Below are 57,671 nucleotides of genomic sequence, written 5' to 3' on the forward strand. Positions count from 1 at the left end.
CAAAAAACACAAACAACGCAATGCTGAATATCTGCCAAAAGTCTTTCAATCCACAATAAACCAAACAATAAATCAAGTCCATCCGTTTGTCACGAAACCTCAAACATTCAATCTTTGTATGATACATTTACCATACTAAATTTTTCGGATATCCGACTTGCTTCCACTCAAACTTCACCTCTCAATTCATTCTCATGCGATTGTACCATTATACCCTAATATTTAAAGTTCAATCTTTGCACGCTACACTCACTCTCTCTAAATTTTTCAGGCATTCGTCTTATCTCCATTCGAACTACGCCTCGGCGTTTCTCATTTATCAATATTATTATAACACAAAATAGCACACAAAATTTTTTAAATTTATAATCTGTTCGTCAACTTTTATTTTAATTATGATTTTTAATCTTTGTTGAGGGTTGTTTTTATCCATTTTTAACTTTTATGAATCCCTCATTCTTTCATCAAATATGATAAATTGCGAACAAACGCGGTTTCTAAAAACACAAATTTTATAAATTTCAAAACTGTTTTATAACAAAACAGTTTGAATCAAATTGTAGATGAAGCATTTCTTCCCGGATGTAGGGGAGTAACCACAAATACATTTGTAAACAATAACATAAGTAATTGAGATAAAGATATCAAGCAATTTATACTAAAATCTAATAGAACTTTCATAAATCGTTATTTTGAAAGAAATGCTCTTTTTGACATTGTGATATTTGAAGCAACTGAAATAAAGTGTTGGACTTATTGAATCATGAACAGTATCTTACATTATGAAATATGGCAAGTGAAATAGACAATAGTATTAGTTACATTGTTATTTCGCTTTCATACTCCGATTTGATTTTATAAAAAAAGAGATACAGTTCCAAAAGCTTCGAATACTCAAGCTCTCTTCTCTGCATCCCTTTTCTTTTTCAAGCAAGCTTTATCAATAGATCTCGCCTCTATTTTGTTCTTAACACAGCTTTCCGTTCTTTATCTTTTACCAACATCGGAATAATCAGCTGTTTGCTTCAGTCTGTCGATTTTATCGGCACTTTTCTTGCTTTTGGAAACTTGTTTTTTTAGTTTACATTTTTTCTGCGTCTATAACCGACTACAGTCAGCAAACTTCCTAACGCAAATAGTGCCAATGCATACACAGCAGGATTTGCTCCGTCTCCTGTTTTTGGCAAGTGACGACCTGATTGTGCAATCTTCTTCAATAGTGTCGTCTTTTTCTCCTTACTTGAATGATTCAACTTGGTTGCTTTGTCAGTCTGTGTTGAATTCTCCAGTTGTGTCGGATTATCCGGCGGTGTTGTTGCGCTCGGTGGTGTCGGTCCATTCGATGGTGTCGGTCCATTCGATGGTGTTGTTCCGCCCGGTGGTGTCGGTCCATTTGGCTTATTCGGTTTATCAGGTTTATCGGGTTTATCAGGTTTATCAGGTTTTTCCGGCTTTACTTCCTTTTCATTGGTAATTACGAATCCGTCTACCATAGTGCCACCATAACTTACTCTATACCATGTTCCGGCTAACTCTATCTTTTCTCCGTTTACGCCAACTTCTTTGATGGTATACTCATAATTTTTACCACCTAAAGTCGCTGATACAGGTAATTTTTCAAAAGTAGCTGCCCAATTATTTGCTGATGTAAGCTTTAATGTCTTTCCTGTAGTCTTTCCATCTTGATACAATTCTACCGTTATTTCATCAACTGATGGAACAATCTCTGTTCCACTATCGTTTTGCCATACCTTAGTAACTCTAATATCTCTTGTCGGTGGTACCATCGGTGTCCACGAATTTTTTTCTTTGTTTGTTACTATAAGACCGTCTTTCATTGTTCCGCCATAAATAACTTCATACCATTTGTTATTTAATTGAATAGCATTTCCGCTTTCTCCGGTTTCCTTAACTGTGTAGTTATGGTTCTCTCCACCTAAAGTTGCTGATACAGGTAGTTTCTTGAATTCAGCTGTCCAGTTGTTAGCCTTTGTAAGTTCTTTTTTGTTCCCTGTTGCTGCTCCATCCTTGTATAGTTCTACTTCTATTTTTTCTACGGGAGCATTTAGGTCATTATTGTCCTTATCTTTCCAAAACTTAGTAACCTTTAAATCTCTTGTAGGTGGTTCCATCGGTGTCCATGGTGTTTTCTTCTTGTTAGTTACAGTTAATCCATTTTGCTGATCTGCACCATAAGTAACCTTGTACCAGTCGTTACCAAGTTTAATATTATATCCGGTTTCACCTACTTCTTGAACAGAGTATTTATGGTCATTTCCATATTTATCTGTTTTATCAAGATTTTTCCATTCATGAGTAGTATTTCCGTTGGTTAACTCAACCGGATTCCCTTCTGATTGTCCATCCTTTAAAAGCTGTAAGCTAATTGTAGGTTTATCTCCTGTCAATGGTGTTCCATCCGGATTTTCCCACTTTTTCGTAACTGTTACTGTTATTTTTTCTTTTTCTTTCTCTTTATTTACAATATTTTTTAATGCAATCTTATTAGTTCCAAAATCCTCAGGTTTAACAAAGATAGGATCTTTTAATTTTTGGTAACCTTTAGGAGCTTCAGTCTCAACAAGCTTATAATCATCTAAAAGCAAACCTCCAAGCTCACCTGTTCCGTCAGTAGTACTGGTAATTGTTCCGACTGTTTGTCCGCTGCGCACTCGAATAACATCGAATGTTGCGCCGGGAAGCGGATTACCGCTGTCCTCTCCTTTTTTCTTGATTTGAATTTTATATACATATCCCTCTGCTTGCCCTCCAGCAGCGAAATATTTATAACTATTTGTTCTTTCAACTTCTTCTATTTTCTGTCCTTTAAGGTTGGCTTTATTCTTAAATATTTCTCCATCTACTGGAATATATCCAATCTTTACCTTATAATTTACCCTGAGACCTTCACTTGGTTTCAAATCTCCAAAATTTAATTTAAAACTTCTTCCATCTTGTCCCCATATAACTGAAACTTCATTGGTAACAAGTCTCTCATTTTTTAGTTGATAATCTGATATATTTGAGTTCCATTGCCAACTACCTTTATAAACTTTCAAACTATTTTCTATATATTTTGTTTTTTCAGTTTGTAATTCATCCTCAAGCCAACCGTTTTTTATATCTTGACCTTTTCGATTTATAAATACACCATATGAAATTCCGTTGTTATTAGTTGACGATTTCCAAGAAGCTTTTTCCATAAACTGTCCATTAGCTTGACCCGGTCCTTCCCATTCTACTGAACCACCATTTATAATTTCATTGCCAACTTTAAAATCTAAAGTTATTGTTTTCTTTTCTTTTTCTTTTTCATGGTCTATTCTCGAATAAAAAAACAGAGTCCCTGTTACTCCTGAATGACTTTGTGGATAGTCAGTATAAGTTAAAGTAATTGTTTTTTTATTATGGTCTGCTTTTGCAATTGCAACCACTTTACCATTTGAGTCTTTAACATCAAATTTGATTGGAACATCTACAAATAGAAGTTCTTTAGGAAGTGTTATCGTCGTAGTGTCTCCTTCATGAATTTCATTATCTAAAAGCTTAAAAGCCATAATTACTTTCATAGCTTGCCATTGTTTTATATTATAAATAGCTCCACCACTTTCATCTTCAAGTCTAATATTTGTAATTACATTGCTCGGTACTTCTCCTGCATATACTACATTGTCGAACTGTAATATCATTGAACAAAACATCACAAATGCAAGAAGAATACTTAAACTTTTTTTCATTTACTTTCTCCCCTTTCCTATATTTATGTTAGACTTTGCTATTTTATCAGAAATAGGTTTAGACCTTAATTTATAGGTAAAATCCATCAATAAAGTCCTACCCGATCTGCCCACAAAAATCTCTCCCCCCACAGTTCAATAAAATAACAAAATCAACCAAATCATAATCTCTTAAACTCCAAAAGTTCCATCTTCGTGACTGTAATCACCCTCTAAGAGTTTGAGACATTTGACCGGTTACAATCTGAACTTCTCTTTCGGCTTGTTCTTATCTACCGCTTCATCATACCACAAAACCGAATATCTAATCATATTTTTTAACAATTTGTTCGCCTATTATTATTTTGATTACGACTTTTATACTAATCTCTGTTAAAATCCCTATCTCCAACTCTCTTTTATCTATGATTTTTTCAGATAATCATCTTGGTAAATTATCATATCCTTATCTCCATTCAAAAAATTTCGGTGGATTTCCGGCTTTTTATTTTTAGTTTATTTTGTCATAAATAAACAACCCCATCAATACAACATGCTAACCTTGTCTTCTGTTTGTGTTATGATAAAATAACTCCGACTGTTCTTTTGTAAGCAAGTTATCTTGCACAAGACGGTTCACAAAATTTTCTTCGTATCTTTCAAAATCCTCTATACAACCTACATTCTCAGCAAGGAGCAATAAAGCTTTCGCTATAATTTCAGAGTTTCGATTTCTTCCAAGCTCTGCTTCTATCTCTTCACACAACTTGTCTAAAATCTCATAATTTTCCTTGTCCGCCTTTTCAAAATCTCCGTTCCAATCGATTGTATCAAGTCTTTCTTTGAAATAAAGCAAATCTGTATCACTCATAGTATTCTCTCCCATCCTCTCTGTATGACCTTACTATATCAGCACTCTTTGAAACTACAACCATCGTTTTCTTGTTCCACCTAAGCGATGACATCCTCAATTTCCCTAACTTTGAGACGAACGAAGGCAAGGAGTCTTGTTATATGGAGTGTATGACAATCTGATTCTCTTTCGTATCAATCCTCTTACCATGACTATCCGTTACATCTGTTTGTCATCGCGAACCGGCGGAATACTGAAAAAGGTGTCCCCTATCTTGATTCTTGCGTAGAAGATTCCATCTTGATAATGGTATCCTTCAAATGGAGGATACTTGTCCAAAGTCTTCCGTACTTCATCAGGAAGACATCTAAAATCGTAATCTCTTAATGCACCTGCACCAATCAACCTCTCTGTTCGGTATGCTTTGATTTCTTTTTCATATTTTTTGCAGAATGTTTCCTGTTCCGTTTCATAAAGCGCCAAATCGTCTTCCTCCATTTTGTAATATCGGTCATATCCCGCAATCCAAGAAATATGAACACACAGCAGATGTTTCTCTATTTCAGGACAATACCCTATCGCAAAAAATTGCTCTCTGTTGATTTTCTGATTTTCTATGGTAATATTCCGTATCAAACAGTTCAAGTGAATACATCCTTTCTCTACCAATCATTTTAATTATCTTTTCATCAAAAGATTGCTTTTAGTTGACTTTCTATCGCTCTGCTTTGTATCAAATCATTCGTATCTATAATACTTGTCTACACCGATACCAATCGTATCCCAGTGTTTATTTTGATTATCTTGACGCCACAACCCTATACCGATATTCAAAAAACAATAACAATAATCCGCTTCACTGTCATCAACCTCATCGTCCTGTTCCATTATCATCTTAAGCAATTCATCTGCACTTGTTTCAAAAGCCGATACCCCATAAAGATACGGTCTGAGATTCCCGTCAATTCCACCAAGAAATTCAATGAATTCAAGCAATCCGCTTTCATCAAAGTCCAATCCCAATTCACTGTCAAAATAATAATGCCTGCCGGATTCTCCGTCACAGTTCGAAAAAACTCTGTCCGGTATTCCAATCAGCTTTTGCACCTCATTTATGTTCATCCCTAACATAATTTCCTTGTTGTCAATTGTTATCTTCTCAAGAGGAAATACTTCTACTCTCATTTCATTCTCTCCTAATTACATTCTATCAGCTTGTTTCTTATCCCTTTTATGGCAAGAGCACCCTTGCAACATCATAATTCGTTTTGTTCCCCTCACTTTTAGAAATTCCTTAATTCATCAAATAAGTTCAACAATTGCTCTTTATCGACTTTCAAGTCCTCCGGTAGTAAGTCTAATATTTCATCAAGCGCAGTATAAATATCCTCTCGCTCGACTGTATAGATAAAACAGTTTCGCTTATCCATCTTATTGAATCCCTCGGTATACTCCCTTACCAAAGTTTCAGCACTTGTCATAGCATCTTTATCAGAACCTTCTGCAATCTTTACGATTCCCGCTCTTGTCTTTCTATACAAAGTAGCTGCTTTCTTGGCATTGGCAGGTGTAATATTTTCCTGTCCGTCCCATGAACGAAACGGATTGTCCAAGTTCTGAGCAAGCCATTCGGGTTTTCTCGGCTTGCTAATCCAAAGATGAAGTCCGTCTTCTTTTCGCTTTTTATAAAGTTTCTTCGTTACTTTTGCAGCATCCTCCGGCAAGCTCTCCATCCAAAACATATACAAATTCGGAAGTCTATCGGGAGTTGGAATATCCTCTGCGGTAAAACCGAACAAGTCCATTGTTGTAAAAACTTCCAACTGCTGAAACTCCGACAACTTATCAAAATGAACAAGATTTCCCGGTTTTCCCCACAATCTTAATTCTGTAAGTTTTGGATATGCGTTCAAAACTTCCTCAATATCGAGTTCTTCGATTTTGATAACATGTAATTTTCCTAAAGCTTCCAAACCTTTCAACTTAGGAATCACTTTATCACATTGTAACAACAATGTCTGTTCATTTCCATTCGCCTGTATGTTGCAATTTTTCCTTACTTCTCCCAATAAAATAAGTTGCTCCAAACCGTCATTTAAGATAAGTTCTTCTACTCCTGTCATATCAATGGAAAGCGTACAAACTGATGTTCTTGAGAAATCCAGTTTTGTTTGGTTATGGTTCTCGAGAAACAGTTCAGAAATAAAAGGAGTGGATTGCAAATACTCATATAAATTTTTGTGCCATTTGTTTAATGTTAGATGAGTCAAACAAGGAAAAACCTTTAATTCCATTGCATCTTCAAAAGGTTTCCACTCATCATTCAAACGGCGCTTGGAAATGCCACACTCCTCTCCTACAAAGATGACTTTTTCTTCGCTCTTATCCGCTTTCTTAAATGCATCTGTCTGTTCTTTCGGTATTTCCTGCCATTTCAATTGTCTATAGACCTCATAACCGTTTCCCCATGTTGCGTATGAATTTGTACTCTCATCAGTTAAGGGAGTAACATTTCCAACGAAAGTATAATTTGTCGGTACATTCACATCAACATTTGATAGATGTATCCCTCGGTTCCAGTACATAAAGTCCTTATAAAGCGGTTTTATGGAAGATAATTCCTCCTCTTTCATAGGCTCTTCCCCCGACCAATCCAGTGAAAGAATGACCGCCTGCGGTTCCTTGTCATCTTCTTCTATCTTTGTGATTTGACAAGCTGTATATTTCTTTAAGTATTTATTATAGACGCAGTACACATCTCCTGCCTTTGCTATCATATTATTTCCTCCTTCTATTTTGTGTAGAAACTCCAATCGTTCTGCCAACTCTCAATTCCATGGTTTACCGATGCGATACTGAAATTCAATAAAACAATGTCATTATTCCATAAAAAATGAAACATTTCAGATGCTTAACAAATGATGAATAGACTCTGTGAACGTGTAAATAAACTGATGAATGATCATCAAAAGGATAGCTTGTAGAAATTAGATTGATTCAATCATTTCGTCGGGTTTTCGTATCAAATAACATCATACTGAATGTTGAGCACACAATCCGATATTACCGCAGATTGTTATTTCCTATAAAGTTCCGGTTTTTCAACCAACAATCCATACTTCAAATGAGGAAGTTGAATCATATTGTTGTATAACGCTTTCACTTCTTTACACGGTTTCAGTGTTAAATGCTCTATATTTTCAAGACTTAAAATAGGTGTATAGTCCTTGCTTTTTAGTATACCGGCTAAAAAATTAAAATATCTTAATTGTTTCATCTCATTGAGAAAATCAAAAGAATTTACATGAATATTTTTAGGCGCAAAACAATCTCCTTCGATTGACAAACTCTCTAAGTTGGTAAGATTGGCAAACAAACTGTAATCGTCCACTTTCTGAAAATTTTCTACCGACAAGGCAACCAAGTTTTTTAATTTTGAAATGGGTTCTATACTCTCTACACTTGCACCGGAACCTATGTGAAGATATTCCAGATTGGTAAGGTTGGTAATCTTAGAAAGATTCCGATATACGCCCCATTTGATGTATAACTTACGAAGATTTTGTTGTGCACAAACAGCATCAAGTAACTCTTGAGGCATCCTTGTACAGAAAGTCAGTTCTGTAAACGCTGTCGGATTATTCTGCAAAAAATCACACCATTCCTGTAAGACACGCTTCTTTTCCTTTGCTGTCTTATACTCCGGTGTAAAACTATCGCCTAATTGCGTACAGTTTATTGTCAATGCTTTTTCTCCGGTGTACTCCGATACTTCAACAATACATTTGTTCTCCGGTTCATCACGATGAAAGTAATCAAAACCGTATTTGATTTGCTTTTCATTTAGAATCGCCATAGATATCACTTCTCCTTCCATCTCCTACTCCAACTATTTATCTACTTCAGTTCAACCGAACTGATTATCCTATTTTGATTATCATGAAGTTGCTTGTACTGATACTTATGAAAGCTATTCGCAACCTACTCTCTATCAACAACACTCTTGAGCGATATGTATCATAGTAGTTTCATACCGCATGAATCGTTTGTGTCAAACTTCTGTCGTACTCACTTCTTCAAAATACTCGTCCAAATGATGATATATTTTCATATCTTCATCTGAACCGTCTCGCAAGACTGCATACTGATGTTCCTTCTTCTCATTGACAAAAACAAAATTATATTCACCGTAATAAGCCTGATATCCTTTGTCAGCTAATATCAAAATTTCCCCTTTTTTGAAGTTGAATATCTCTTTTTTAACACGATAAGTTTTTCCGACTTTCATTTTCATCCTATTCCTTCTCCTTCAAAAATACACTGTCGTTACTGCCATCAATCTGTAAACATGTTTTTTTGGATCAATCCATATCTTCTCTTGCAACAAACTTAACTGCAACAGACTTTACATCATACTCATGCTCTTATGTTCCGAAATCAGAGCATTTCTATTCTCACTTTCTGAAATGACAACATTCTTATTTCGAATTTCTTTTCCCATCATTCAGATGATTTGTGGTGACAGAGTACCTCGTCTATCATTTTCTCAATTTCATCATGATACTGCCGTTTGAACAATAATGTTTCTTTTACCGGTGTTAAATTTTTTTCATCCTGTATCAACTGTTCCAAAACAAGTCCGATATCTTCCATCGCATTGCCGCTCTTTCGTATTTTATAGCAAAGGCAATCAACCGCCCAATAAAACTTTGTTTTTTCTACATGATAGATTTCAATCGGTTTATAACATCTGATGACATGGGAAAATCGAGTTCTCACATCTTCCGTACAATACAAATGATTGTGAATCAAATACAACTCCTGTTTTCCGTATAATTTTTCTGCTGTTTTGCTTATCTTTTTTGCAATCAAATGTCTGACAACAATCAAAATCAGCAACGCAATCATCCCCAACAATACCAATAGGATGATATGATTTGTTGCGAACCATAATGTAGGTCCGATAACTACCGACATTGTGATAACCGCTCCAAACACAGGAATCACATCTTTTAACAAAAATATCATAACATCAATCGTAATTCTTTTCAGCCAATGATATCCGGTAATCTTATCGTTGTTTCGATTCACTTTACTCCCCACCTCATATATTATTATTTCACTTTTTTGAATTGATATTGTTTTACTGTTTTTGTCAGCGAAAGTACAATCATATTTATTTTTTCTTTTTCGGTTTTGGTGCAGGTAACTCATCATACATGGTCTTAAATAGTCCGATTAAATATTCTTTGTTATCTACATTATCTACCAAAAGCATTTCCTTTGCTCCGTCATATGGTAACTGATATTCTGCATTCGGCATATAATTTATCGCTGTTTGCACCGGTTTCACAAGCAACCTATCATCATATATTCCACCAACAATTTTTCCATTGTAGTAAATAATATATTCTCCCATCATTGCCCGATATGTTATTTCTTCCAACTCAGATAGTTGTTCTAAAATAAAATCTAAATATTCTTTCCTTGAAGCCATTTTTAATACCTCTCTCATTCCCTAAAACTTCAACAGTCCATTCTCATCAAATTGAAAATTTGAACCCCATGCAACTTCCCAATAAATCCGACAAAATCGCATCCGCATCTTCTTCGGATAAATCATACTGTTCCACTACCGATTTGATATTCTCATAAATCACAGCTAAATTCTCAGGACTTTGATTTCGATAATCTTCTACGGTCATTATCTTGTATTCATATAATATTTCGTCTATCTCCTGTCTGGCAATGGCATGAAAGGTATCTTTGACAAATTCTCCGTTTTCATCCCGATAATAACCTGTCCCAATCGGAGAATGAAGAAATGGAATAATATCCACATCATTGTTTGCAACTGCATTTAAGGTATAGAGTCCTGAATGATCCGGTTCACTCATATACTCATCGTCTTCATCTCCGGCAGTAAATCTCCAACCGCTGTCTCCGTTATAATCGGGATTCTCACGATACATATAGCCGACCTTTTCTCCGTCTACCATAATTCTGTCTGTTGCAATACAACCTTCTCCCTCATTCCAATGAAAAAGTTCTTTCATATCTTCTGTTTTTATGTTCCAATTTTTCTCCATGGTTCTCCTCCGACATATTGCTATCAATTTTTTCTTGGTAATTGTTATCCTTGATTGATGGTTCATTGATTATTGATTCATTGATCGAATATGACTCCAAACTGATTTAAAGTTCAACAAAGGACTGTTTTAAGTCAGACAATTCCTGTAACTTTCGTTCCAACACCACCGGATTCATTCCGTTTTGAACTGCAATTTCATAATACTTGTCAAATTCAGGATGATGATTTTGTTTTACAACTGCTAACAGTTCTGCAAAATATCTCCAAACATTGTTATAGCTTCTTGTAGAAGTATAATCTTCTCTTTTCGGCATCCACCTGAGTGTTACAAAGAATTTGTACAGTATCTTACTCCACGTTTCTACATCATCATCATAGCAAAAAAACTTGGTCTCAAACAAACTTCCGAAACGCCTGTCCCAAAATTTAACATCATCAGGCAAATACCACGTGTTGCGGGTATCACGACAGATTAATTCTATTGCTATTTTTTCAAGTATTGCAGCCGGATCTCCACCGGCACAGTCGTAACTTCCGGCAACCATACTTTGTGAGCCTTCTTCTTTTAATTCTTCATAGGCTGTCCTGCTGTCAAGCAAAACCAGTGCAAGTTGAGCACGATGCCCAAAGGCTTTCCCTGCACTCAATATTCGATATTTCTCAATCTCGTTCATAGTTCCTCCCAAAATCGTGTTTCCTTATAAGGATTTCTTTTATTGAGCCAATCCGTTATATAGATATCCATTTCTCTCTAAAATTCATTTTTTATTTCCTGTTCCGTTCATAATTCATCTTTACTGAAAAACATTATTTTCTTGATTGATAGAATTCCTGATACTTTGGATCATCAGACTGAAAATATCGGTTGCCTACACCTTTTTGTTTGAGCAGATTTTTCCATAATTCAAATGCTGCATCTAAGTTGCCAACTTCAAATTCATACTTCGCCTTCATATGTTCAACCTCAGAATCAAACAAGTGCAACTCGTCATTGTTTTCTATCATTCTGTCCAACCAAGATTTTGCCTTCACCATATCGCTATTTCCTATCGCATGTTTAAAAAAGCTTTTTGCATAGTTGTATCCCTGATTCCATTTTGCTCCCGACTCCGGAAAAGCGTTCCAACCTTGTTCAGCAAGAGCAAAACCTTCTTCAAGCTTATTTTCTCCTATTTTAGTGATGGCATCCTTACCATAAGCAATAACCTCTTCATATCTTTCATTATCCAGCAACATCTTGCATTCCTCCTCAAAATGTATTGTTATTTTACCTTTCTTTCATATGATTACATACTTTTCTATCTTAAGTAAATGCGAAACGGAAATCAAACTGCGAAATAAAATAGACTCTTCCAGCAAACTGATTTTAATAGCATGATGTTACTACACAAAAAACCGGTCTTTTGATGTGAATTTAACTCATTTTACCACAGTTTATCGTTAATTGAAAAATCTTGCAAATCTTAATATTGTTATCCTATTTTGCACAACGCAACTTCTTTTAACCCTCTGTCATAAAGAGAGGTAATACAACTATCTCTGCTGATGTTTTGTACCATATGTTTGCTCATTCCTCGCGGCAACCCGATATCAAAATATTCCCTTGCAGTAAGTGAAAAAAGTTTTTGTTTTCCCTTCCAATCATCCGTCTTAAACAGAGGTGTCATGATGACATAGTCGGAATCGGTGAACTTTCCGTTCACACCGCCTTTTTTGCCGTCTTGTTTCAAACTGTCCGATTCCAAAAGTTTTTCAATCACTGTTCCATCTTTAGAAATCTTTGCAAGTGCATAGTAATCCATACCCCATTTATTAACTGATGTTGTACTTTCTCCCGAAGTGAAAACATAGATGTCTTTGTCGATTATTTTCAGACTGTCAATTTTCGGTATTTCATCGGTTCGGTCATCATGATGGGTCAATCCTTTTTTATCAATGCTTGAAAAAGAGTTCCATTCGGCGTGTTTTTTTTGAACATCAAATTCCAAAAGAGCAAAACATCTTGCATCTCCGTAATACACATTATACTCAAAGCAAACCGGAATCATCGAACTGTCCGATATCACCTGAAAATATCTCTGTTGTGCTTTTTCGGGAACGATACTGTTCACATCCGAAGTCTCATTCTTGATCGGTATGATTTCCGGTGATGAAAAATCACCGGTATAGTATTGAATCTCCTGTCCTTTTTTTATGATTCCAAAGTCTTCTCCAAAACGGAACAGTACAGGATAGTTTCTTCTATCATCAGAACAGTCACAAACCTCTACTTCTTTCAGCCCGGAAGAAGATAATACAAGGACACAATATTTGTCGCTATCATCTGTTTCATTTGTCAAAATCAATACCCTTCCGTCAGAAAGCACGGCTGAACTATGCACAAAGCTGTACTTTTGGGGTATTTCCCATTTTTGTAAAAGACTCAACTTTAATTTCTCCATTACTTCTCCTCCAAACCGCTTAACTCTTCTGCAAATTTTTCTACATCCATTGTAAAGTTACCACCATCCTTGATGAGATGAATTTCAGGCAAGGCTTTTTGTAAAATACGATTCCCCTCCTGTAATGTTTCGGGATATTCATAAAACTGCATACCTTTAGGAAAATTATTGTTCTGTTGCCATTCTTCAAACTCTTTCAGAAAACACTTATGAGCCGGCATTTCTACTTTCTCGAACAGACTTTCATCCAAACATCTTACCAAGCGATACAAACCGTGTATCTCTACAACAAAACATTTGTCAATTTTTTTGACGGGATAGCCTTGTTTTTGGTATGCTTCACAAAGTTTTTGTAAGCATTCCGTAATTCCGTCCACCTCTTTTTTCGCAAGAGAAACAAAAAACCGAACATAATACTCTGCGATTCCGGTAAGTTTTTTCTTCATCAAGAAAGATTCGGCTTTTCCCATCGCCTCTTGCAATTTACTATCATCTTTGTAATAGATTGCATGGAGCAGATTGATGACATTTTCTGTATAAAAAGTACCTTTGAGTAACGGTGATGTATGCGGAACAAAGGATGAAATGACATCAAAATCATTACAGGCACAACAAGTAAATATTCCTTTTAGGATATTTCCGGTATAAGCCATTCCGCTATGTACAATACTCCCCTTCAACAAATCAGTTCTGCCACTTTGCCAAACGGCATTGTTCAAACTCTCAAAACTTCCTTCACAGAAAGCGGAATAGTAACCGAAATATTGAATTTTATCAAGAAGAAGGTCTACATATACTTTGGTTTTCAACACCGTGTCAGTAGACTCATTATATTTTTTCAAGTGTTCTTCAAAAATTTCTTGATTCAGCTTTTCAAAGTCTTGCATACTTTCCGGATGGGCATATTCTCCCCATTCCTGATAATACTCTTCTCTCATCTTTTGGTATAATTTAAGATACTCTTTCATCAAACAAACTCCTTTCTCTGAACGATTTTCTATCGTCTCATGATAGATTCCGTCAATTGCGATGATAGATGAATATTACGCCCAATAATATCAATGCGATTCCTACAATCGGCATAAACCATCTTTCACTTCTTACATACTCAAACTCTTGCAGTTCTTTCACAAGACACTCTTTCGGATTTTTTGTACAATAAAAAACAGTTGCCGGAACCTCTCCGTTCTTCTTATTCTTTCTCAGATATTTGGTCGAACAATGACTGGCATTAAACGGTCTTGTTACAGAAATCTGTTCTCCCCTAACGTCTGTAAACTTGATGTTTACAATATAATTATCAAAATGATGACGAGCATGATATTCAATATTCACAACATGAATCGTTCCTTGTGTTTGACATACATTGTCTTGATCTTCCAAAAATGCTTTCAATTTTTCAGATTTGGCAGATGAGTAAAATCCTTTCCAAATACAAATACAACCGCAAATAATTAACCAAATATTGACGATCATTTTTCCATCACTTCCTCACTTGCAATATGAATTACTCTCTGAAACGATACCCGTCGTTTGTGATGATAAAAAAGAGAATACAATATTATGATAAGAAAAGAAAAAATTTCTTACTCTATCTTTTATTCTATCTCTTATCTGTGATTCGTATGATTTGTTCACTTGATATATTATATCATTTTTTAATTTATTTTTATATCTTTCTTCCATTTCAGTCTGCTCTTACGTTAATCATCATATTTCCACAATCTTGTTTCCTGTCTGTTTTATTGTGTCGATGAAACAATGGAATCAATCCAATTTTTGCAAGTGATACTTTTGATTGTTTCATTCATCTGTTGATTGACACTTCCACAAAGTGTCCCATAATTTTTTGACTGTATGAAACACTTCGATTATCTCAAAAAATCATTCTATCGACTTTTCGTATCTGATTTTCTCCAACTGTTGACATCATCTTTTCATATTATCGTTTCCGGTCTGTTGCGTTGAATCTTCCCAACAAAAAAAACAGCAAACCTCCTAATGATGTGTAACCATGGAATACACATGATATATCTGATTTACTGCTTATTTGAATCAAAAAACAACTCACATATTATTCAATTAAAGAGAATGTCTCCATCATATCTAACAATAGATTCGCCTTATCGATTTCATCATTCAATAGGTCGTCATACTCCGTTTCAAGCTCCTCCTGTCTTTGAGCAATCCATTCCAAATGTTCTTTTGATAAAACATAGTCTTGATTTACAAAATAATATTCTCCCAAAAAACAATGTGCTTGTGTCACCGAAATCATATCGTTTCCGATATTGATGGCTTTCATCATACTGTCAACTGCTTTATCTATCTCACCTTTTGAAATTTGTAAGGAAGCTTTTGTAATATAAAGTTCGGCATTCATTTGATATCTCCTATTCTTAAATTCTATCGATACACAATCCGTCATTTACCAAAAAATATTGTTGCTTTTCTATTTCATTGTCTTCCTCCTACTTCTTTGTTAGCCGTTGATTCCGCAACATTCCACTTCGTAATTGCTATCTATCTCCATACAAGCCAAATGTCCAAGCAAATAATCAGGTTCTGCATCCAAATCAAGAGAAAATTCACTGTTTCTGCCTCTTATAAAAATCAATACATTGTTGACAAACAGAGCATCTTCAAAATCTTCCTGCGAAATCTGCTCGTCCGCATCAAAATCTCCACTTTCAATCATCTCGTTGATTACATCGACAAAATGATCATTTTCCTCCATAAATGCATCGACCACCACATCTCTGTTATCATTGAGCCAGTTTATCTTTTCAAACACTACATCTGTCACTCTGTTTTCATTCACGTCAATGTCTAAAAAAATATCCGTCTCCCTTCCCCAAACTGTCATCTTCCCCACATAGTCGCCACTCTCATACAATACAAACTCATTTTCGCCAATCATAATCTTAGTTTCTGTCATTTTTTCCTCCTATCACTCTGTAAAATTTATCATCAAACAAGACATATTGTTTTGTTGTAAACGACTTTGACAACTCACTTTTATCAACAATCGCAATGATATTTACAGAGAATCGTTATGAATCAGAACACTCATATAGGCACCTTTTTTGAAAAATGATGTACTCACACCCCATGCGATTGCTGAGCAAGCTAATTCATTTGCATGCTTCGTACTAATACTTCTGGCATCAAGCACAATGCCTTTTGGATATAACTCGGCTGATAAATACTGATGTAAGCTGTCTGCCGAACCGCTCTCAACCGCCTTTATTGAACGCAAAGGATGGGTATCCCACCATTCATTCGGCTTCGAAAACGAACCATTAGCTCTCATCTCACCCGAAGATAGCTTCTGTGCACAAACTTCTCTAATCATCTCTAAAGTTTCCTCGTCAATGACACCGTCAGTAATGGAATACGCATAGTATGCACATGCAACGCCATCATCATCCAACTCTTTAATCAAATAAAGGTTGGAAACACCTCTCTCCTTGAATTTTTTCCACTTGGATGATACCTTCTTAAAACTCGCATCCGTATAAACAGATGAATTTCCATCCTCCAACGCATGTCTCAGTTCTTCTAAATTAACGTCTTTCTTTTCCCATTCATCGATAAAATTGATTCTTAGGTTACTCATTTAAATTTCCTCCTTATATTCTTCTTGCCAACTATCCAATGTATCATTATCAAACACAATCATCGTGTCAACAAACGGTTCTACTGTAACTTCAGTATAAAAAACTCCCTTTTTACTGTGATATACTGAAATTCCTGAACGTGACTTTACAGAAAACTTCACCTCATATTGTCCCGGCGGAAGTAATATCGACGGTGTTAATACCTCATCGGAAAATAGCGCTTTATGCCACGTTTTTCCATCATCACTGACTGCAACATCATAGAAATCGCCATATCCGTGATCTATCCTAAGATACACTTTAGATAATTTACTGTTGTTTTTCATACTCTTAATCATCTGAAAAGCTTTCTTGCGTTTAGACTGCTGATAGACCAATCTCCCTACGCTGATATAAAACAAAATTGTCATGACAACAAATATGATCCAAGGTCTATCGTATACAAAACTTATCATTTCCTTCACACCATTTCCCCTTTCATGAATAAATTGCAAATGTATCCCTCTAAATATTTGATAATAGTATATCATTTTTTAACATTTTTTGTACTGTCATTTTTCATTCCCGCACTCCTTAAAATTGATAATCAAAAAAGATGTGTCGTTGAGTTGCAACTGAAAAGCTTCAATATCTTGTGTAATTTCATCATAAATATCGCTCAATGTATGAGCAGGTGCTATTAAGCCCAAATAATAGTCGTCCAATTCAACGGTTCCTATTTTTTCAAGGCAATCCGACAAAAGCCCCAAGTCCTTATGATTGAACCAGCAGTCTGTATCAATCCAATACAATGTATCATGCTTACTGCAAGCAATTTGGCTATAAAAGAAATCATCCATATTCGGTTTCTCTTTTTGTAATAATCGGGTACAAGCCAAATGATATTCTATTTTTCTCGGACTTTGTTCCACTGAGGATACAAAAACGACTCCATATTCGTGTTCGAATTTTACCGCAAGAACATCCCCTGTGTGAAAATGTGGTGTCCGTTTTGTTCTTGCCTTCGGAACTTTGATCGGTTTGAGGTTTTCACTCTGTAACTGCACCGCTAATTGATCCAACACTTTTTGTCGCTTGCTCAGCGCTTTGCTGTCAATTTCAAGCCAAAACGGATTTGCGCCACTACCTATGATTTCCAAAGCCTTCGTTTTTATCTCATCAGGTAAATGTCCTATTTTCCATAGAGAATAGGCAAGTGCCGTCCAATAAATCTCCGTATAAAAATCATCTATACAGTAATTTTTTTCGTCCTCCAACATCGTTGCTATTATTTTGTCGACGCTTATTCCATTCTTGTAGTTTTCGACAACATAGTTATAAATGTCGTAACCATCATCACTATCTATTATTTTGACTCCGTCTATTGCCATAAAACCCTCCGATACCGTTCCGTTTCTGATTTATGTATCACTTACTTACCCATTACTTCAATGACTTCAAAGTACTCTTTCGAGGATGATTTCATGATTGGATGAAACCTAACGTGTTTCAGATACTTAAAAAAAGTATAGACAAACTTTGTGAAAGTGTCAATCAACGGATGAACAAAACAATCAAAAGTACAACAGATATCGATTGGATTTATTGAGTTGTTAAATTGATTGTAATATCGGATTATGTTTCGTATCAGAAAAGAAAAAAGAGTAGATTGCTCTACTCTTTTTTCTTTCTCTACTTTATATTAAAATATTAAAGTTATTTTTTATTTTAATAACTCTTATTCTTGCTCAATGATTCCGTAATGTCCGTCCTTACGGATATACAACAAGCAGAACATATCATCTTCCGCTCTTCTGAATACGAAGAAGTCATGTCCCAACAAATTCATTTGAAGCATAGCCTCCTCTTCAGACATCGGTTTATAAACGAATCTTTTTCTTTTTACGATTTCCATAGTCTCTGTATCAGAAGACGGAGTTTCTATATTTTCATATCGAATGGTGTCATGTCCCTTTCGAATCAATTTTTCTTTGTATTTTCTTAGCTGGCGGGCTAATTTTTCTACCGCCAAATCCGCTGCATTGTATAAGTCTTCATCTTGCACTTCGGAACGGATGATTCCTGAACCGAGCGGAATCGTAACTTCTATTTTTTGTGTAGTTCTTGTTGCCGAAACTGCTACCCTCGCCTCTACATCGGTATCAAAAAACTTATCCAACTTACTTAATTTTTCTGTGAGAACCTCTTCCATCGCTTTTGTTATACTTATGTTTTTACCAATCATCTTTAGGTTCATAAAACTTCCTCCCTTGTGAAGATAACCGAAGATTATCTTATTTTAGAAACAACTCATCGCCGTTTCTTATTTCTATTATACATCTTTTTCAGATAAAGTACACCTTATTTCGTTGATTTGTTATAATATTCTAACTTTTTTATAAAAATAACAAAAATCGTAAAAGTACTGTTTAAGAAATCATCAATATTGGGTTTCTCTTTTTGTAATAAACGAGTGCAAACTAAATAATATTCTATATTTTCCGACCTTTCATCCACTAATCAAACAAACAGCAATCCATATTCATTGTCAAAGTTTACTGCAAGAACATTACCCATACTAAAATAAGGAGTCTGCTTTGTTTTTTACCTCATCCGGCAAATGTCCTATCTTCCACAAAGAGTATGCAAGAGCAGTCCAATAAATCTCTGCAACAAAATCATCGGTACAATAATTTTTTCATCTACCAACCTATCTGATATAATTTTATCAACACTTACTCCGTCCTTATAGTGTTCTACAACATCGTTGTAAATATCATATCTATCATCACTATCTATAATTTTTTACACCATCTATTGCCATGAGAAACCTCCTATCCGTTCATCCCATCATACTCCATCTCGTTGGTTTCCAAGTTAAACACTATTCCTAATAAATGCCCCCCAAAATAATCCGGAGAGGTAGACAAATCAATAGAAAAATCATTTTCAGAAAAATATACTGAATCCACAAAAATGCTTTTTATTAAGGTTTCTTTTTCAATGATACTTTGTAAGATGGTTCCATCAGGTAATTTATATCTTCCTTTTCTATCAATCGTCTTACTGATATTATAATTTATTCCATATAAAATACCATTTTCTGATGCCAAAGCAAATTCGATAATTTCATCTTTGTGTTCTTCTATCCAAGAAAGTTTACTTACAACAACATTTTTAGAAATCTCTATATCCTCATCTATTACAATGATACTTTCTTTTCCCCAAATGCACGTTTTAAGTTCTTTTTCTCTCAAATAACCTTCCATACTCATCTCTCCATCACAACTTCAATTTTTTCCTTCCGGAACAGTTTTACAAACCGGAATTTCATTCCTAAATCATTTCTATCAATTCATCAAAATGTAATCCTTATAGTTCTCCCCAAAATCCAATCATCCATTTTTCGGTATTCAAAGGGTAAATTTCATTCGCTTCGTTTAGCAAGAGCAATATTTTTTCTTTCCGTCTCATTTTTGCATTCTCGCTCTTTAAATCTTCTATTCCTTCAACCAGTTTTTGTGCCTTATTCTTTAATCTGTGCCATTTCTGCCAGTCTTTAACAGACATTCTCTCCGATTTTTCTTTTAATAGTTCTCTTGATAAAATTCTCTCTCTCACTTCTTCCGGATTTTCAGGTTCTCCCAATATTGCCAGCTCTAAATAAATCTCATTTAAAAAGTTAACCTCTAAAAATGATTTTATCTTTTCACTCACATAAATTTCCTGATTTTTTAAAGAATCAACGATAAAAATATCTTTTGTCGAGAGAGTAGATTTTACCAACTTTTCTTTTTGCTCATTTTCATCATAATAAGCATATCCTTCCTTCTCCGGAATCAAAGCATATAAATTCCCTAATGTTTGTGACAAATGCTCGTTATGTTTTCTGCAGGTGATATATTCTTCCGCATCCATATCACCCGACGGGTAGATTTTAGGTTCATCTGCAGATAAATCCCATGTCGTCCAATCCAAATTGACAATTCTTTCTTTACGAACCTCTGCAAAATTGAGATTTGAAAAACAGTTCTCCATTCGTTCTTTTACATGCTCTCTTACTATAATAACCGGACGCTCTTTATCATATTGAGTTCTGTATATTTCGGGACAAAAAGGTGCAGTCCTCAACAAACAATGTTCTTTTCTCTTCTTATCAAAATAATAAATTCCTTGCCATAGTACCTCCCCATAAGATGTCCATGGCATTTCTTTGTTCTTGAGTACATAAATCATCACATATTCTCCATAAAAATATCTTTGTTACACGAAAACTTTCCACAAAGTATTTCCCATTTTATTTTTTCGCTAACCGTCTTAACTTTCTACCTATCCTCAAATTCTAATTTGTTTCACTAATATCAATGATATTTTACCATTTTTAAGCCATTTTTTCTACTGTCAGATTTCCTCTACTTGCTTTCAAAACTTTCATTGAAATAGATAAAAAAACGGGAAATATGAATACAAAGTGGTCTATTTTTCTTTATCTTTTCCGTTCCGTTTTCACTACCTTGAACAGCTTATCTTGAAATGTCTCTTTTCTGTTTTTGTAAAACTATATCTCTGTTACAAAGGTCTTTCCGTTTGTATTTTTTGTTAGAATACTGTCATGATTTTGATGGTATGGTTGTTCTTCTATCTGTATTTCTTTATATTTTTTCATTTTCTACCATTTAGTCCTTCTTTCAACTTGCATAAAAAAAGATTTCCTGTATTTAGGAAACCTCTTCTCATATTGGTTGATATTTCGTTTTAGATATTGGTTTTAGGTTATAGCTTGTTTCTTGCTCTATATTCCCTTGTATACCATTCGGACATGATATAGATAAAAGGCACAAATTCCAATGTATTTTGGCCTTTACTGTCGATACTGTTATTGATAGTGATAAAGCATATATCCTTTCTTCGGAATATCTCCATAGCGTTTCCCACTTGAAGATAAGATTGGACACATTAGTTGCTAAAAAGCCTGTTCTTAAAGACACTCCAAGAGGAAATTAAGACTATGTGCCTACTCTCCGGATACGGTCACTCCGTCAAAAATAATGGCTGACGGTGTTACGGAATATCGACGGACTTCCTTCTCACGCGAAAATCTCATCTGATTTTGTATATTAAATATATTTTCGGAAATTGCTCCTCCTGTCACAAAGGTTTCTGTTCCATTTTGTACCAATTTTGCCAATCTGAATTCTCCTCCAAAATCTCCTGTGATTTCATCTGCAAGAAAACATGAGAAGGTCAAAATTTCCAAGTAATCTTGTTTTTTATATTCTTCTAACGACTCTTTTCCGCCAAGAACTTCAAAGGTATTGACTGTACCAACATGGTCAATTCCCAAATAATGGCTGAATTTTGCAGTAGTACGAAGCGCTTTGATTTCTCCTTCATACATAAGGTCATACTCTTTCAACACGGTTCCTTCCGCATCGACCGGTCGTGCATAGATGGAGGTTTCCAAATTCGGTTTCATCTTGATAGTAATCGGCTCTTTTGCATCTTTTGATTGAAATGCTTGTCCTATTTTGGCTTTTCCAATATTGGTATATACCATCACATCGGATGCCTGTTGCAAATAGAATTGGAAAAATTCTTCCACTGCATCTCCACTCAAAATAACTCTCATATCCGATAGGGTTGCATTTCGAACCGCCTTGCTTCTTCCTTCCGTTTCCATCAACTGTTTCTTTGTAATTCGTTCTATCTCCTGCAAATCCATTTCGGTCAAATAATATCCGTTAAAGATTTCTACCGGTTCTTCTCCCTCGTTGCAATCGGTCACTATCTCGAAAGTAAATTCATTTTTCGGGTAGGTGCAATCACAACCTGTTGAAGTAACCACTCTCTTTGTTCCCTCTATGGCAAATACTTCACAGGAATTGACTTTTGAGGTATATCCATAATCTTGATAGAACACTTGATGAAGGTCGTCATAGTATTCATTCAGAGCTTTGATATTATCCCTTTTCTTCATAACAGGATATTCTGTCGCTGTATTCACAGGTAAAGGATACCACTTGTTCTTGACAAATTTTGCAGAAAAAGCTGCTTGCTCTAATTTTTTTGTGAGTTCTTCCACACTGTCCAAAGGACTCAATACTACGTCAGCGTCTCCTTTATATCGTTCTTCGCCCTCTTGAAAATCCACAAATACTCTCACTGCAAACTCATGAATATCTGTTCCGCGATTCATATCCAACTTATCTTTGACAAAAAACAATTCTTTTGAGGCAGACTGTTCTTCTGTAATAATCCAATCGGATACTTCTGTCATGGAAGACAGTATGTTTTTTATTGTTTCAATCATTAGTTCAATCTCCCTTTCGCTTTGATATAAGATCCTCCTGTTGAGGTCTTCACCCATTCTTTCCAACCTTTTCCACAGTATCCGGAGCCGGACAGTTTCAATCCCGGAGATACCATGGTAATGGACTCCAACAATTCAGGCACATAACCTGTCAAATATAACGGACTGACAATTCTTCCTGTCAATTTTCCGTCTTTGATTTCTCTTCCTTTGGATGCAACACATTGAATTCCCCAGTTTTTCGGATCTTCCATACCGGAAGAAAAACCTTCCAACAGGTATCCATACTGAATGGATGCAATCATTTCATCCAAAGAATCTGTCCCTTCTTCAAAAAAGGTGTTCGTCATTCGTGTGTATGCTTTTCTCTTATAAGATTCCCTCTTTCCGTTTCCTGTCGGTTCTACTCCAAGTTGCAAGGCAGAGAGTTCATCACACATTCCCGTTTTCAAAATTCCCTTGTCGATAATCAAGGTGTCTTTCCCTAAATTTCCCTCATCATCAAACAGATAGGTTGAAACCTCTTCACAAGCAGTTGCTCCATCATGCATAAACACTTTGTCGGACGCTACTCTCTTGTTGACATACTCCTGTCCTTTTGCCCGTTCCTTAACAAACATATCCATCTCTGCACCATGTCCGAACGCCTCGTGCGCAATCAAGCCGGTAAAGTCGGGATCACAGATAATATCGTAAGTTCCGGGAACGACTTTCTCGCTGTGAAGGAGCTCTTTTGCACGTTCTGCGGCTTGATATACCTTTTCTTCCAATTCCTCTATCAATTCTGAACCACAAAGTCCGGAAACTGCAAGAAAATCATTTTTCGTCGTATGTTCATCTCCTGCAACTGCAACTCCATAACCGGTTGAATAGACATAGCTTTGATACAAGTCCTTGTTCTCCGAAATAAAAATCTTATTCACTTGGGTTGTGGTCAAACTTACTTGCAACTCCAACAAGTCCGGATGTTTTTTCATCACATCGGAATGAATCTCTGTCAATTTTCGGATAATTTCATCCGGTTTGTCTTCTTCCGGAAGATTTTTCACCTCTGAGAAAAACTCTTTGGTTATCTTCTCATCTTGAGGAACTGCCGGATATTCCAAAAACAAATTGTTTTTGACATATCTTTCTCTATCTTCTTTTGCTATCTCCTTCACTTTTCGAACTGCTTGCTCTACATCCAAGTGATTAAAGGAATATTCGCTGAATCCGATGTCCTGAAACACTCTTACTACAAATCCTTTTTCCGTATCCGGAGACGGTTTTGCTGAAATTCCGCTCTTTTTTACAGAATAAGCAGAACCTGTCACATCTGTTCCCAAAACGGATACATAATAGAAGTCTTTTTTCAACTCGGATACCAATCTTTTTAATTCTTCTTTTTTGCTTAATAAAAATTCAGACGGTTTTACCTTCATCTTTTTCTCCTTCCCATGCCGAACTCTCTTCGACACAAACGATATCTTTTCTATAACATCGTTCTATTTCTATGCCAAACTCAGCAACAGCGTTACCAAAACGGGTACACTGAGCGTCAAAATAAATCCTGTAATAAATGCAATAATTGCCGTTCTTGCATCGGTTGCTTTTGAAATGATCGGCAAGGTCGTATCCATTGCAGTTGCTCCTGAAGGTGCAATCGCCTCTTCGTGACCGATATACTTTGCAATCAACGGAATAAAAACAATCGCAAATACCTCTCTGCAAACATTTGTCAAAAACGCCAATACACTGAGTTCTTTGGAGTACGGCGTTATCATAATTGCGGAAAGAGAATACCAAGCCATTCCCGCTCCTATCAAAGAAGAGTCTTTCGCTCCATATCCCAAAAACTTTCCACACACAACCGCACCGACCAAACTGCCGCTTGCTACCATCAATGGTGTCGAAATTGCTTTTACACCGATTGATTTGATTTGACTCATCACATCTTTATTTTTTCCGATATCTATCCCCACAAAAAACATCAAGAGACATAGTCCCACATCAAGCAAGGTAGAAATATAGGATATCTCCTGTACTACGATGAACTTTCCGCACAAAATACCTGCAATCACTGACATCACGATTACCAAAGTCATCTATCTCACCTTGCCTTTCTGAAATTGTCCATAAATTTTGTTGAATAAAAATACAAACAACACACTGAATCCAATCGTGAACAACGCAAACAGAGCAGATTCTTTTCCGATATTGCCGAAAGAGTCCATAATCTCTTGATTCGTTCCCACATTGATTCCCATCACAAAGAGCAAGAACAATAAACACAGTAATTGGAACTTATCCAATCTTTCCATCAATCTTTTGCTTACCTTTCCGCTTCTGCCTAATGCAATTCCGGATCCCATCATAAAAAGGTAACACGCCATTCGAAATAACATAACATCCCTCCGCATTATCTTTTGTTTTTTATTTTTGAACACACCAAACTGACTGTCATCGCTCATTTCTGTTAAGAAATCGCGATACAGTTCATGTATCTTGTCTGGTTCCCCATATCCTCTTTTCAATAAAAGCTGTTCTCAATAAAAACACTTCCTTTTGATGACACGTTCCGTTATTGTCTTCTCCTTACTCTAAGAAATATTATTATTCTCAGATCAGAAAGAAAAACATGCCCATACACACATCAAACATATAGTTTTCTTGGTACAAAATCATTGATACAAGAAAAAAGAGAGACATCTCCTGTCTCTCTTATCTTACCTTGTATTCTTTGCAGTTGCAAGATACTTTTGAAGTTTTCCTACATCATCGGCATTCCGCCACCCATTGGAGGCATTGCAGGTTCTTCTGATTTAATATCTACTACCGCAGCTTCTGTTGTTAAGAAAGTAGCCGCTACGGAAGAAGCATTTTGTAATGCACTTCTTGTTACTTTTGTAGGGTCGATAATTCCCGCTTCAATCATATTGACATATTCTTCTCTGAACGCGTCGAATCCCATTCCTTTTTCGCCTTTACGAACATTTTCTACAATAACGGCACCTTCCAAACCTGCGTTGATTGCGATTTGTTTCAACGGTTCTTGTAATGCGCTTAAAATAATTTTGATACCTGTTTTGATTTCTGTATTTTCTTCTGTCAACAGTTTTTCAACTTCGGAGATAGTTTCAATCAATGCAACTCCACCACCGGATACGATTCCTTCTTCTACCGCAGCTCTTGTTGCATTCAATGCATCTTCCATACGAAGTTTTCTTTCTTTCAATTCAGTTTCTGTTGCTGCTCCAACTTGGATTACTGCAACTCCACCTGCTAATTTCGCAAGTCGTTCTTCCAATTTTTCTCTATCAAACTCAGAAGTAGTGTCTTCGATTTGTCTGCGAATCAAAGCTACTCTTTCTTCTATATCGCTTGCACTTCCCGCTCCGTTTACAATAACTGTATTTTCCTTCGTTACTTTGACAGAACCTGCACGACCAAGCATTGTCATATCTGCATCTTTCAGTTCCAATCCAACTTCTTCAGAGATTACGGTTCCTCCTGTCAAGATAGCAATATCTTGTAACATTGCTTTTCTGCGATCTCCGAATCCAGGTGCTTTGATTGCAACAACATCAAATGTTCCTCTCAATTTGTTCACTACCAAAGTAGCCAATGCTTCTCCTTCAATATCTTCTGCAATAATCAACAATTTTTTACCTTGTTGTACAATTTGTTCCAATACAGGAAGGATTTCTTGGATGTTTGTAATTTTTTTATCTGTGATTAAAATCAACGGATCGGAAAGGTTTGCTTCCATTTTTTCCATATCGGTTGACATGTAAGGAGAAACATATCCTCTGTCAAATTGCATTCCTTCTACTACTTCCAAAGTAGTTCCCATTGTTTTTGATTCTTCTACTGTAATAACACCGTCTTTTCCGACTTTTTCCATTGCATCTGCAATCATTTTTCCTACTTCTTCGTCTCCTGCGGAAATTGCAGCTACTTGTGCAATGGATTCTTTGTTTTCGATTGGACGAGAGTTTGCTTGCAAGGTTTCTACCGCTTTGTCTACTGCTAATTGAATCCCTTTACGAATGAAGATTGGGTTTGCACCGGCTGCCACGTTTTTCAATCCTTCGCGAACGATTGCCTGTGTCAATAGTGTCGCTGTAGTTGTTCCGTCTCCTGCAATATCATTTGTTTTTGTCGCTACTTCTTTTACCAGTTGTGCTCCCATGTTTTCGTAAGCATCTTCCAATTCGATTTCTTTTGCAATAGTAACCCCATCATTGGTAATCAACGGACTTCCGAATTTTTTATCTAAAATAACATTTCTTCCTTTCGGTCCGATCGTCACTTTTACTGTATCCGCCAAAATATTTACTCCGCGTTCCAATGCTTTTCTTGCGTCTTCCCCGAATTTAATTTCCTTTGCCATAATTCAAATTCCTCCTTATATTCTCTTTCTCTTATTCCATCTTATTCTACTACAGCTAAAATATCGCTTTGTCTTAGGATAATATACTCTTCTCCCTCTACCTTTACTTCAGTTCCTGCATATTTGGAGAACAACACTTTGTTTCCTTTTTCTACTTCCATTTTGATTTCTTTACCGTCTACTACTCCACCCGGTCCAACTTCTACAACTTCTGCAATTTGCGGTTGTTCTTTTGCGGTTCCTGTCAAAATGATTCCGCTCTTTGTTTTTTCTTCCGCTTCCAACATTTGAATTACTACACGATCTGCTAATGGTCTTATTTTCATTTCCAAAATCCTCCTTATATTTTATACCGAATGAACGATTCTTTCGATATAGAGTTACACTTCAACTTATCGTTGTATTAGCACTCTTTATTGTTGAGTGCTAATCTACGATTATAATAACGAATTTTCGATTACATTTCAAGTGTTTTTTTATTTTTCTACAATGTTTTTACAGAAAAATTCAACTCCTGTCGCAAAGTCGGAGTTTTTCTCCATTTCAAAGATTGCTTTCAGTTTTACAAACTACTGTTTTTTGTCATATTTTCACTTTTACTCGTTTTAGTTTCCATATTTCATTATGTTAAACTGACTCAAGTAATCATAAAAAAAGAACACTCTTTATCGTGTGACAAAGAATGTTCTCTTAATTCAACATGCACAGAAGTTCTATTTTGCTTCCTGTTCATCTCGAATTTTTTTGCTTTTAATTTTTTTCAATCGGAAGAAATCTTCTCTTTCTTTCTCTTCGATTACTTCCTGAATATATTTTACCGCTTCTTCATAACGTGGAATCTGAATTTTTTCCAATGCGTTCGCACGCTTGGCTGTCTTTTTGATTTCCATTGCTATTTTGAAAACAGCATTCTCTACTTCTGCCAACTCATAGATGAGATAACGAAGATTTTTGAATTTCATTACGGTTTGATCTACTGCTTGATTCGTTTGAAAGAAACTGTAATCCGTATGAAGTAACTCGTCTCTCTCAAAAACTACTGTCGGAACTTCCAAGCCCATGACACTGCGATACAAGATATCAAAGTTCTCTCTTCCCGGAATGGACATTGCAATTTCATCCGCTGTGTTTATCCCGATGGACAGATTGACCATTTGCAATGAGGCATATGCCTCTTCGAACTCTTCTTTGATTTGTTTTTGAAGCGTTTCCGCTTTTCCGACAAGTCCCATTGCCTCTCGAATCAACACAGTTCTTTTTTTATCCAACAGAGAAAATCCGCTTCTGGAGAAAATCAGATTTTCTTTCGCTTTCATCAGATTCGCTTTGGTAGGTGCTAATTCGTTTGCCATTGTACCACCTACTCTCCACAATAATACTTATCTATCATTTTCGGAGAAAGTCTTTCCAATTCTTCTTTTGGAAGGATGGATAGGATTTCCCATGCAATATCTAATGTTTCTTCGATCGTTCTCTTTTCATCCTGATCTTGCGTCAAGAATCGCTCTTCAAACGCTTTTCCGAACGCCATGAATTTTTGGTCCAATTCGGAAAGGTCATCTTCTCCGATGATTTGTGCCAAAGAACGCACTTCTTGTACTCTTGAATAAGAAGAGAACAATTGGGAAGATACTTCATCATGGTCTTCTCTTGTAAATCCGTCCCCGATACCGTCTTTCATCAAACGAGACAAAGATGGCAATACATTGATTGGAGGGTATACGTTTTGTTTTGCCAAATCTCTTGACAATACAATCTGACCTTCTGTAATATATCCTGTCAAGTCGGGAATCGGGTGAGTGATGTCATCATTCGGCATGGTCAAGATTGGTAGTAGGGTTACCGAACCTTTTTTGTCCAATACCATTCCCGCTCTTTCATAAAGTGTTGCCAAGTCACTGTATAGATATCCCGGATATCCTTTACGACTCGGTACTTCTTCTCTTGCTGAGGAAAGTTCACGAAGCGCTTCGGCATACGCTGTAATATCTGTCAAAATAACAAGTACGTGCATTCCTTCTTCATAAGCAAGGTATTCGGCTGCGGTCAACGCACATCTCGGTGTAGAAATCCGTTCTACCGCCGGATCGTCTGCAAGGTTGACATACATAACAACACGCTCTATTACTCCTGAGCCTTCAAAGGATTGTCTGAAGAAATCCGCATCATCGTGCTTGATTCCCATTGCACCGAACACGATTGCGAAGTTGGACTCTTCTCCTTTTACAGATGCTTGTCTTACGATTTGAGCAGCCAACTCGTTGTGTGGCAATCCGTTTCCTGAGAAAATCGGCAATTTTTGTCCACGAATCAATGTCATCAAGCTGTCAATCGCAGAAATTCCCGTTTCCAAATAGTCTCTCGGATAGGAACGGGCAACCGGGTTCATCGGTCTTCCGTTTACGTTATATCTTTTTGAGGAATAAATCGGACCGATTCCGTCCACACTTTGTCCCAATCCGTTGAACTGTCTTCCCAAAATATCTATTGAAAGTGGAATTTCCAACGGTTTTCCTGTAAAGTTAACCGCTACGTTGTTGGTAGAAACTCCCTGTGTCCCTTGGAATACTTGAGCAACTACCTTGTCGCCTTGGACGGCAACAATTTTTCCGTTTCTTTTCTTCCCGTCTTCTAAAGTGATGTTTAGTATTTCGCCATAGGCTGCATTTTTTACGCCCTCTAATACGATTAGGTCTCCCTTTACCCGATTGAGGTGCAAATATTCTCTGTCGCTCATTACTTCACATCCTTCCGTTTTTCATATCTTTTAATCAATCCGTCATAGAAGGTATCGATGGTATATACCAACTCTCCGATTTTGCTCAAATCACTGTTTGGAATGGTATATTTCATCTTAATCACTTCTTCAAATAACTCTGCGTTTCGAATTTCTCTTTGAGGAATTCCTTCTGCCAACGCATCTTTTGCACGTTGATTTAGATGGTCGATTGTCTTCAACATCAAGTATTGTTTTTGTAGCGGTACAAAGGTATCGTCCGCATGCATCGCATTTTGTTGCAAGAATCCGCGCTTGATGACTTTCGCAATCTCAAGTGTGATTCTTTGATCGTCAGGGAGTACATCTTCCCCAACCAATTGTACGATTGCATTCAATTTTTCTTCTTCATGCAATACCAACATCATACGATCTCTGATTTCTGCCAAGTCTTCCGCTACTTCTTGCGCATAAAAATCCTGCAATACTTTTCCATATCCACTATAACTTGTCAAATATCCGATGGCAGGATAGTGTCGTGCATACGCCAACTTACGGTCTAATGCCAAAAATGCATTCACAAAACGTTTGGTATTTTCTGTAACAGGTTCAGAGAAGTCCCCTCCCGGAGGAGATACTGCACCGATAATGGTAACAGAACCTTCTTCTCCGTCCAATGTGGTAACATAGCCTGCTCTTTCATAAAACTGTGCCAAACGAGACGGTAGATATGCAGGATATCCTTCTTCTGCCGGCATTTCTTCCAAACGTCCTGAAATTTCACGAAGAGCCTCTGCCCAACGAGAAGTGGAGTCCGCCATAATCGCTACGTGATACCCCATATCACGATAGTATTCCGCCATTGTGATTCCTGTATAGATACTTGCCTCACGAGCTGCAACCGGCATATTGGATGTATTTGCAATCAAGATAGTACGATCCATCAGCGGTTTTCCACTTTTCGGGTCAATCAGTTTCGGAAAGTCTTCCAAAACCTCTGTCATTTCATTTCCACGTTCTCCGCAACCGATGTATACGATAATATCTGCATCTGACCATTTTGCCAACTGGTGTTGTGTCATTGTTTTTCCGGTACCGAATCCTCCCGGTAACGCAGCTGTTCCGCCTTTTGCAATCGGAAAGAAAATATCCAGTACCCGTTGTCCTGTAATCAACAACTCTTGAATCGGACGTCTTTCACGAACAGGTCGCGGAGTACGAACAGGCCATTTTTGATACAGTTTCAATTCTTTCTCGCCACGGTTGGTTGCAACGATTGCAACAACCTCTTCAATATTGTATTGTCCTGAAGGTTTTACATCATGAACTTCTCCTCTTACTCCTTGAGGTATCATCAATCGATGTTGAATCAAATCCGTTTCCTGAACTGTTGCATATACTTGTCCTTCTTGAACAAAGTCTCCTTCAGAGATAAGCATTTCCACATCCCATACTTTTTCCATATCAAGAGAAATCAAACCGATTCCCTCTGCGATAAATTCTCCTGAAATTTCTTGGATTCTTTCCAATGGACGCTCGATTCCGTCAAAGATATTTCCAATCATTCCCGGTCCTAATGTCAGAGAAAGAGGACGGTCTGTGGGGATAACGGTTTCTCCTGCTTTCAATCCTTCTGTTTCTTCATAAACCTGAATGGTTCCAACATCGCCTTCCAAAGAAATAACTTCTCCAAGAAGCTTTTTGCTTCCTACCATGACCATTTCACGAACTTCAAAGTCTTTCATTCCGGACGCTTGAACAACCGGTCCGTTGACGGATGTTGTTATTGCTTTTGATTTATCCATTCAATTCAGTCCCTTCTCTTACATAGTTGCTCAAATATTGTCCGATTGGTTCTCTCATATTGTCCATTGTTCTGATGATGGTTTTGTTGATACGAATATCATCTTCCAACACTTCTAAGATGAATCCTCCTATTTCACGAATTTCGCCTTCTTTGAATTGAACGTGCTTGTATCCTCTTTCTGTCAGCAATTCTTGAAATTGGCGTTTTACTTCATCAAAGTTGGACGGACAAATATAGATTGTCACCTGTCTGTCTAAAGCGATTTCATTTTTTGCCAGTGTCTGTCCCAATACTCTCGCAATAAAAGGCGGATAATCCGGTGTCAAAACAAAGTCTCTTGATTTTTCTTCTACTTTTTGAATTAAATCTTGGATAAATAATTCATTTTTTCTCAGATAATTTCTTTTTTCTTCTTGTTTGATGGTAGAGATTCTCTCTAATTTTTGTCTGTCTACACGACGAAGAGCGGAGCGTTTTTCACGATCCAAAGCAGATTCTATTCTTGATTTTTCTTCTTCCAAGAATGCTTGTACTTCCGCTTGTTTTTCAGCCAATTCTTCGCTGATTTCCTGCTCCACTTTTTCATCTATCATATCACTAAATTGCTTTAATTTTTCTTCCAAGGTTATCATGTTATTTAACCTCCTCCCTTACAGCTTAATTCCTACAGATTCGTTAATATACTGTGTAATATAGTTATCATCTCTTATTTGACCATGTCGATCAGGAATTTCGACGATAAGCGGTGTTCGACGGTTCATTCTGATATCAAGCAATTCTGCTTTCGCCATGTCAAACACTCTCTCCGTCACAATCAAAATTCCAACTTCTTCCTTCGATAAAGCAAACTCAATCGCTTCTATCACTTCTTCTCTGTTACTCGCCAAAACGGATTTTACTCCGCCCAAACGCATTCCAACGAGGGTATCGTTGTTATCGGATATGAGCATTGTTCTCATATAATCACTTCCTAAAGTCTTCCCAAAATCATGATAGAAACGATTAGACCGTAAATAGCAATCCCTTCCGCAAGACCAACGAAGATCAATGTTTTACCAAGAATTTTTTCATCTTCGGAAACCGCTCCAAGAGCTGCAGCACCTGCGGCACCTACCGCATATCCTGCTCCGATTGTTGCCATACCTGTTGCCAAAGCTGCACCGATATATCCTAATCCCGCACTTGGATTTGCTGCTGTCTCTCCTGCAGCAAAGATGATTTTCGGCATCATCATGGCAATAGAAGAACCTACCAACGGTGTGAACAATGCCACATTTGCCATAATTACCGTTTTCAAACTGTCTTGTTTTCCACCTTTAATATACAAACGAATTCCCACACCGATTGTGGATAATACAAAAAATATCATTAATGCTAACACATAGTTCATTAGATTTCCCCCTCTTTTTCTATAAATGTTACCGGAACAAATGCACGTCCGTCTCCTTTAAAATATTTTCCAAATAACTCATAATACTCTAAACGAAGTCCTTGAATCAATACAATCAAGCCTTCCAATCCGATGATAATAATGTTTCCGAGTACCATAATAAAGATACCGATTGCTTTATTGTTTACCATGTTCGCCATTGTGGTAAACGCTAAGAACAAACCGACATGGTTCAATGCAAATGCTCCTACCCGAATGAACGAAATTGTGTTTGATAAGAAACTCAAAATCGTTTCTATCAAGTTAAATCCGCCTTCAATATAGTAAGAGGACTTTCCTTCTTCATAGTGCGGTTTTTCTTTGTTCATCATTGCATACAACGGCACTCGAAGCAAAATCATTCCCAACGAAATAACGGAAATGACCACCAATACGATAGAAGGAATCACATTGGAACCTAATACTGTCTGTAACAATCCTACCAACAATGCAATGTAGAACGCCAAGCCTGCGAATCCATGATTTCCGAAAATCATTTCATCCTTCTTACCTTCTACACCAAGGTTATACATAGACATTCCAAAACTGATTAACAATAGAATAACCCCGAATCCAATCGCTGTGTACAGCACTTGGTTGATGTTTTCCATTGGTCTTACAAGCAATGCCGGAATGACTTCTTCCAATCCGAAGATACTTCCGTACAGAAAACCGAATATCGTCGAGCTGACCCCGATTCGTTTCAAAATCTCTCCATATGGAGACGGTTTTTTCTTTGGAGACAACAAGAACCCAATCACTATGAACACAAGCCCCTGTCCGACATCTCCGAACATCGCTCCAAATAAGATCAAGTAAGTAATTCCTAAGAAGAAAGTAGGATCCAACTCATTGTAGTTTGGAATTCCATACATGTTTACCAATAATTCAAACGGTTTGATCAAACTGTTATTTCTCAGTCTGGTCGGCGGAATAATTTCTCTTTCCACCTCTTTTGATTCAAGGGGATGAACAATGATGTTTTCGTGTTTACGAAGCAAGTCCTGTTCTACCTCTTTCCAATCCAATTCCGAAATCCATCCGGTAAAATAGAAAAAGTTTTTGGTTACTGCAACATTGTTCTGTAATTCATGAATTTCTTTTTCCAACTGAAGCTCTGAATTCAACAAAACAATTTCTTCCAAATACTGTGTTTGAATTCCTTTCACAACAGCTAACCTGTCTTCTTTCTTTTCCTTTAAAACATCTACCTGCTTCTTGATGTCTTTGGCTACCTCGCTTACCACACCGGTAAGTTCTTCCGGAATGGCAATTTCTCTAAAGTTCAAGGATTTCAGTATTTTACTTGTTTCTTCTTCATTTTGTTTCGGGGTAAAAATCAAATAAGATTCCGTTCCTGCCGAACTCCCGATATGAAGTACTACTGCCGGAATATTTTCATAGTTATCGCGCAACTTGATGCGACGCTCTTTCGTCAATGTTCCGATATGATAATTGAAATGTTCCATATTTTGAATTTCAGAAATATCAAAATCCATATCCTTCAAAAATTCAATACTCTCAAGAAATTCTTCCTTATCACGAATTTCTTTATCTTCAAAAAGACGATCCTTGCTCAACGGCTTCAAGGATTGATAAATCTCTCTGATACGATTTGCTACCTTATCAAATTCGTAGTGTTCATCCACTTCTTTTTTTACCGGAATTTTCACATCCAACAACCGTTCAATTTGTACGATGTCTTCATCCAATGATTTGAAATCAATCTTTTCCGGACGATATCTCGTAAATCTGCCCAAATCACGAATAGGATCTTCGTACTTTGACAACACCGACATCGTTAAGGAATCAGCAATCTTATCCTTGGTATAGTTTTTAATATGCAATTTTTCGCTTAAAATCAAATCTTTTAAGATATCATGCATATCTTCGATTGGAGCAACGATATTCATAAGCTTCATCTTTTCTACTGCCATTTTTCAATCACCTTCCTTCCTTTCTCATTTCTGTTGTTGTAGGTATTATATACTTCCATTTATCTGCTTCTTTGTATTTCGCACTTTCTACTACAGTAACTATATTCAAGTTTTCATATTCCAACAGACGCACATACTCAATTAAAGGAGCAATGCTCATCGGATGTTTCTTTGAAATCTCTTTCATCTTTTTCGACAAATATTGCGAAATCATACGCTGACCGTAGATATATTCATCTTTCTCCAACATCCCACGATAACTTTTATCAAAAAACTCCTTAAACTGTGTGTCAAAGTTATTAGAATAAATCATATCTTTCATTTTATTGAAGCTTAATTTTGCTCCGCCTTTTAAGGTATAATTCAAGATTTCTTCATCTGATAACTTATAATTTTTCTTCGCCCGATAAATCCATTGCCCGTTTGTAAAATCAATAAAAGCGCCAACACTTTCATTGACGATATCACGGTCTTCCTTATCTAACTTTTCCGCTTTTTGAATCAAATTCAAAAAGTAGACATAGTCCACATTCATTTCGATATGAAACTCTCTTTTTTTGACATCTTCTTTGGTTACATTTCTGAAGGCATCCTCCAAAATTGTCCCCTGAAAATGCAGAATGAACTCATCTACGTTATCCGATCTTAACAATCGATCATAATCCAAGTTCAAATACGACTTTGTATCATAAAGATTCTTTTTGATATCTTGGATTGGCCTTTTTTGACTAAGTCCGCGTAAAATGACTTGTACATTCTCCACCTCATGTCGAAACAAAATTGCCTTCAACAAGTCCTTATACTCTTTTTTCAAATAAAAAGAGAGACTACGCACCCTATCCACACCATAATTTCGAATTCTGATTTCCAACTCTCCACGGTGAATCTCTTTGAGATTCGCATCCTTCAGAGCCTCTCGATAAATTGTGTTGTTGTACAGGTATTGTGCAATTTCTCTTGTTGAATTCAATCGAAATAATTGTTCATAATCTTGCTGTTGCAATAGATCTCCTCGCATAGATTGGATTTTCGTATTCAGTGCCGAAAATTTACTTGCACTTCCCATACCTATCCCTCCATACTTCTTAATATCATGCGAAAAGTTTCTTCACTAATCTTATCGGCATATTCTTGATATCGTGCATCCAGTCTCTTAGAACGCTCTTCTCCTTCTTCTCGAATAACCTTTTCTTCCTCCAAAATTTCCGCTTTCGCCTTTTCTCTATATGCTTCAATTTCTTCCTTGTTCTTTGCTTCCATTTCAGACTTTAGTTTTAAAAGCAAATCTTTTTTCTGACGCCCAAGCAAATCAAGTTCTTCTTGTGCTTCTTCTTGTCTTTTAATTGCATTTCTGTCTATTTGAATAATGGATTTGATGATTTGTTCCACCTTTACCACCCCTTTCTTTCAAAATTCCCGTCCGGTAAAAAGCTCAATGGTATGAATCCTTTGTGATAAGCTAATTTTACCCGACTTTAAGGCCTAATGACATAATATACCTATTTTTACAAAAAATCAAAAAATATATTTTTCAAAAAACTTTGATTTTTGCAAAGGAAATCGTTTGTTATAAGATTCCTATCTGTTGTAATCACTATTTTCGCTATTTTTTTTACAATAATCATACTAATTTACCTTATTTATAACTAAAATAAACTGTTTTTTTATCACTTTTCTATCTATGTGTATTATATTTTCTGTCAAAAGCAATACTTGTACAGTATCATTTTATTTTACAAAATTCACATACTTATAAAACAAATCTTTCTGTGCTTTTTGTTCCATAAAAAATAGAGCAACCTTTTTATCCGATTGCTCTATCTTCCATAGCATTTTTGATTCAAAACGATGATTCAGTTCTTATTGTATTTCTATTTTTTCTTCCTAAAGAAGTACTTTCCACTTTCCGTATCCTTCTTCATCCATTTTGTCCATCGGAATAAAACGAAGTGATGCACTGTTGATACAATAACGAAGTCCACCCAACTCTTTCGGTCCGTCTACAAAGACATGACCTAAGTGAGATTGTCCGTTCTTACTTCTGACTTCCACTCTCTGCATGTTGTGACTCAAATCTTCTACATACTGTAATGACTCCTGATCAATCGGTCTTGAAAATGCCGGCCAACCACATCCGGAATCAAATTTGTCATCTGATAGGAACAGCGGTTCTCCTGTTGTAATATCCACATAAATCCCTTTTTCAAAGGTATCGAAATACTCATTGTCAAAAGGAGGCTCTGTATGAGAATGTTGTGTAACCACATACTGTAAGTCTGTCAAATGTTCCATCAAAAAATCATCATCCGGCTTTTCGTAGACTTCCTCAATTTTCGGTTTTTTGTTCGGAATATCCGTTAAATCCACATGACAGTAGCCCCCTGGATTTTTGTCCAAATACTGTTGATGGTATTCTTCTGCACGCACAAAGTTGCGTAGAGGCTCCACTTCAACAACAATCGGTTTATCATACTCCTGTTGTTTTGTGGCAACAAAGGCTTTGATTGCCTCCTCTTCCTCTCCTACAAAATAAATTCCTGTACGATACTGTGTTCCGACATCTCCTCCCTGTTTGTTGACAGAGGTCGGATCAATGATTTTGAAAAATGCGTCCAACAACATCGTAAGCGATAGTTTCTCTTCGTTATAGACAATGTGAACTGTTTCACTGTGTCCCGTCTGTTTCAAAGTTTCATAAGTTGCCTTGTCGGACTCTCCGTTTGCATATCCGACTTCTGTAGACAATACTCCCAGCATTTCATGGAAGTATGCCTCTACTCCCCAAAAGCAACCCCCTGCTAAATAAATCTCTCTCTTTTCCATCCTCTACACCTTTCCTTTCTTTCCCATTTTTAGAACTCATGATACAAGACAGCAACATCCTGTTTTGTACCTGTATACCAAGATGAAGTTGCTCTTCCATCACTCTATTGTTTCAAGTTTTCTATTGTTTCAAGTCTTTGATTGTTTCTTTCATCTCAAACATTTCCGGACTGTAGTACATACTTGTCGGAGAGGCAACAAACAGCACGACATCCGGCTGATATTCTTCCACATACGTCTTGATACTTTGTGGACGATTTTCTTTTCGAATATCCAACATTCTAAGTTCCGACACATTCAAGCTCAAAAAACTGGCAATCGGCATCGCAAAAGAATCTTTGATAACCAATACCTTTGTTCCGTTTTTTACATTACGGTTTTGAACCCAATCTTCCGACGCACCCCAATCCATAAAGACAATATATTTGTCTTGAAAAATATCTTCCTCCGTGATATATCCGTAAAACAAAAAGCTCTCTTCAAATGTTCCTTCTCTTTTCTTAATCTGCTTCCCTTCCCGATTCCACTTCGTATAGGACAACGAAGTGTCAAACTTCGGAAGTAAGACCGACACATCATCTTTCTTATCATAAAACGCCGTTCCCACTCTCTTTGCGTGAGAACCCAAATATGTTTTCTCCCATTTCTTTTCGTTATACTGCTCACGATTGGTAGAAAGGGATACATTCTCCAAAGCCACATCCTTTTGCTCTAAAAACTTTACAATTTGTTGATACCCCCAAAAAGCCGTCGGAATCCTCCAATGTGTATCCGTCTTAAAAAAATCTTCCTGTTCTCTTAGGACAGTATCTCCGTTTCCCTGAACCGCCAAGGTATTCAAATCCAAGACAGAAATCTGTTTTTCTCTCAATCGATTCACAAACTCATCCGCCGTCTGATTTCCATAGTCTGCCACTCCGACAGGAAAAACGGTAGAATTTTTCAAATGCTTGTACGGACACTGCACATAGACAAACGGAATGTCCTTCGATGTTAAGAACTCGTTTAATTGTTCAAACGAATCGACAAACGAATCGACCTCCACCGGTTTGTCAATCACATAGTACAACATATCTTCTTCTCCGACAAATACCGTTCTTGCTCTGTCAGCATCATCCACTACATGACGATGAAGTTTCTTTTGAATCGTACCGTATTGATCCAAAAACTTCTGCCTGTCAAAAAACGCCTCGTTATATCGATTCTCTTCCTTAAAAATTGCCTGTTTCATATTCCTATCATTTTCAAAAAAACTTTGTTTCGATGAAAATGCTTCACGATACGCGGCAAAAAAACCATTCGGACTATAAAAATTGTTATGAATGAAATAATATCCCAAAAAGCAAAAGAACAGTACAGTCAAAACACTGTTTCTTATTTTTTTGATGCTATCTTTTGACGAATTCAACTGACCGTTCCTCCTCTCCTTCTCTTTTCCAACCTTACCATATCCGACATACCCTAACACAACTCAATTCAGAAACATCCTATCCGAACTTTCTTCCTCTAAGAACAAAACTTCTCTAAAAATTAAAGTAGATAAACGGATTATAACTTCCCTTGACAATAGATACGACCGCACCATAGAACAACACAGAAATCACAACCATTACAACACCATGGTATCCCAGTTGAAGTTTCCAATTTCTAATCTCTGTCCATTGTTCCAACAAAGGAAATAACGGCACGCTTGCCACGATACTCATAACAAACGCAAGACCGTACTCTCTGACATAGAACAAACTTCGTCCCGACACAATACCGGTTGTCCCAAACGAAAACATCGCACCAAGATATTGGATTGCATAAGAGAGTGTATCTGCTCGAAAGATAACCCATCCGATCGTAACAAGAACCATCACATAGAGATGTCCGAATATACTGCTCTCCAACTTTTGTTTCCACTTTTTCGGAAGAAGGAATTTTTCAAAGGATAACCATACAAAATAGTACATTCCCCACAAAATAAATGTCCAGTTCGCTCCATGCCAAATTCCCGTCAGCAACCAAACCACAAACAGATTCACAAACTGTCTTGTTTTTCCCACTCGATTTCCGCCCAAAGGGATATACACATAGTCACGGAACCACGAACTCAGTGAAATATGCCATCTTCTCCAAAAATCAGTAATCGAAGTTGCTGCATAAGGATAGTTGAAGTTTTCCAAAAAATGAAATCCGAATATCTTTCCAAGTCCGATTGCCATATCGGAATACCCCGAAAAATCAAAATAAATTTGAAGTGTGTAGCAAATTGCACCCAACCATGCAAAAGACATCCCCAAGTCAGATGCTGGAGAAGAAAATGCCACATCGGCAACAATTGCCATATTGTTTGCAAGCAACACTTTTTTCAAGAAGCCGACCAAAAACCGTACCGTTCCTTCTGAAAAATCACTCCAAGTCTCATGACGCTCCTTCATCTCTTTGGCAACCGTTTCATAACGCACAATCGGTCCTGCAATCAACTGCGGAAACAAAGAGACATACAATCCGACCAAAAACGGATTTTTTTGGACAGGATTTTCTTTCGGATTGCGATAAATATCCAACACATAACTCATTGCCTGAAATGTAAAAAAAGAAATCCCGATCGGCAAAGTAATCTTCCTGAGAGGATAACTTGTTCCAAGCAGTGCGTTTGCATTCACAATGCTAAAGTCCAAATATTTGAACACATAAAACAACGATAAGTTTCCAATCACCATAAACCACAGAATAAACTGTTGCGTTTTTTTCGATGATTGAAAACAGTGTATTCCAAGTCCCATCAAATAGTTAAATCCTATTGAAGACAACATCAGCAATACAAAAAGAGGTTCTCCGTATCCATAAAAAAAGATACTCACAAAAAACAACCAACTGTTTTTTAATATTCTATGTGGTAATAAGTAGTAAATCGCTACTGTAATCGGCAAAAACCAGAACAAAAAAATACCACTGCTAAATAACATACTGTTCTTCCTCTCTTTTTTGATAGCTAAATTATATCATACTGTTTCTTAGAATACGATAATCATTTCAGAATCCCCTATCCATCTGAGAATCTCTTATCCGTCACAAAAACTCTTATCCTATCCATCATCCAACCGAATTCCTATGTTAGTATATCTTCAAAACACCTATCGGATGTTGACCTTCTATATAAATTTCTTCAAATGATTCAAAGCAGAACGGTTTTATTATTTTGTTATATCGTAACTATGCTCCTCATCTCTTGCCTTATCTTTCGTTCCCATAACTTATCTTTACTTATCTTCCATTTCTTTTTCCAATCAACAATTCTTTTTCCAATCAACAAAACAATTCATTTCATCCATTTCCAAATAGCCTCTGTTCCTCTTATGACAATCAAAAAGCACCTTGACATCACATGCCTCAGTGCTTAATAAATCAACTGTCGATTTTTACTCACGAGTCTATCCACAATAGATTCTATTATCCTGTCCGTTATCTTACTGTATTTTTATATTACTCTTTTTTTATTAATCCGTTTTATCTTACTGTGTTTTATCGTACTTTCTGTATCTTCCATTCTTCCGATTCTTTTCCCAAACAACAAAACAACTGATTTCATCCATTTCCAAATAGGCTCTATTTCTCTTTTCAATTTTCATACTTCGTTTTGCCGATGATATTCTTACTTTCTTATCCTATCAGAATCTGTTGTCTTCTTCCAAAGGGAACTGCTGTTCAAAAGGATAGAGAGGATTGTTAAAATCCACAAAGCCTTCGACATAGCAGGTACGACATCTTCCAACGCAATCCAATCATGTTGAAGAATCCACTCTGCACATTCATGATAAAACGCACATAGCGTCAACGAAGTAAACGCCATGCTCAAAAATCGAAGATACTCCGACTTCTTCTCCTGTACATCAAATATCACATTCCATACCGCAAATACAATTGCCGCCACACCGAATAACACCCACATCTATATCCCTCTTTTCTATCTGTCAGCAGCCTGTTAGTAACCTGTTATCCACAATTCTTCACTTCTGAAACCAACTTCCAAATTTGTCTAAAAAATTATTTTTTCAACAACACAAAAAATAAAGCTACGATTAACAAAACCACTAACATGATAAATCCTGAAAACATAATATCTCTCCTTTTTCCAACAACGCTCTGATATGCTATCACAGAAATTGAAACTACACTAACAATATCTGATGAAATTTCGACAAATCACGATAGTTTGATTCATCGCTTTTCAACATCATTTCATCAATTATTATGCACATTCATTCTATCATAAAACCAATCCCAAATACTATTGTTACAAAATTTTTACTCAAATAAAACCCCATTCACGAAATTTCAAACTGTAACCTCTCCTATCAACGATTTCTTTTGATAAAAGTTTGTTTCTACAGTTGAAAAACAACAACGCATACGATACACTTAACTTCACAAAACAACACAAACAAACAGCAACAAAAAAAGAGAACTCAAAACCTATAACACATTCTATCTCCTTTTGATAACGTCAACTTCTCTTTTTCTGTTGTGAATTACAAACAAGTACAACAATAACTTTTCATTTGTTTCTTTATCATACTCACGATACGATGATGATAACAATATATTATTTGAGAGTTCAATAGAAAACAAACCGATTCCATTCCAAAATAAAAAACGAATCATCCTATCACCGGCATCGTTGTATCCCGTTTCTGTTGCAAATGAACAACAAACTATCACTTTCAGAAAGGAATTCACACTATGTTCGATATTGCTGTAATCGGCGGAGGATCTGCCGGTATGATGGCAGCCATACACGCAAGCAAAACTCACAAAGTCATTCTTTTGGAAAAAAACGACTCTCTCGGAAAAAAACTTCTTCTTACCGGAGGAGGTCGATGTAATGTGACTAACAGCATTCCGATTGAAAATTTCATCCAAAATATTATCGGAAACGGCAAATTTTTGTATAGTGCCTTTTCAAAGTTTGATAACCAGGACATCATTCAGTTTTTTCAAAGTCGAAACACTCCTCTCAAAGAGGAGGATAACGGAAGAATGTTTCCGGTAAGCGACTCTTCCAAAACCATTTTATCCACTTTAAGACAGGAACTTCAAAAAAACAATGTTTCTGTTCGATATCATGCAAGAGTAACGGATTGGAATGTAACGGAACATCATATCGAATCCCTTGTTTTGGAGGATAACAGTATCGTTCAAGCCAAAAACTATATCCTTGCAACGGGAGGAATGTCCTTCCCTCACACAGGCTCGAACGGAGACGGATATCGCCTTGCACAAAAACTCGGACACACAATAACCGACCTCTATCCGTCCGAAGTTGCTTTGCGAAGCAATGAGCCGTTTGTTCAGGCACAAACCTTAAAAGGACTCTCCTTGCAAAATATTGAACTCAAAGTCTTAAATACCAAAAACAAGGCTGTCGTTACTCAAAATTCCGATATTATCTTCACACATTTTGGAATAGCCGGACCGGCAGCATTGAGATGTTCGAGTTTTGTGTTAAAACAAAAAGAAAGAGAAGTTCCCCTCTCCCTTGACGCTTTGCCAAATATATCCAAAGCAGAACTTCTTCACATCATCCAAGCGGAACCCAAAAAAGCACTCAAAAATATATTAAAAAACTATCTTCCGCAAAGGTATGCCGATTTTATCTGTATGGAATATGCCGATACCAAAAGCTACCAATTGAATGACAAAACCTTACAAAGCATCATCGAACACATCAAAGATTTTCGATTCAAAGTAAACGGAAGTCTCCCTATCGAAAAAGCATTTGTTACTGCAGGCGGAATCTCACTCAAGGAAATTGATCCGAAAACCATGAAATCAAAAATAATCGACAATCTCTACTTTGCCGGAGAAGTGATGGATATTCATGCCTATACCGGTGGATACAACATCACCTGTGCATTTTCAAGCGGACATCTTGCAGGAGAAGTGCTGTAAATACATTGTGTATGGATTATGATTTGTCGTATAGGTTGAAATTTTTTCACGAATAACGATACCCGTTTAAACATCATGTGTAAAGAGAAACGAGTCAAACCTATAAAATCAAATAAAAAAATGGTACAATATTAAACAAGTATTTGATTTCGGAGGTGTTTAATTTATAAGTGAAAGAGAAAAGATCATTCGTTTATAGTTTGATATGTGGCTTACACAACAAGACTTAGGAATAGATGATATTTTTTCGGATGATGTAATTTATATTGAGAGTTGGTGTCCTATGTATGAAAATCGGCAAACAGTAAAGCACTGGTTTAACGAGTGGAATACAAGAGGAAAAGTGCTTGTGTGACATATAGAGCAGTTTTTTCATAAGAATAATCAAACTATCGTAGAATGGCACTTCAAAAATCAAATGAATAAGGGGAAAGTTGAGGAGTTTGACGGTATCTCTTTTATTGTTTGGACAACTGATAATATAATCATAAAAAGAGTTTGGATGTAATTGTAATAATTACAATCCTCATAAAGAGAGTAAAACCCCATTGTTTAGAAGATAAAAAAGTAAATTGATTTTGAGGAGATAGAATAATGATAGAAAGCAGACCCGAGTTTGATAAAATCACATCGTTTGTTGAGTTTAATAAATATTATTGGTATCGTGAAGAACTTTCACAGATATGCAAGTCATTAGGATTAGAGTATAAAGGTACAAAACAGGAACTCAATTATATTATTGAGCAATACTTTAAGAGTAATTTAATTAAAAAGTCATCAATAAAAAATGAAAAGAAGAAACTGGAAACCATCACCTTAGATACGCCATTACTTGAGTGTCAGTTTTCCTTTAACGCAAAATTCAGAGAATATTTCTCCGCTGTAACGGATGTTTCACCTTTTAAATTTACTGCTGATATGGCTACTGCTTGGAGAAAAGTAAAAAGAGAAAATAATCTGAGTTTTACAATTCAAGATATGCTAAAAGTTTATTATGAGAAATCAGACTATGCCAAATATGATAATTCCGTTTGTCAATGGAATCAATTTTTAAAGGATTTTTGTGCAGACGAAAATAGTCGCAACTACTCAAACAAATTAAAAGTAGCTGCTATTCTTTGGAAAGCAGTTAAAAATTCAAGGAATGAAAAAATTTATTCAAAGAATCTTTTAACTGAATATGCACTTGAAATAAAAGAGTATTGCAAGTAGGATATTCTTAGTTTACTAAACTAACAATTTAATAAAAGCTAACACGAAAGCAGTAAATCAAAAAAGGTTTACTGTTTTTTCTTTGTCTAAAAGCGAAAAGAAGGACTTATGGAAGAAGAAATAAAAGAACCTCATCTACAAGAAATATATTTTCATCTATCCACTTTTTCATAACACTTTCTCCCTTCTTATCATCTGCCTCTATCATTTTTCATCTTGTGACCAAAAATTTTTATCCTTCCTTCTTTTTTTCTCTTCTCTCTTTTCCTGTTTTTTCTTCTTCATCTCATCTTGTGACCAAAAATCATATTTTTCCACTTCAATTCCGTTCACATAATTACGATGATTCAATAGTTGTTGAATTGCCATAAAAAGGGTAAATTTCCAAAAATGGTATATGAACAGAAAAGAAAACAAGGAATTTTTCTCAATGGTGTTCATCCCTACACCTACACGCATTCCGACAACGATACGAGAAAGAAGTGCCATGACAGGAATGATAATAATCCAAAACCCCAAACTGTTTACCGTATATTGTTTTTTTGCTCTTTTCAAAACATGTAAATATACTGCGATTACAAAAAAACACCAAAAAGGAGCATCCGTCCACGAGTTTCTACCGGCTAAATAATTAATACATAAATATAAGGTAAACAAAAAATATACCACAGCATCTACAAGAAATACATGTTCCGATATCCAATTCTTCATAACACTGACTCCTTCTTATCCTCTAAATCTGCTATTTTTCATCTCGTGACCAAAAATTTTTATCCTTCCTTCTTTTTTTCTCTTCTCTCTTTTCCTGTTTTTTCTTCTTTCTCTCGTCCTGTGACCAAAAATCGTATTTTTCCACTTCGATTCCGTTTACATAATTGCGATGATTCAACAGTTGTTCGATAGGAAACAAAAAATGAATCACCCAAACAGGATACATTGATAAAAATCCAAGAAAACTTTGTTTGTCCACTTTTTCACTAAGACTTGTAAAAAACAGATAGGAAACAAACGTAACGATCGCTTTAACATTACGAACATCGACACAGTACACTTCTTTTTCTTTGATAAACGGTTTAAGATATCTATCAATTGAAATCGCCGCTATAAACACCACTACAAACAGAGGAATCATAAATTCCTTTGTCCATAAACCTTGCTTATAGATGATATACAGTAACGGAAAATTTATGAATGTTAAGAATGCCTCTATAAGAAATACATATTCATCTATCCATTTTTTCATAACAGTCCACCTTCTTATTCTTATCCTTTTCCTCTATTATGGTGTTATCCTCTAACCAAAATGTTTCCGTCTTCTTTATTTCTCCTCTGTTTTGTTCTTATATCTCTCTTTCTTTTCTCTTTTTTCTTGCTCTTTCTTCTTTCTCTCATCCTGTGACCAAAAATCGTATTTTTCCACTTCAATTCCATTCACATAATTGCGATTGATTCAACAGTTGTTGAATTGCCATAAAAAGAGTAATTTTCCAAATCCCAACTATCAATAAAACGTATAAAAATGTATTCACTTCAAAAATTTTCATATGATTACCTACAACAGAAATAAGGACCAAAACCAAAATCGTCTTTACCCAAAATCCGTAGCTGTCCACTGTGTACTGTTTCTTTGCTTTTTTTAACCGTCTAAGACATAATGCAATTGCAATAAAACCCCAAAAAATAACTCGCATCCATGTAGTTATATTCATGAAAGCAATGATAAAGAGAAATATCGTAAACAAAAAATATACAACTGCATCTATAAGAAATACATGTTCATCTATCCACTTCTTCATAACAGTCCACCTTCTTATCCTTTTCCTCTATTATTGTGTTATCCTCTAACCAATATGATTCCGTCTTCTTTATTTCTCCTCTATTTTGTTCTCTTTTCTTAGCTTTCTTTCCTATCTCTCTTTCTCTTCTCTTTTTTCCTGTTTTTCCTTCTTTCTCTCTTCCTGTGACCAAAAATCGTATTTTTTGACTTCAATTCCATTCACATAATTGCGATGTGCAACCACATACTCAATCGGTCTTAAAAGATGAATTGACCAAAGAGGATATTTTTGAAAAAATTGTAATATGGAATATTGATTTACCAAATTTTCCATACTAAAAGTCATAACTCCGGATAATATAATTGAACCTGCGAGTACCTTTAATTCAAGAGGATATTTATCTATTTCATACTTTTCTTTTTCTTGTAAAAACGGCTTCATTTGACGCTGAATATAAAAAAGTGCAGCAAACAACGCAACGATATACTTATTTCCAATGATACTTCCGTCTACATAATATGCGATATATGCTAAGGGAAAACTTACCAAAATAATCCCTGCATTAATAAGAAATACATTTTCAGATACATATTTGTTCATAGGACAACTCCTTTACAATTTTATTTTTCATCTTGTGATTCATCTTTTTACCTTAATTCTTTTTTCTTCTTTCTCTCGTCTTGTGACCAAAAATCGTATTTTTCCACTTCAATTCCGTTCACATAATTACGATGATTCAACAATTGTTCTATAGGAAACAAAAAATAAATCGTCAACATGGGATACATTGACAAAAAACCAAGAAAACTTCGTTTTTCTACCATTCCACGGAGGAAGGACAAAAACATACACGAAATAAAAAAAATAACTGCTTGAACAGGACGAATATTGACACGATATACTTCTTTTTCTTTGATAAATGGGCGAAAGTATCTTTCGACTACAATCAGCGCTACAAACAGAGCAATGATAAATTCATTTTTCCATAACTCTTGCTTATAGAGATAAGCTATGTAAGTTAACGGAAACAATCCAAAGAAAAAAATCGCATCTATAAGAAATACATGTTCATCTATCCACTTCTTCATAGAATTCCTCCTCTTAAAAGTAAATAACATCAGCCTAATTACACCAACATGTTATTATTTATGTTATCACAACAAGATATCTTCTACAATAGGGAAAAGCGCTGAACAAATCGTGCTTTTCCATTATCACTGTCGATAGAATACTTCTCCTGTATTTTTCGTATTCCATTATATCTCACCTATATCATCTGTTCGGTTTTGGTATTGTATCCTACTTAAGCCATCAAAAAAGATGTGTTTTATCGAAACTCTGTCCGATTACTCCACATCTTTTTGATTGTTTTTTATCCTATTCTTTTGCTTGACTCAAGGCATTATTTACCGCTTCTTTGAACAAATCATAGGAATTAGTCGCTCCGGAAATGACTTCTACTTGTTCGATGTCATTTGTTGAAACCAATTGTTTCGGATAATCCTGTGCATTTTTAATCGCATCCTGTGCAATTTTAATCAAGCCCGGATTTCCGGTATCTTTTCCGTAATCTTCGCCTTTTTCATTATTATCTTTGTCAATATTGTGCAATTCTGCAGCAACAATCATTCCGTTTTCTATGGTGATGTCTGCCTCTACGTGTCCACCCCAATCGTCATTGGAGCTGACTCCGTGATAGGAACCGTCCTTCCATGTGCCTGTATCGGTATTTTCGGTTGTCTTTCCTTGACAACCGCCGAGCAATAATACTGCCGCTACTGTTGTTACTAAAAATTTTTTCATTACAAAAACTCCTTTATCTTATTATTTGTAATAATCGGTCTTTGTCGCTGTTTCATTTCTTCTCTTGCAATTCGTCCATGCTCCAACACAATCATTCGTTCCGCCTCATCTCCAACTTCGGGGTCATGCGTAACAACGATGATGGTTGAGCCTGCGTTATGCAATTTTTCAAAAATATCCATTACAATATATTCATTTTTTTCATCCAAGTTTCCTGTCGGTTCATCGGCAAGAATCAGCGCGGGATGGTTAATCAATGCTCTTGCGATACAAACTCTCTGTTGTTCTCCACCTGAAAGCTGACTCGGCAAATGCTTTGCCCGATCTTGCAGACCGACTGCCTCCAACGCCGCCATTGCCTCTTCTTCATCCGGCATGGAATGATAGTATTGTGCCATCATGCAGTTTTCGAGTGCAGTCAAGTAATTAACCAAGTGGAATTGTTGAAAAATCAATCCGATTTTATCTCTTCGAATGACTGTCAAATCTTTCGGAGAAAGTCTGGAGATGTCTTGTCCTTCCAAAATGACTTCTCCAAGAGACGGTTTGTCCATACAGCCGATGATATTCATCATTGTGGTCTTTCCGCTGCCGGAAGGACCCATAATTGCCAACCATTCTCCTTTTTCAACCGTTAAATTGATATTGTCCAGCGCCTTCAAATCGCCGTATATTTTCGATACGCCATTGAGCGTTAGTATATTCTCCATCGTTCCTCCTATTCTCCCCTCAGTACCAATGCCGGTTCGACATCAACAGCAGTTCTGACCGGAATCAAACATGCAACTACCGTTATGATGACTGCAACGATTATGGTAATCGGAACCAAAGGAATCAAAAAGTTCACTTTTCTCGCAAACACGCTGACACTTACCTGACTTGCAAACAAATATCCAAGCACTACTCCAAGTGCTCCTCCGCCTGCACCAAGCACGATGCCTTCTCCCAGAAAATCCATTACTACCGACTTGTTGCCTGCACCGAGTGCTTTCTTCAATCCGATTTCTTTTCTGCGTTCCGTTACAACTGCCATCATTGTTGTCGATACACAAATCATCATAATAAATAATACAATTACCGTAACAATCCACACCAAAGCCTGCAATTTCTCAAGAACAATATCTTGCGACTCTGTCACTCTCTTCACCAACTGCGGTATTAAAGTAGAATCGTTTTCGCCGATTTTTTTTGCAATATTTTCCAATTCGGTCGCTTCGGCCTCAACAGAACATTCAACAACATCGTACGGTACATCTCCGATGATTGCTCTCAAGTCGGAACTTGACATAAAAATCAGCTCTTCTTCTTTTCCGCCGGTAATCACGGTAGAGACTACCACAAAGTCTGTCGCCGTCGTCTCTCCGCTTTCTCCGCCTTTCTTCGGTATATTCAGCGTAAATTTTGTTCCGACATCCAATTCCAGATTTTTTGCAATTTCCGCACCGAGCATCACTTCTCTCGGTTTTGCCGGCCATTCTCCGCTGACAAGCCAAAACGGACTGTTGTTTTTCAACCCTTCCATATCGGTACCTGCTACGATATACGGTTGTTCATTGATTTTTGCGTTCTGATAAATATACGGTGCCAATCCTACCAGCTTTTGCGCTCCGATGGCACTCCGGATTTCCTGTACCTGTTTTTCTTCAATTTTTGAAGAAGCGTCGCCCGGAATCACAATGAGGTTTGCACCATAGCTTCGAAATTCTTTTCCCAATTGTCGGGGAATATCATAGTAGATTGTTACAAGTCCCGATAAAATGGTTGCACCCATAGCAATCGCCAAAAGTGCAGTAAACATTCTGGATTTTCTTCGCGAAATGGAACTTCTTACCATTTTCCAAAAAAATGAATTTTTTCTCATTTCATCCCTACTTTCCATGCAATACTTCGGTCGGATTCAATTTCAACAAATATTTGATTGCCGGAATGCTTCCCAAAACCGTCATTAACAAAATTAAGATGATTACAATCGGAATGACCATCGGTGTCGGCGCAATTGCCGAACCGAACACTTTGAATCCGATGATCTGCGTCAATCCCAATCCTATGATATAACCGACAGCTCCTCCGATAATACCCGAAATAATAATCTCTGTCAGGATTGTTCCGATAATCCGTCCGTTGCTTGCACCGATTGCTTTCTGCAATCCGATTTCATTTTTTCGTTCCATGACCGTTGCGGTAACCAAATTCGAAATTCCGATTGCGGAACCGAACAAGCTGAAAATAGTAATCAGCACCATCAAAAAGGTGGTTTTGTTAAGGATGTCTCCCTCGCTTTCAGCTACCTGTCGAATCGGTTTTGCAACAGAATCGGTCATTACTTCCTGAATCTGATAGCAAATTGCGGATACATACGCAGTACAGTACCAAACTTCCCATTCTTTTACTGTAAGACTGAGCGGATTTTTTGCGGCTTTTCTTGCCAAATCGTTGTCCGGTGTTGTCAATGCGCTGACTTCAACTCGATTTACTACATTATCCGTTCCGGCAAGTTCCTGTGCCACATCAAGAGGAACATAAATGGCTTTATCGTCATCACTTCCCGATTCAAACACCCCTGCTACCGTAAATTCTTTTTTTCTTCCGTCTTTTTCAATCGTAATCTTATCACCGAGTTTGTATCCGTTACGCAATGCATAGACGGAGCCGAGCATCGCTTTGTCCGTATCTTCATCGGTAATCCAGCTTCCCTCTATATTCCACCATGTTTTCAACTTGGACATTCCGGTATCTACCGACTCTCCGGTCGGCAAATCCAAATGCTTGTGAAACCATGTTCCGACTATCTTTGTGTTGTTCGGATCACCGTCCACATTCGCCCACACATTGAAATACGGTGTATAATCAACGATATTGTATGCCCAAAAAATTGTTTTAATCATTCCCAATTCGTCTTCTCTCAAATAATTCTGAACCGAATTCTCATTTTGTTCCACTCCGTAGATGTCATCTAAGAGAGATGCTTCTTTGGAAACGACATTGATGTTCGCACCATAGGCTTTGAGTTCGCGATTTACCTTGTCTCCGACGCCCAGCATGGTATTGAGCATAGAGGTCGAAAGGCTCGCTCCCAAAGCAATGGTAAATGCAATCATAAGCATTTTCTTCTTCTGTCTGAAGATAGAACCTCTAATCATTCTAAAAAACATAATTTCACCTACTTAAAAATATAACTGTCTTTGTCAAGATCTCTCGGATCAATTTTGATTTTTTCATCATGAACACGATATGGAAACGGAATGGGATTACATCCACCCTTAAAACCAATCGTTCCGCGATTCATCACAACATCACACAGCTTACAAACAACATCATCTTTTCGTTCAAAATATCCCGACGGTCCGCAAATCTCACAAGCATCCAAAACGGCCACATAGGAACCCGGCGATTTTTTGATTGCAAAAAAACGCATCTCCACACCGTCGCTCGACTTATAAGTAAATCGATGCAAATGATTATCTTCCAACAGAGAGAGCGGAATCGTAATCATACCGTCTTCCAATGTGTACTCTTCCGGTGCCGACAACGGAACTTCTCTTCCTACATAATTTTTTAAATAAGAAAGAGAAAATACATTGATAACAATAATTACCAAAAAGAAATATGCCCACTGACGGTTCTTTTTCATCGTATACTTAATTTTTCTAAGTTCCGCTTTATTTCTGTATTCTTCCGTAATCACACGATTTTTTCCAATCAACAAAATAGGAATAATCAATAGGAATAACATCATCCCGAAGTGAAAATATCGCTCATTGTTCAACACAAAAGCAATCGTGTTCAAAATCATACCGTTTCTGATAATTAAGTGTAAACTGTACAATCGTTGTACAATTACAAAAAATTGAGGCACAAATGCAATTAACAGGGAAATAAAAACGGTATTTTCCAGTTCTTTCCTTGACAGTTTTCGTGTCGTATTATAAACGGCAACCGCCGACAAAATCATCATCACAATTCCAAGAACGTATCCTATGATACGAAACAGTACCATTGTACTGACTGCGGATTCCCCGTAGTAGACAAAGTTATTCAACTGTATCAAAATCGGCGGCATATAGTAAAAGAAGGAACCGATTACATAAATGCCTAACAATCCGATAAAACAATTTTCGTACTTAACTGACTTTTGGTCGGAAACCTTTTTTTTCAGAGGAATCAAAATCAACAGTCCCACTGCCGCAATTACAATCGGCAACATTGACCAAAAACTGAGCGATGCCCGATTGACAAAGTTCGGAATTTCTCGAACAATTGCAGATACAATCGCCGCAACTACTCCCAACGAAATTGCCGCAACTGAAAAAATTCTCTTCTTTCTGATATCTTTGGTTCTCAAGAAAGCAAACAGAAGAGAGATTATCATCGACAATGTAATTCCGGACTCCATCACTTTAATAAATATTTTAAAAATAACAATCACCTCCGGTTGACTCTTCATCAGGTCACGAATGTCTAAACGACAAGAAAGGATTGGTGTAAACCAATCCCTGTTCCTGTTCTATTGTGTGTTACATTCTTACCATTGTGGACCTGTCCATTCAAATTCCGGCCATTCAACAACGATTGGTTCTGTCCAGAATCTTCCTGTAACTCCTGTTTCCTTATCAACGTGCAACAAGTAATCATTTCCCGGTGCTTTTACTTCAAATTTTACACTGTATTTTCCTAATCCTTCTTCAAATTTGATGTTTGCACCATAGTGAGGACCGTCAGAAGCGTTCATAGGCATGAAAGCAACTTCTTGTACTTTATCTGATCCTTGTTTTTGAATGTATGCTTTTACACTTAACCATGGAACAAAATCTCCTGCACCGTAACCTAATGTTGTTCCTTCTTTTGTTGCAGAAATGTCCGCTTCAATGTGGCAATCCGCTTCTTCTTTAGAAAGAGAGTTTCCGGCAGGCTCCATGTCAACAGGTTGGAAATAAACCCCTGCGATTGCAAGCGGTCCTACTTCTTGATCGTCTCCGATTGGGAATTCCGCAAATCCCGCATCTTCTCCCGGTGCAGCTACATCAGTATTATCCGCTGCAGGTTCTTCTGTTTGTGTAGCAGGTTCGTCTGTCGGTTCTGTAGGTTTTTGCTCTCCGCAAGCTGTTAACCCCAATACCATACTTCCCACCAATAATGATACCAATAAACCCTTCTTGAATTTCATTATGTGCCTCCTTAATATTTTTGTATTATTTTTTTTGAGCTTGTTGTTCCAGCTCTGCCTTTATCTTTCTATCGCGCTTCAATTGAATCGCAACAGTTATTACCGTTATTACAATCAAAATCAATTGAGGTAATAACGTTTCTAAACGGTCATAAATACCGAGTAGATCCAAAGTAAATCCGTTCATACCTTTGATGACGGTTCGTCCAATCACACCGGCTTCCTGCAATTCGTAAACTCCTTTTCCGGTAAATGAAATGCACATAATGAACATCAAAGCACTTGTAAATGTAAAGAACGGTTTCAATTTTAAGCGAATACTCAATTTTGTAATCGCAAAGTATATCACTGCAAGTACCACAACCGATACTGCAAGCCCTCCCCACATAAAGGAAGGATTATTTGCGATATTGGAACGCATTCCCTGAAAGAAAATAATCAGTTCGGCACCTTCTCTTGCTACTGCAATAAAAGAAGAAAAAGCAAGTGCCCACATGTTTCCTTTGGTCAAAGAAGTATCCACCTTATCTTGAATATATTGATTCCAAACTTCAACCTCGCTCTTGGAAAGCATCCAGTTGGAAACATAAAATAGAACTGCCACTGCTACAAACATTGCAATTCCTTCAAAAATTTCCTGTTGTATACCGCTTTGCGCATCACCCAGCTTTGTGGCAATCACATTGAAAATAACTGCCAGAATAATACTGAATACAACTCCGAAAACTGCGCCTCCATAAACGCTCTTTAAGTACTTTTGGTTATTTGTCTTCACCAAATATGCCGCAATTGCAGCAACCACCAATATTGCTTCCAAACCTTCGCGCATGGTCAACACAAAAACAGAAACAAAAGTACCCCATCCGGAAGCTTCCCCTCCGTCAGATTCTCCTCTCATACTGTCCAATGTTTTTGCATCTTCATGCAACATCTCAATCAGTTTCTCTACATCCTTCTGAAACTCTGCAGGTTCAACTCCCATTCTCGCAGCTTTTTTTGAAAGATAAAACTGATTTTCTACATCCGTTCCGCGTTTCCCGGAAATAGTTCCCATAACAATTTTTTCAAACCCTAATTTCTCATAGTATTTGAAGTATGCAATGTCAATTTGATTATAAGCATCCTCCGAAGCGGTTTCTCCACCTTTTTGGTAAATTTCAATCGCTTCATTTAACACTTCTTCCATTGCATTGGAAACATCCGTCCAATCTTTATATTTTTCCTCTGCAAAAATGCTTGTTGCAAAGCAGGAAAGTATCAAAAAAACTGATATTACAGCAAAAAATCTCTTACGCGTTTTCATGCACTCCCTTCCACTGATAACAAAATATGCTATTTGATACACATCTGATTCGATTGTGTTTGTCTAACCTTGTTTTTTGTCAAACATATCTTTGAACAGAATTTATTATAGCAAACCCTATGTAAATAGTCAATAACTTTTATCATTTAATATCTCGTTTGAATTGATATTATTTTATCTTAAAAACAAGTTTTCATAGGACATTGTATCACTGACGATAAACAGACTCGCTAAATGTTATCCATCCTGCTTTGTCTGTTTTTTTTGCTTAATACAAAAAAACACAGAGATTTATTTCTCTGTGTTTTTTCCATAGTTCTTATAATAAGATTTTTTGTACTGCCATCATTCTTTTCCTTATGTTCGGAAACCGATACAGATGGTTATCAATCATTTTCACGCAACAATACTGCCATTTCCTGACGATTCATCTTTGCTATCGCAAATGATGCAGATAACGGTCCTATCAAACTTCCAATCAAAACTGTAAAAACAAAAATCAAGAACATCATTACATAATTCGGTGCCAAAAACGGTAGATTCAAACTTTTGCTGATTGCACTGCTGAACAGCAAAGCTACCGCAAGCGCAAATCCTGTACCGACAACAGAGCCTCTGATGTTAATCATCAACACTTCCGTCAATACCATATGATTCAATTTCTTCTTTGTCGCACCTAAAATACGATACATTGCAAATTCCCGCTTTCGTTCCCGAATGGATATGGAATATACAAGAAGCAATAAAATCAACGCCAACAGCCAAATCAACACAATCAATGTGTAGATGTATGTCAACAAACTGTTTGCAGCGGTTGACACTTCATTCATCATCTGTTTGGATAACAGCGGATAGACGCCTTCTCCCTGAAATTCTTTTCGAATTGCATCGCTGACTTCTTGAGCACTTGCATCTGGTTTCACCTTAATCATGATGGACGAAATCATATCCTCATGCTTTGAAATCGGAAGTTCCAAAATTTTTTCATACTCTTTGGCAAGACGCACCGTTTCATCAAAATTCATAAATACGGAGGTATCAAATCCCATTCCTGTTTTTGCCAAACGACCTTTAATTTTGAACTCCTGATTAAAAAATTTAACGTTGGAATGAATATCTCCGACAACATCATGTCCGACTACTACTTCCTGCTGTTTTAACGGTAGTTTGACCTGTTGCTCCAACCATGGTTTTACCAAGAAATCCGTATCGGAATCAAATCCGATGACTTGAATCGGATAAGAACAGCATCCTGCGGACAATGTCGCTAAATACTGTTGAGGTGTCGCCTTTTCAATTCCTTCTATTTTTTGCAATCGTTCAAATATGCTTCTTTCAAAGAAAAAAGAATTCGGTTCCCCGCGCAAAATCGCTCCTGAAATTTTAGAATCATATCCTTCCGGCACCACGATAATATCCGCGCCCATTCGATCTGACAGGGAATGCAAACCGTTTTTCACGCTATAAATCAGAAAAGTAGACAAAAACAATACAAAACATAAAAAACCGGTCAGTGCCATCAAAGAATAATTTCTTACCGGCTTATTTTCAATATTTTTTTTCGCAATTTCTCTATTATTTAACTGTTTACTCATCGCTATCCCTCGTCAAAATTCCGTCCTGCATACGGTAACAGACATCACCGTATTGCAACAGCTCTGTTTCATGAGTTACAATCAAAAGCGCAACTCCTTTTTCATTGATCCGGTGCAAGACTTCCATAATCTCTTTTGTTGTCACAGTGTCCAAATCCGAAGTAGGTTCATCCGCCATCAAAATTTTCGGTTCATTCATCAATGCTCTTGCCAACAAAACCCTCTTTAATTCTCCGCCGGATAACTTGTTGCAAAAATCATCTTTCAAATGCAAAATTCCCATCATATCAAGCAACATCGTTGCACGCTCCACCGCATCTCCGTCCCTCTTCTCAAAAAAATACGGCAAACGAACATTGTCCAACACCGAAAGGTTCGGCACCGTTCCAAGCGACTGCGGGACATAGCCGATCAATGAATTGCGATAATGACTGCGTTTTTCATCATCCGTCTGAAACAGAGAATTTCTTTCTATCAACACTTCTCCATTTGTCGGTTCCAAAATGCCGGAAAGCAAACTGAGCAAAGTAGACTTTCCGCTACCGCTTCTTCCTACAATGTAAGCGTACTCACCTTGTTCGATTGAAAAACTTACATCTTGCACAGCAAAAAACTTCCTACTTCCTCGTTCAAACTCTTTGCTGAGATTTTTTGTTTCCAATAAAGCCATTTTATTCACTCAACTCTTCCTTATTCTTCCATATGAAAAACGCATTGACAACAATGAAAATTCCGGACACCAACAATATCATCGGTTTCGTGTGTGTATTGCAAGTCATCATCGG

Annotated in this window: 60 protein-coding genes (1 of these 60 only partly in view); 2 read left to right on the forward strand and 58 right to left on the reverse strand. The window is 36.7% G+C overall.

Annotation, left to right across the window (positions count from 1 at the left end; genetic code table 11):
• Positions 1-1,076: 1,076 nt before the first annotated feature.
• The 43 genes from HMPREF0389_RS08815 to HMPREF0389_RS08170 form a co-directional block, all read right to left on the reverse strand.
• A complete protein-coding gene (locus tag HMPREF0389_RS08815; RefSeq protein ID WP_014263113.1) occupies positions 1,077-3,737 on the reverse strand; it encodes a Cna B-type domain-containing protein in 2,661 nt (886 codons plus the stop codon).
• A 535-nt stretch (positions 3,738-4,272) separates the two neighbouring features.
• Positions 4,273-4,587: a hypothetical protein gene (locus HMPREF0389_RS07965; protein ID WP_014263114.1), complete on the reverse strand. Its 315-nt coding sequence runs from the start codon at positions 4,585-4,587 to the stop codon at positions 4,273-4,275.
• 201 nt (positions 4,588-4,788) lie between these two features.
• Entirely contained in the window at positions 4,789-5,214 is a 426-nt protein-coding gene (locus HMPREF0389_RS07970) for a hypothetical protein (RefSeq protein WP_014263115.1), read from the reverse strand.
• Positions 5,215-5,307: 93 nt separating this feature from the next.
• On the reverse strand, positions 5,308-5,754 hold the full coding sequence (locus HMPREF0389_RS07975) for a hypothetical protein (protein WP_014263116.1): 447 nt from the start codon (positions 5,752-5,754) through the stop codon (positions 5,308-5,310).
• 98 nt (positions 5,755-5,852) lie between these two features.
• Entirely contained in the window at positions 5,853-7,346 is a 1,494-nt protein-coding gene (locus HMPREF0389_RS07980; RefSeq protein ID WP_014263117.1) for a hypothetical protein, read from the reverse strand.
• 299 nt (positions 7,347-7,645) lie between these two features.
• Positions 7,646-8,446, reverse strand: a complete 801-nt coding sequence (locus HMPREF0389_RS07985) for a leucine-rich repeat domain-containing protein (protein ID WP_014263118.1) — start codon at positions 8,444-8,446, stop codon at positions 7,646-7,648.
• Between the two features lie 174 nt (positions 8,447-8,620).
• Positions 8,621-8,863: a hypothetical protein gene (locus HMPREF0389_RS07990; RefSeq protein WP_014263119.1), complete on the reverse strand. Its 243-nt coding sequence runs from the start codon at positions 8,861-8,863 to the stop codon at positions 8,621-8,623.
• 206 nt (positions 8,864-9,069) lie between these two features.
• On the reverse strand, positions 9,070-9,660 hold the full coding sequence (locus HMPREF0389_RS07995) for a hypothetical protein (protein WP_014263120.1): 591 nt from the start codon (positions 9,658-9,660) through the stop codon (positions 9,070-9,072).
• An 85-nt stretch (positions 9,661-9,745) separates the two neighbouring features.
• Positions 9,746-10,066 carry a TfoX/Sxy family protein gene (locus tag HMPREF0389_RS08000; protein WP_014263121.1) on the reverse strand — a complete coding sequence of 107 codons (321 nt, stop codon included), beginning with the start codon at positions 10,064-10,066 and terminating at the stop codon, positions 9,746-9,748.
• A gap of 46 nt (positions 10,067-10,112) precedes the next feature.
• Positions 10,113-10,658: a DUF2185 domain-containing protein gene (locus tag HMPREF0389_RS08005; RefSeq protein ID WP_014263122.1), complete on the reverse strand. Its 546-nt coding sequence runs from the start codon at positions 10,656-10,658 to the stop codon at positions 10,113-10,115.
• Positions 10,659-10,764: 106 nt separating this feature from the next.
• A complete protein-coding gene (locus HMPREF0389_RS08010; protein ID WP_014263123.1) occupies positions 10,765-11,334 on the reverse strand; it encodes a hypothetical protein in 570 nt (189 codons plus the stop codon).
• A gap of 133 nt (positions 11,335-11,467) precedes the next feature.
• Positions 11,468-11,896 carry a hypothetical protein gene (locus HMPREF0389_RS08015; protein ID WP_014263124.1) on the reverse strand — a complete coding sequence of 143 codons (429 nt, stop codon included), beginning with the start codon at positions 11,894-11,896 and terminating at the stop codon, positions 11,468-11,470.
• Positions 11,897-12,132: 236 nt separating this feature from the next.
• Positions 12,133-13,101 (reverse strand): hypothetical protein, encoded by a 969-nt coding sequence (locus tag HMPREF0389_RS08020; protein WP_014263125.1) that lies wholly within the window; start codon positions 13,099-13,101, stop codon positions 12,133-12,135.
• Positions 13,101-14,069, reverse strand: coding sequence for a hypothetical protein (locus HMPREF0389_RS08025; RefSeq protein WP_014263126.1), 969 nt, complete (start codon positions 14,067-14,069; stop codon positions 13,101-13,103). The genes HMPREF0389_RS08020 and HMPREF0389_RS08025 overlap by 1 nt, the downstream gene beginning before the upstream one ends.
• Before the next feature lie 52 nt (positions 14,070-14,121).
• Complete coding sequence (locus HMPREF0389_RS08030; RefSeq protein WP_014263127.1) at positions 14,122-14,577, reverse strand: hypothetical protein; 456 nt, start codon at positions 14,575-14,577, stop codon at positions 14,122-14,124.
• A gap of 598 nt (positions 14,578-15,175) precedes the next feature.
• The gene (locus HMPREF0389_RS08035; RefSeq protein WP_014263128.1) at positions 15,176-15,484 is read right to left on the reverse strand and encodes a hypothetical protein; all 309 of its coding nucleotides are present in this window, start codon (positions 15,482-15,484) and stop codon (positions 15,176-15,178) included.
• Positions 15,485-15,583: 99 nt separating this feature from the next.
• The gene (locus HMPREF0389_RS08040; RefSeq protein ID WP_014263129.1) at positions 15,584-16,039 is read right to left on the reverse strand and encodes a DUF2262 domain-containing protein; all 456 of its coding nucleotides are present in this window, start codon (positions 16,037-16,039) and stop codon (positions 15,584-15,586) included.
• Positions 16,040-16,141: 102 nt separating this feature from the next.
• A complete protein-coding gene (locus HMPREF0389_RS08045) occupies positions 16,142-16,720 on the reverse strand; it encodes a hypothetical protein (RefSeq protein ID WP_014263130.1) in 579 nt (192 codons plus the stop codon).
• Positions 16,721-17,176 carry a hypothetical protein gene (locus HMPREF0389_RS08050; RefSeq protein WP_242821733.1) on the reverse strand — a complete coding sequence of 152 codons (456 nt, stop codon included), beginning with the start codon at positions 17,174-17,176 and terminating at the stop codon, positions 16,721-16,723.
• A gap of 96 nt (positions 17,177-17,272) precedes the next feature.
• Positions 17,273-18,091 carry a hypothetical protein gene (locus HMPREF0389_RS08055; RefSeq protein ID WP_014263132.1) on the reverse strand — a complete coding sequence of 273 codons (819 nt, stop codon included), beginning with the start codon at positions 18,089-18,091 and terminating at the stop codon, positions 17,273-17,275.
• A gap of 347 nt (positions 18,092-18,438) precedes the next feature.
• Positions 18,439-18,957 carry a ribosome hibernation-promoting factor, HPF/YfiA family gene (hpf, locus tag HMPREF0389_RS08060; RefSeq protein WP_014263133.1) on the reverse strand — a complete coding sequence of 173 codons (519 nt, stop codon included), beginning with the start codon at positions 18,955-18,957 and terminating at the stop codon, positions 18,439-18,441.
• 577 nt (positions 18,958-19,534) lie between these two features.
• The gene (locus HMPREF0389_RS08065) at positions 19,535-19,969 is read right to left on the reverse strand and encodes a hypothetical protein (RefSeq protein WP_041250861.1); all 435 of its coding nucleotides are present in this window, start codon (positions 19,967-19,969) and stop codon (positions 19,535-19,537) included.
• A 103-nt stretch (positions 19,970-20,072) separates the two neighbouring features.
• A complete protein-coding gene (locus HMPREF0389_RS08070) occupies positions 20,073-20,936 on the reverse strand; it encodes a hypothetical protein (protein ID WP_014263135.1) in 864 nt (287 codons plus the stop codon).
• Between the two features lie 778 nt (positions 20,937-21,714).
• Positions 21,715-23,010, reverse strand: coding sequence for a metallopeptidase TldD-related protein (locus HMPREF0389_RS08080; RefSeq protein ID WP_014263136.1), 1,296 nt, complete (start codon positions 23,008-23,010; stop codon positions 21,715-21,717).
• A complete protein-coding gene (locus HMPREF0389_RS08085) occupies positions 23,010-24,431 on the reverse strand; it encodes a TldD/PmbA family protein (protein WP_014263137.1) in 1,422 nt (473 codons plus the stop codon). The genes HMPREF0389_RS08080 and HMPREF0389_RS08085 overlap by 1 nt, the downstream gene beginning before the upstream one ends.
• A 69-nt stretch (positions 24,432-24,500) precedes the next feature.
• Entirely contained in the window at positions 24,501-25,094 is a 594-nt protein-coding gene (locus tag HMPREF0389_RS08090; RefSeq protein WP_014263138.1) for a lysine exporter LysO family protein, read from the reverse strand.
• On the reverse strand, positions 25,095-25,394 hold the full coding sequence (locus HMPREF0389_RS08095; RefSeq protein ID WP_041251093.1) for a LysO family transporter: 300 nt from the start codon (positions 25,392-25,394) through the stop codon (positions 25,095-25,097).
• A gap of 365 nt (positions 25,395-25,759) precedes the next feature.
• The gene (groL, locus tag HMPREF0389_RS08100) at positions 25,760-27,382 is read right to left on the reverse strand and encodes a chaperonin GroEL (RefSeq protein ID WP_014263140.1); all 1,623 of its coding nucleotides are present in this window, start codon (positions 27,380-27,382) and stop codon (positions 25,760-25,762) included.
• Between the two features lie 41 nt (positions 27,383-27,423).
• Positions 27,424-27,708, reverse strand: coding sequence for a co-chaperone GroES (locus HMPREF0389_RS08105; RefSeq protein ID WP_014263141.1), 285 nt, complete (start codon positions 27,706-27,708; stop codon positions 27,424-27,426).
• A gap of 387 nt (positions 27,709-28,095) precedes the next feature.
• Positions 28,096-28,734 (reverse strand): V-type ATP synthase subunit D, encoded by a 639-nt coding sequence (locus HMPREF0389_RS08110; protein WP_014263142.1) that lies wholly within the window; start codon positions 28,732-28,734, stop codon positions 28,096-28,098.
• Between the two features lie 8 nt (positions 28,735-28,742).
• The gene (locus tag HMPREF0389_RS08115) at positions 28,743-30,119 is read right to left on the reverse strand and encodes a V-type ATP synthase subunit B (RefSeq protein WP_014263143.1); all 1,377 of its coding nucleotides are present in this window, start codon (positions 30,117-30,119) and stop codon (positions 28,743-28,745) included.
• Entirely contained in the window at positions 30,119-31,903 is a 1,785-nt protein-coding gene (locus HMPREF0389_RS08120) for a V-type ATP synthase subunit A (protein WP_014263144.1), read from the reverse strand. The genes HMPREF0389_RS08115 and HMPREF0389_RS08120 overlap by 1 nt, the downstream gene beginning before the upstream one ends.
• Complete coding sequence (locus tag HMPREF0389_RS08125; RefSeq protein WP_014263145.1) at positions 31,896-32,537, reverse strand: V-type ATP synthase subunit E; 642 nt, start codon at positions 32,535-32,537, stop codon at positions 31,896-31,898. Before HMPREF0389_RS08125 ends, HMPREF0389_RS08120 begins: the two co-directional genes overlap by 8 nt.
• A gap of 18 nt (positions 32,538-32,555) precedes the next feature.
• Entirely contained in the window at positions 32,556-32,864 is a 309-nt protein-coding gene (locus tag HMPREF0389_RS08130; RefSeq protein WP_014263146.1) for a V-type ATP synthase subunit F, read from the reverse strand.
• Positions 32,865-32,875: 11 nt separating this feature from the next.
• Positions 32,876-33,295: an ATP synthase subunit C gene (locus HMPREF0389_RS08135; RefSeq protein WP_014263147.1), complete on the reverse strand. Its 420-nt coding sequence runs from the start codon at positions 33,293-33,295 to the stop codon at positions 32,876-32,878.
• A complete protein-coding gene (locus tag HMPREF0389_RS08140) occupies positions 33,295-35,271 on the reverse strand; it encodes a V-type ATP synthase subunit I (protein WP_014263148.1) in 1,977 nt (658 codons plus the stop codon). The genes HMPREF0389_RS08135 and HMPREF0389_RS08140 overlap by 1 nt, the downstream gene beginning before the upstream one ends.
• 7 nt (positions 35,272-35,278) lie before the next feature.
• A complete protein-coding gene (locus tag HMPREF0389_RS08145; RefSeq protein ID WP_014263149.1) occupies positions 35,279-36,337 on the reverse strand; it encodes a V-type ATPase subunit in 1,059 nt (352 codons plus the stop codon).
• A 2-nt stretch (positions 36,338-36,339) separates the two neighbouring features.
• A complete protein-coding gene (locus tag HMPREF0389_RS08150; RefSeq protein ID WP_041250862.1) occupies positions 36,340-36,660 on the reverse strand; it encodes a hypothetical protein in 321 nt (106 codons plus the stop codon).
• A 495-nt stretch (positions 36,661-37,155) separates the two neighbouring features.
• On the reverse strand, positions 37,156-38,094 hold the full coding sequence (gene msrB, locus HMPREF0389_RS08155; RefSeq protein ID WP_014263151.1) for a peptide-methionine (R)-S-oxide reductase MsrB: 939 nt from the start codon (positions 38,092-38,094) through the stop codon (positions 37,156-37,158).
• A gap of 121 nt (positions 38,095-38,215) precedes the next feature.
• Positions 38,216-39,502: an alginate O-acetyltransferase AlgX-related protein gene (locus tag HMPREF0389_RS08160; RefSeq protein ID WP_041250863.1), complete on the reverse strand. Its 1,287-nt coding sequence runs from the start codon at positions 39,500-39,502 to the stop codon at positions 38,216-38,218.
• Positions 39,503-39,617: 115 nt separating this feature from the next.
• Positions 39,618-41,048 (reverse strand): MBOAT family O-acyltransferase, encoded by a 1,431-nt coding sequence (locus tag HMPREF0389_RS08165; RefSeq protein WP_014263153.1) that lies wholly within the window; start codon positions 41,046-41,048, stop codon positions 39,618-39,620.
• Positions 41,049-41,560: 512 nt separating this feature from the next.
• Positions 41,561-41,704, reverse strand: coding sequence for a hypothetical protein (locus HMPREF0389_RS09055; RefSeq protein ID WP_156775267.1), 144 nt, complete (start codon positions 41,702-41,704; stop codon positions 41,561-41,563).
• A gap of 30 nt (positions 41,705-41,734) precedes the next feature.
• Positions 41,735-42,031: a hypothetical protein gene (locus HMPREF0389_RS08170; RefSeq protein ID WP_014263154.1), complete on the reverse strand. Its 297-nt coding sequence runs from the start codon at positions 42,029-42,031 to the stop codon at positions 41,735-41,737.
• A gap of 791 nt (positions 42,032-42,822) precedes the next feature.
• Between HMPREF0389_RS08170 and HMPREF0389_RS08175 the strand changes: the two genes are divergently transcribed.
• Complete coding sequence (locus HMPREF0389_RS08175; RefSeq protein WP_014263155.1) at positions 42,823-44,031, forward strand: BaiN/RdsA family NAD(P)/FAD-dependent oxidoreductase; 1,209 nt, start codon at positions 42,823-42,825, stop codon at positions 44,029-44,031.
• A gap of 594 nt (positions 44,032-44,625) precedes the next feature.
• Entirely contained in the window at positions 44,626-45,243 is a 618-nt protein-coding gene (locus tag HMPREF0389_RS08185; RefSeq protein ID WP_014263156.1) for an SAP domain-containing protein, read from the forward strand.
• A 204-nt stretch (positions 45,244-45,447) separates the two neighbouring features.
• On the opposite strand, the gene HMPREF0389_RS08190 is transcribed toward HMPREF0389_RS08185, so the two are convergent.
• From HMPREF0389_RS08190 to HMPREF0389_RS08260, 15 genes are all read right to left on the reverse strand, one after another.
• Positions 45,448-45,954 carry a hypothetical protein gene (locus HMPREF0389_RS08190; RefSeq protein WP_014263157.1) on the reverse strand — a complete coding sequence of 169 codons (507 nt, stop codon included), beginning with the start codon at positions 45,952-45,954 and terminating at the stop codon, positions 45,448-45,450.
• A 31-nt stretch (positions 45,955-45,985) separates the two neighbouring features.
• Positions 45,986-46,486 carry a hypothetical protein gene (locus HMPREF0389_RS08195; protein WP_014263158.1) on the reverse strand — a complete coding sequence of 167 codons (501 nt, stop codon included), beginning with the start codon at positions 46,484-46,486 and terminating at the stop codon, positions 45,986-45,988.
• A 178-nt stretch (positions 46,487-46,664) separates the two neighbouring features.
• Positions 46,665-47,039 carry a hypothetical protein gene (locus HMPREF0389_RS08200; RefSeq protein ID WP_041250864.1) on the reverse strand — a complete coding sequence of 125 codons (375 nt, stop codon included), beginning with the start codon at positions 47,037-47,039 and terminating at the stop codon, positions 46,665-46,667.
• Positions 47,040-47,150: 111 nt separating this feature from the next.
• Positions 47,151-47,621: a hypothetical protein gene (locus HMPREF0389_RS08205; protein WP_014263160.1), complete on the reverse strand. Its 471-nt coding sequence runs from the start codon at positions 47,619-47,621 to the stop codon at positions 47,151-47,153.
• A gap of 47 nt (positions 47,622-47,668) precedes the next feature.
• Positions 47,669-48,109 (reverse strand): hypothetical protein, encoded by a 441-nt coding sequence (locus HMPREF0389_RS08210; protein ID WP_014263161.1) that lies wholly within the window; start codon positions 48,107-48,109, stop codon positions 47,669-47,671.
• 289 nt (positions 48,110-48,398) lie between these two features.
• Entirely contained in the window at positions 48,399-48,824 is a 426-nt protein-coding gene (locus tag HMPREF0389_RS08215) for an FMN-binding protein (RefSeq protein ID WP_014263162.1), read from the reverse strand.
• Complete coding sequence (locus HMPREF0389_RS08220; protein WP_014263163.1) at positions 48,824-49,534, reverse strand: ABC transporter ATP-binding protein; 711 nt, start codon at positions 49,532-49,534, stop codon at positions 48,824-48,826. The genes HMPREF0389_RS08215 and HMPREF0389_RS08220 overlap by 1 nt, the downstream gene beginning before the upstream one ends.
• A gap of 8 nt (positions 49,535-49,542) precedes the next feature.
• Positions 49,543-50,685 (reverse strand): ABC transporter permease, encoded by a 1,143-nt coding sequence (locus HMPREF0389_RS08225; protein ID WP_041251094.1) that lies wholly within the window; start codon positions 50,683-50,685, stop codon positions 49,543-49,545.
• Between the two features lie 7 nt (positions 50,686-50,692).
• Entirely contained in the window at positions 50,693-51,976 is a 1,284-nt protein-coding gene (locus tag HMPREF0389_RS08230; protein ID WP_014263165.1) for an ABC transporter permease, read from the reverse strand.
• A gap of 8 nt (positions 51,977-51,984) precedes the next feature.
• Complete coding sequence (locus tag HMPREF0389_RS08235) at positions 51,985-53,250, reverse strand: Fe-S-containing protein (protein ID WP_242821714.1); 1,266 nt, start codon at positions 53,248-53,250, stop codon at positions 51,985-51,987.
• A 96-nt stretch (positions 53,251-53,346) separates the two neighbouring features.
• Positions 53,347-53,988, reverse strand: a complete 642-nt coding sequence (locus HMPREF0389_RS08240) for an iron transporter (protein WP_014263167.1) — start codon at positions 53,986-53,988, stop codon at positions 53,347-53,349.
• A gap of 25 nt (positions 53,989-54,013) precedes the next feature.
• Complete coding sequence (locus tag HMPREF0389_RS08245) at positions 54,014-55,291, reverse strand: FTR1 family iron permease (protein ID WP_014263168.1); 1,278 nt, start codon at positions 55,289-55,291, stop codon at positions 54,014-54,016.
• A 386-nt stretch (positions 55,292-55,677) separates the two neighbouring features.
• Positions 55,678-56,886: an ABC transporter permease gene (locus HMPREF0389_RS08250; protein ID WP_014263169.1), complete on the reverse strand. Its 1,209-nt coding sequence runs from the start codon at positions 56,884-56,886 to the stop codon at positions 55,678-55,680.
• Positions 56,879-57,556 carry an ABC transporter ATP-binding protein gene (locus tag HMPREF0389_RS08255; RefSeq protein WP_014263170.1) on the reverse strand — a complete coding sequence of 226 codons (678 nt, stop codon included), beginning with the start codon at positions 57,554-57,556 and terminating at the stop codon, positions 56,879-56,881. The genes HMPREF0389_RS08250 and HMPREF0389_RS08255 overlap by 8 nt, the downstream gene beginning before the upstream one ends.
• 1 nt (position 57,557) lies before the next feature.
• Positions 57,558-57,671, reverse strand: the final stretch of a protein-coding gene (locus HMPREF0389_RS08260; protein WP_014263171.1) for a DUF4418 family protein. 291 nt of this gene lie beyond the right edge of the window; only the last 114 of its 405 coding nucleotides appear in the window; the start codon falls outside the window, past its right edge — the gene reads right to left on this strand; the stop codon is at positions 57,558-57,560.

This window comes from Filifactor alocis ATCC 35896 (assembly GCF_000163895.2).
Lineage (GTDB): Bacteria > Bacillota > Clostridia > Peptostreptococcales > Filifactoraceae > Filifactor > Filifactor alocis.

Excerpts from the sequence above, each read along its gene's own strand:
- HMPREF0389_RS08815 (WP_014263113.1), bottom strand. The coding sequence starts at position 3,737 with ATGAAAAAAAGTTTAAGTATTCTTCTTGCATTTGTGATGTTTTGTTCA.
- HMPREF0389_RS07965 (WP_014263114.1), bottom strand. The coding sequence starts at position 4,587 with ATGAGTGATACAGATTTGCTTTATTTCAAAGAAAGACTTGATACAATC.
- HMPREF0389_RS07975 (WP_014263116.1), bottom strand. The coding sequence starts at position 5,754 with ATGAGAGTAGAAGTATTTCCTCTTGAGAAGATAACAATTGACAACAAG.
- HMPREF0389_RS07980 (WP_014263117.1), bottom strand. The coding sequence starts at position 7,346 with ATGATAGCAAAGGCAGGAGATGTGTACTGCGTCTATAATAAATACTTA.
- HMPREF0389_RS07985 (WP_014263118.1), bottom strand. The coding sequence starts at position 8,446 with ATGGAAGGAGAAGTGATATCTATGGCGATTCTAAATGAAAAGCAAATC.
- HMPREF0389_RS07990 (WP_014263119.1), bottom strand. The coding sequence starts at position 8,863 with ATGAAAATGAAAGTCGGAAAAACTTATCGTGTTAAAAAAGAGATATTC.
- HMPREF0389_RS08000 (WP_014263121.1), bottom strand. The coding sequence starts at position 10,066 with ATGGCTTCAAGGAAAGAATATTTAGATTTTATTTTAGAACAACTATCT.
- HMPREF0389_RS08005 (WP_014263122.1), bottom strand. The coding sequence starts at position 10,658 with ATGGAGAAAAATTGGAACATAAAAACAGAAGATATGAAAGAACTTTTT.
- HMPREF0389_RS08010 (WP_014263123.1), bottom strand. The coding sequence starts at position 11,334 with ATGAACGAGATTGAGAAATATCGAATATTGAGTGCAGGGAAAGCCTTT.
- HMPREF0389_RS08015 (WP_014263124.1), bottom strand. The coding sequence starts at position 11,896 with ATGTTGCTGGATAATGAAAGATATGAAGAGGTTATTGCTTATGGTAAG.
- HMPREF0389_RS08020 (WP_014263125.1), bottom strand. The coding sequence starts at position 13,101 with ATGGAGAAATTAAAGTTGAGTCTTTTACAAAAATGGGAAATACCCCAA.
- HMPREF0389_RS08025 (WP_014263126.1), bottom strand. The coding sequence starts at position 14,069 with ATGAAAGAGTATCTTAAATTATACCAAAAGATGAGAGAAGAGTATTAT.
- HMPREF0389_RS08030 (WP_014263127.1), bottom strand. The coding sequence starts at position 14,577 with ATGATCGTCAATATTTGGTTAATTATTTGCGGTTGTATTTGTATTTGG.
- HMPREF0389_RS08035 (WP_014263128.1), bottom strand. The coding sequence starts at position 15,484 with ATGAATGCCGAACTTTATATTACAAAAGCTTCCTTACAAATTTCAAAA.
- HMPREF0389_RS08040 (WP_014263129.1), bottom strand. The coding sequence starts at position 16,039 with ATGACAGAAACTAAGATTATGATTGGCGAAAATGAGTTTGTATTGTAT.
- HMPREF0389_RS08045 (WP_014263130.1), bottom strand. The coding sequence starts at position 16,720 with ATGAGTAACCTAAGAATCAATTTTATCGATGAATGGGAAAAGAAAGAC.
- HMPREF0389_RS08050 (WP_242821733.1), bottom strand. The coding sequence starts at position 17,176 with ATGATAAGTTTTGTATACGATAGACCTTGGATCATATTTGTTGTCATG.
- HMPREF0389_RS08055 (WP_014263132.1), bottom strand. The coding sequence starts at position 18,091 with ATGGCAATAGACGGAGTCAAAATAATAGATAGTGATGATGGTTACGAC.
- hpf (WP_014263133.1), bottom strand. The coding sequence starts at position 18,957 with ATGAACCTAAAGATGATTGGTAAAAACATAAGTATAACAAAAGCGATG.
- HMPREF0389_RS08065 (WP_041250861.1), bottom strand. The coding sequence starts at position 19,969 with ATGGAAGGTTATTTGAGAGAAAAAGAACTTAAAACGTGCATTTGGGGA.
- HMPREF0389_RS08070 (WP_014263135.1), bottom strand. The coding sequence starts at position 20,936 with ATGATTTATGTACTCAAGAACAAAGAAATGCCATGGACATCTTATGGG.
- HMPREF0389_RS08080 (WP_014263136.1), bottom strand. The coding sequence starts at position 23,010 with ATGATTGAAACAATAAAAAACATACTGTCTTCCATGACAGAAGTATCC.
- HMPREF0389_RS08085 (WP_014263137.1), bottom strand. The coding sequence starts at position 24,431 with ATGAAGGTAAAACCGTCTGAATTTTTATTAAGCAAAAAAGAAGAATTA.
- HMPREF0389_RS08090 (WP_014263138.1), bottom strand. The coding sequence starts at position 25,094 with ATGACTTTGGTAATCGTGATGTCAGTGATTGCAGGTATTTTGTGCGGA.
- HMPREF0389_RS08095 (WP_041251093.1), bottom strand. The coding sequence starts at position 25,394 with ATGTTATTTCGAATGGCGTGTTACCTTTTTATGATGGGATCCGGAATT.
- groL (WP_014263140.1), bottom strand. The coding sequence starts at position 27,382 with ATGGCAAAGGAAATTAAATTCGGGGAAGACGCAAGAAAAGCATTGGAA.
- HMPREF0389_RS08105 (WP_014263141.1), bottom strand. The coding sequence starts at position 27,708 with ATGAAAATAAGACCATTAGCAGATCGTGTAGTAATTCAAATGTTGGAA.
- HMPREF0389_RS08110 (WP_014263142.1), bottom strand. The coding sequence starts at position 28,734 with ATGGCAAACGAATTAGCACCTACCAAAGCGAATCTGATGAAAGCGAAA.
- HMPREF0389_RS08115 (WP_014263143.1), bottom strand. The coding sequence starts at position 30,119 with ATGAGCGACAGAGAATATTTGCACCTCAATCGGGTAAAGGGAGACCTA.
- HMPREF0389_RS08120 (WP_014263144.1), bottom strand. The coding sequence starts at position 31,903 with ATGGATAAATCAAAAGCAATAACAACATCCGTCAACGGACCGGTTGTT.
- HMPREF0389_RS08125 (WP_014263145.1), bottom strand. The coding sequence starts at position 32,537 with ATGATAACCTTGGAAGAAAAATTAAAGCAATTTAGTGATATGATAGAT.
- HMPREF0389_RS08130 (WP_014263146.1), bottom strand. The coding sequence starts at position 32,864 with ATGAGAACAATGCTCATATCCGATAACAACGATACCCTCGTTGGAATG.
- HMPREF0389_RS08135 (WP_014263147.1), bottom strand. The coding sequence starts at position 33,295 with ATGAACTATGTGTTAGCATTAATGATATTTTTTGTATTATCCACAATC.
- HMPREF0389_RS08140 (WP_014263148.1), bottom strand. The coding sequence starts at position 35,271 with ATGGCAGTAGAAAAGATGAAGCTTATGAATATCGTTGCTCCAATCGAA.
- HMPREF0389_RS08145 (WP_014263149.1), bottom strand. The coding sequence starts at position 36,337 with ATGGGAAGTGCAAGTAAATTTTCGGCACTGAATACGAAAATCCAATCT.
- msrB (WP_014263151.1), bottom strand. The coding sequence starts at position 38,094 with ATGGAAAAGAGAGAGATTTATTTAGCAGGGGGTTGCTTTTGGGGAGTA.
- HMPREF0389_RS08165 (WP_014263153.1), bottom strand. The coding sequence starts at position 41,048 with ATGTTATTTAGCAGTGGTATTTTTTTGTTCTGGTTTTTGCCGATTACA.
- HMPREF0389_RS08170 (WP_014263154.1), bottom strand. The coding sequence starts at position 42,031 with ATGTGGGTGTTATTCGGTGTGGCGGCAATTGTATTTGCGGTATGGAAT.
- HMPREF0389_RS08175 (WP_014263155.1), top strand. The coding sequence starts at position 42,823 with ATGTTCGATATTGCTGTAATCGGCGGAGGATCTGCCGGTATGATGGCA.
- HMPREF0389_RS08185 (WP_014263156.1), top strand. The coding sequence starts at position 44,626 with ATGATAGAAAGCAGACCCGAGTTTGATAAAATCACATCGTTTGTTGAG.
- HMPREF0389_RS08190 (WP_014263157.1), bottom strand. The coding sequence starts at position 45,954 with ATGAAGAATTGGATATCGGAACATGTATTTCTTGTAGATGCTGTGGTA.
- HMPREF0389_RS08195 (WP_014263158.1), bottom strand. The coding sequence starts at position 46,486 with ATGAAAAAATGGATAGATGAATATGTATTTCTTATAGAGGCATTCTTA.
- HMPREF0389_RS08200 (WP_041250864.1), bottom strand. The coding sequence starts at position 47,039 with ATGAAGAAGTGGATAGATGAACATGTATTTCTTATAGATGCAGTTGTA.
- HMPREF0389_RS08205 (WP_014263160.1), bottom strand. The coding sequence starts at position 47,621 with ATGAACAAATATGTATCTGAAAATGTATTTCTTATTAATGCAGGGATT.
- HMPREF0389_RS08210 (WP_014263161.1), bottom strand. The coding sequence starts at position 48,109 with ATGAAGAAGTGGATAGATGAACATGTATTTCTTATAGATGCGATTTTT.
- HMPREF0389_RS08215 (WP_014263162.1), bottom strand. The coding sequence starts at position 48,824 with ATGAAAAAATTTTTAGTAACAACAGTAGCGGCAGTATTATTGCTCGGC.
- HMPREF0389_RS08220 (WP_014263163.1), bottom strand. The coding sequence starts at position 49,534 with ATGGAGAATATACTAACGCTCAATGGCGTATCGAAAATATACGGCGAT.
- HMPREF0389_RS08225 (WP_041251094.1), bottom strand. The coding sequence starts at position 50,685 with ATGAGAAAAAATTCATTTTTTTGGAAAATGGTAAGAAGTTCCATTTCG.
- HMPREF0389_RS08230 (WP_014263165.1), bottom strand. The coding sequence starts at position 51,976 with ATGTTTTTTAGAATGATTAGAGGTTCTATCTTCAGACAGAAGAAGAAA.
- HMPREF0389_RS08240 (WP_014263167.1), bottom strand. The coding sequence starts at position 53,988 with ATGAAATTCAAGAAGGGTTTATTGGTATCATTATTGGTGGGAAGTATG.
- HMPREF0389_RS08245 (WP_014263168.1), bottom strand. The coding sequence starts at position 55,291 with ATGAAAACGCGTAAGAGATTTTTTGCTGTAATATCAGTTTTTTTGATA.
- HMPREF0389_RS08250 (WP_014263169.1), bottom strand. The coding sequence starts at position 56,886 with ATGAGTAAACAGTTAAATAATAGAGAAATTGCGAAAAAAAATATTGAA.
- HMPREF0389_RS08255 (WP_014263170.1), bottom strand. The coding sequence starts at position 57,556 with ATGGCTTTATTGGAAACAAAAAATCTCAGCAAAGAGTTTGAACGAGGA.